The sequence below is a fragment of the Maribacter stanieri genome, from assembly GCF_900112245.1.
In the GTDB taxonomy this organism is placed as follows: Bacteria; Bacteroidota; Bacteroidia; order Flavobacteriales; family Flavobacteriaceae; genus Maribacter; species Maribacter stanieri.
This window is the reverse complement of record NZ_FOYX01000005.1, coordinates 6,363-64,033: the sequence shown is the minus strand read 5'-3', so window position 1 is coordinate 64,033 and position 57,671 is coordinate 6,363. Positions and strand designations below refer to the sequence as shown.

Below are 57,671 nucleotides of genomic sequence, written 5' to 3'. Positions count from 1 at the left end.
TCTAATTGTTTGGGAAGGTCAATTTTCTACTTCCAGTACAGTTCTTAAAACTGCTTTTGATCAACTAAACGGGGATAAAGAGATTGTTCGTCAATATTTAATCTCTAAAGGTATAGATTCAAACAGCATAATATTCAATAGTGTTCAGACCACTGAAATGCGCGACAACCAATATGAAAACGGTAATTATATAGGTAGCATATTTAGAGGTTACCAATTAATGCAGACTTTAAAAATAGAATCTGAAGACGTTGCTTTGATTGAAGGCGTATCTAGAGAAATAACAGAGCTATTAAATAAAGGTGTGCAATTTAACTCATCACCACCAAGATATTATTATACCAAATTAGCCGATTTAAAAATTGAAATGATTTCAAAAGCTACTGAAGATGCAAGAATACGCGCTGAAAAAATTGCAGAAAATGCAGGAAGTAATTTAGGCGACCTAGTATCTGCCAATATGGGGGTATTTCAAATAACAGGGCAAAATTCTGGTGAAGATTATAGCTGGGGTGGTGCTTACAATACCTCATCTAAAAACAAAACAGCATCAATTACCATGCGCTTAGAATATAAGATAAAGTGATAGTACTACTTTGATCAATATCATTTACTGATCTGGGAAAGAATAAATTAAGAATATATCTACTCCCTATATATTAGATAAACATATTAGATACAAAAGCCCGGTAATCACCCGGGCTTTTAATTCAACCAATCATCAAATCGAATACATTAAAAAAAATCTTTTTCATAACAATTTGTATTCTACACCTAAGTCGGTATCAAATAAATATCCTTACAATATTATTTTAAAAAAGTAAAAGCCCAGGAACCACCCCGAGCTTTCAACTAAATTAAAAACCAAATTTAAACCAAAAGCCTTAAATTGAACCTAATCAATTTATTTTCACAGCTATCATCTATATAACAACCAACTGATCAATTACCCTACCCATAAATCCATTTATTTTTACCTTAATATAAATTAGTAATATGATTGATTCATTTTTTGAAGAATTAAATAGTGAAATTAAAAAGGGCGTAACCGAAAAAGGGCATCCTTTTAGATTTATTACTATGGCAACTGTGGGAAATGAGCCTGTAGCCCGTCTACGCACGGTTGTTTTGCGAGAGGTCTCAAAAGAATTAATCTTAAGTGTTTACACAGATAACCGTACCAAGAAAATACAGCATATTAAAACGAACAATTTAGTTAGCTTTTTACTTTATCACCCAGAAAAAATGTTGCAATTGAAAGTAGAAGGTATAGCCAACATAGTAACAGATACTAAAAGGCTTACTGCTACTTGGAACAATATTCAGCCAAATAGTAGAAAAGATTACATAACGGACAATAGTCCAGGTAGTTTTATTAAAAACCCTGAGCATGTAGAATATTTAGAAGACCAGAATTACTTCACTATTTTAGATATTACGCCTACTAAAATTGAATATTTAAAACTTCAAAGACCCAATCATATTAGAGTTCTTTTTGTAAAAACCAATGATAAATGGAATGGGGAATTTTTAGTTCCTTAATTTTTATAGAAATATAGATTTTCCATATCCTTACCAAAAACAATTAGACTATCTATAGCCGTGGTCTGCTTTACTACTAATGGATTAATTGTAATTTCAATTTCCCTTTTATGTTTTATTTTTAATGCTGTTAATGAATAATCGTCTGCAGAAAGTATTATTCTGTCAGGATGTAACAAACGCACATTACCGGCATAGGTCACATTTGGAAGCACCCATTGATATTCATCATAATTCTGCTGCAATTTACTGGCAACTGGTTCAAATCCAAAATGTACAGATGAAGGTATGTTCAATACCTTTTCTATTGGCGTTCTTATGGTTTGAACAGCTATTACAGCAATAAAAACCCAATACCCAACAGCAACTAATTTCGTGTTATTCTTAAAATTAACTGTTTCTATCAACAGAACTACAAAAGGAATAAAGAGCGGCAGCAACCACCTAGTCTCTACTTTCTGACTTTTAAAAATGAAAAAAAACACCCCTAAGACCAGTAATTGCGCAAAGAACATTTTCATAAACCAGTTTATTTTTAACCTATTGAAACTCACGTTTTTTAAGAAATAGCCTATACCAATAACTACAAGAATAGGAAACAATAAAGCAAACAAGCCTTTTAAATAAATTAAAATAGGTAGTAACGAAAAAACCGATTCCGAATCTTCCATTCCTATTTTCTCTTCTACACTAGAGGTCAAAAAAGTTTGAAATTCGTCAGGACCCAGTAACCAATAAACATGTGGGGCTATCAATAAAACAGAAACGAAAATTGATACCAGTATTTTTGTATTGAAAACTATAGCTCTCAATTCCTTATCCCACAAAGCAACCAGAGCAAAAGTTACTAGAAAAAATGCATAGTTATATTTGGAAAGTAACCCTACACCTACTATTAAACCTAAAAACAAATAGTTTAATACTGACTTACGCTCTACTAAAAGCTGCAAAGAATAGTAAGAGGCTACTATGCAAAGGCACAATAAGCTTGTATGAGAAAGTCTACGGAAAGTAAAATCGATAAACACAGGTACTAAAGCCAAGGCTAAAACAACCAGTTTAGATTGATCTTCATTTTGTATTCTAAACTTTGAAAACCGATACATCAGCAACAATGTAGACGCAAATAAAAGCCCTCTTAAAATTGAAAAAGAAATTTTGCTAACACCAAATATAGAATTAAAGCCATACTGCAACCATGTGTATAGCGGTGGTTGATCATCATAACCCCAGCGAAGCCATTGAGAATAGTACGCTTGCTCAGCATCTTCTAACTCTAGTGCACTTTTAAAGAAAGTAATACCAGTTATGGCAAGAAAGGAAAAAATAGCAAGTACGGTTATCTTATTTAGAAACACGTTCTTGCCCATATTTAATCTTGTGTAATGACCGTGAAACTTAAATTTAATGGCTCTAAGGCATTAAATAACATAGGCACTAAATCTTCACCATATTCTAAATAAAACACAGAAAAATTTGATTGTCTTTCCTGCAAAGATTGGTTTGGAAAAATTTCGTTCTGTAGTTCGGTCATACGAACAACATGGTCTTTTAATTTTTTCTTTTGTGCTTGCAGTAGTCTTTTCTCTAAAGCATCCAAACCTTTTTTCTGCTTTACTTCTTGGGCTTTTACCGCACCTATAAATGATTTATCTGTCCTTTCGGCTAGTGCATACATTTCTTTAAACTGCTCTTCTAATAATTTCTTTTGTGGAGAAAAGTCAATGTCAATATTTGATATCTCTCTAATCTTCTTATTGATCAAGCTATTTTGCTTTAAGAATATATCTGATTTTGAGATATTCATTCGCTCTAGCTTGTCCGCTTGCTTTCCAGATATAATCAAGGCTGAATTTCGAACCAATAAAATTGGAAACGGAACATTCAAGGCTTCAAAAGCAGTTTTCAATTCTAACCAATAGGCTATTTCTCCGCCTCCGCCTATATAACATAGGTTAGGCAAAATAACTTCTTGATATAAAGGCCTGGCGATTACATTAGGTGAAAACCGTTCTGGATGTGTATCCATCTCATCAATCAATTCTTCTTTTGTAAAAGAAATGTTGGTGTCGTTTACAACAAACGCTCCCTTGCTCTCTATAAAACGTTCACGAATTCCTTCTTTTAAATAGAAATAATTGATTTCACGAGGATTTACTTGAACTGGATAATCTGTAGAAATCTGCTCTATTTCCTTAATTGTCTCCGAAACTTTATCAAAAGCGGTTTGCTCAAAAATATCTTTCTTCATATATGGAACAAGCGACTTTTTTAAGTCGATATCATCACCATCTACAATTACTAATCCGTAGTCCTTAAAGATTTCATTCGCTAAATAACGAGTTGCATCCGTTAAGTTATTATGCTTTAAGTAAGCTTCTTCGAAAAGCTGCTTTAATACATTTGCATTTTTACTATCTCCTATTGACTTTGCAAATAGCGTAAAAACCTCATCTAAACCTTCTGTAGTCAAATGACCAACAGCACCCGAAGCTTCTTTATTCCATTGAAATTTTAATCCTTTAAAATTGAAATAATTTATTTCATCGAAATCATGATCCTCTGTAGCCATCCAATAAACAGGCACAAAATTAGAATTTGGATATTCCTTTTTTAACTGTGTTGTTAAATTGATAGTGGAAATAATCTTATAAAGAAAGTACAACGGACCGGTAAATAGATTTAATTGGTGCCCGGTAACTATGGTAAACGTATTTTTCTCTTTTAATAGCTCAATATTGGTAGCCGTACCTTCAGAAGTATCAGTATTCTTATATTGTTTTAGCATAGAAGCATGCAGCACATTTCGCTGGACTTGGGAAAAATGCTTCCCTTTTTCTTCTAATTGCCCTTTGAAACCTTCAACATCGGGAAACCGATTATATAATGGTTTAAGTTTAGCATCCTTAGCAATGTAGTCGCAAATTAATTTCGAAAAATAGCCCGTTTTTGCTATGGGCAAACAATCAATATCCATATAAAAAGTAAATACGTGGTAAATATAAAACCCTTTCGTTTTACATTTCCTAAATATAAGTTAATTACCACTAGTATTAAAAACCCAATTACTCGGCGAAATACATCACAAATCAATGTCATTTTATAATTATTTTAATAGATTTGGATGACTCAGAACACAAATAACTATATGAAACTAATTTTACGCTACGCATTACTTTTAATGCCACTTTTAGGTTTAGCTCAGTTAAAATCTCCGTCGGAGTTTTTAGGGTACGAACTAGGAACACAATTTACAAGACACCATGAGGTCGTTGATTATTATCAATATTTAGCAGAAGCTGAACCTCAACGTATGAAGCTTATTGAATACGGTAAAACCAATGAACGCAGGCCTTTATTATTGGCTACTATTTCTACCAAAGAAAATATGCAAAACCTTGATAAAATTAGGGAAGAGCATATGAAAGGATTAAATGGCGAGGGCACACCTGACAAGGCAATTGTATGGCTTAGCTATAATGTTCATGGTAATGAGAGTGTAAGTACAGAGGCTTCAATGCAAACCATTTATGATTTGTTTACAAGCAAAAGTAGTTACCTAGAAAACATTGTAGTTTTAATTGACCCATGTATTAACCCTGACGGACGAGATCGTTACGTTAACTGGTACAATCAATTTAAAAATTCACCCAACCAAGTAGACCCTAATAGCAAGGAACATCATGAAAACTGGTGGAGCGGCCGTAGCAACCACTACATGTTCGATTTAAATAGAGATTGGGCCTGGTTAACACAAGTTGAAAGTCAACAACGTTTAAAGCAGTTTAATAAATGGTTGCCTCACGTACACGTAGATTTTCACGAACAAGGCGTAGATAATCCATATTATTTTGCTCCTGCCGCAGAGCCATTTCATGAGGTTGTAACCGATTTTCAAAGAGAATTTCAAAAAACTATCGGTAAAAATCATGCCAAATATTTTGATGAAAACGGTTGGTTTTATTTTACTAAAGAAGTATTTGACCTACTTTATCCAAGTTATGGTGACACCTACCCTACTTACAACGGTGGTATCGGTATGACCTACGAACAAGGTGGTAGTGGTCGTGCAGGTTTAGGCATTATAACCAGTATTGGCGACACACTTACATTAAAAGATAGAATTGCGCATCACCATACTACTGGTTTATCTACTGTAGAGGTAGCGGCAAACAATGTGAACAAATTAAATGATGAGTTTAAAAAATTTCATCTTAAAAAAGATTTCAAATACAAAAGCTATGTACTTAACGGTAATCCTGATAAGCTAGAATTATTGACCAACCTGTTAAGCAAGCACGAAATTGAATACAAAGCTGGCAGTAATAGTTCCGTAAAAGGTTACAACTATGCTACAGGAAAAATTAGCTCTTTGAAAACAACCGACAAAAGTATTGTCATTTCAACAGATCAGGCAAAGGGCACATTGGTTAAGGTATTGTTTGAGCCAATGGCAAAACTAAGCGACTCTGTTACTTATGACATTACGGCATGGTCTCTGCCTTATGCTTACGGAGTTAATGCAATTGCTAGTGAAAGTAGTTTTAATGGAACAACTGCTGTAAACAGCAAACCAGAACTTAAAGGTGTAGCAGCAAATAGTTATGCTTATTTAGCAGACTGGAACAGCATGAAAGATGCCAGATTCTTAGCTGAATTATTACGCAATAAAGTACGTGTGCGTTATGCTCATAAACCATTCACAGTAGATGGAATTGCTCATGAACGTGGCACATTAATTATCACTAAAAGCGACAACAAAAACCTTAAAAATTTCAACAAAATTTTAAGTACAGCCTCTAAGAATCAAAATAAAAATCTTATATCTACCAACACTGGTTTTGTTGAAAGTGGAAAAGATTTTGGCTCTAGTTATGTTGATGTTATTCAAAGTTTAAATATTGCAGTACTTTCTGGAGAGCCGACCTCTACCCTTCGTTTTGGTGAAATATGGAACTTCTTTGAACAACAATTAGACTACCCTATTTCTGTATTGGATGAAGATTATTTTGCGAGAGTTGACCTTACCAAATATGATATATTGATTTTACCTGATGGTAGAGGGTATAATAGTTTTTTAACCACTTACACTAAAGAAAAAATTAAAGATTGGGTAAAACATGGAGGTAAGCTAATTGCCATGGGTGGCGCAATTGATGGTATTACCGCATCTGACGATGATTTTGATTTGAAGGAAAAAGAAATAAAAAAAGACTCCTCAGATACCATTGGATCTTTTGAAATTTCTGAAAGAGAGCAGATAAAATCTACAATTACTGGAGCTATTTTTAAAGCGACAGTAGATAACACCAACCCACTAGCTTATGGTTACGACGACACCTACTTTACTTTAAAATTGGGCGCACGTTCTTATAAGTACTTAGATAACGGTAGTGCTGTATATTTAAGTGAGGGAGATAACGAACCAATATCTGGTTTCGCGGGAAGTGAGGCAAAGAAAAAAATAGCAGAAACATTAATTTTCGGAACCGAAGAAATGGGGCGTGGACAAGTAATTTACATGGTAGACAATCCGCTTTTTAGAGGTTTCTGGGAAAATGGGAAATTATTTTTTGCCAACGCATTATTCATGGTTAAATAGATAATATCATGAAAGAATATAAAGTTGAAACCTTAATATACTATTCAAAACTAACCTTTGATAAATTTCATATTGTTGATACTTCAAACAAGGAAATTCAAGAAAAGCTAGATAGTTATGCAAAAGAGGGATGGCGTTTAGTCTCAACAGATGCCTCCAATTTTGGTGCGGCAATGTATATATATTTATATTTTGAGCGGTAACTATCTTTTATAGATTTTCGCTTAAAAATAAATATTTTTTATATCCCTGAAACGATAATAATCGTTTCAGGGATATTTTATTTTAACGTACAGAAATTTCTTTCCAACATATTCACATCTTTTACGTTTAAACTAGAAGATCCTTTTAAGTAAGGGTTAAAACCAACGCCTATGCCTACCGACCAAGAACAAATAAGCGTCTTGTTGCAGAAGTTAGAATTACTTCTAAAAAAGCAGCAAGATTTTAATATTGAGGTAAATGAAATTCGTAGAGATATTCAAATACTTCGAAATACACAAGCTTTAAAATTCAATCAAGATTCTAAAGAACAACCAAATACACCAAAAGAGGCAATATTTGAAAAAGAATCTATTACCATTACTGAGCCGGTTGTTATTGAGACTACTAATCAAACACAGGTAGAACCAGTTGAAATTAAAGAAGAACCTATACTTACTCTTGAAAAGAAACAGATTTTTCCAAAAAGAAAATCAAATCTTGAGAAATTCATCGGTGAAAACCTTATTAACAAAATAGGAATATTAATTACCGTAATTGGTGTTGTTATCGGTGCAAAATACTCTATTGAAAATAACTTAATAAGTCCTCTCACTAGAATAATCCTAGGTTATTTGGTAGGTTTGGGCCTAATTGGTTTTGGCTTTAAATTAAAAGCAAAATATGAGAATTATAGTGCTGTTTTAGTAAGTGGCGCATTAGCTATTTTATACTTCATCACCTTTGCCGCGTACGACCTCTACGGGTTGTTCCCACAACTAATGGCATTCGGCATTATGCTGTTATGTACCGTGTTTGGAGTAGTATCTGCATTAAGCTATAATAAACAAGTTATTGCGCACATAGGCCTTGTTGGTGCTTACGCGGTACCATTTTTATTAAGCAATGACTCAGGTAACTTTACAGGGCTATTTAGCTACATAGCCTTAATTAATATTGGTCTATTGGTTATTTCCTTTAAGAAGTATTGGAAAGCCCTCTATTACCTTTCATTCACCTTTACTTGGTTAATTTATGGCACGTGGTATTCTTTTTCTAGCTATGATGAAGATTTCGCTATGGGATTTTTATTCCTCAGTATTTTCTTCTTTCTTTTTTATGCTACGTTCCTCGCTTTTAAATTAATCAAATCTGAACAATTTAAGGTTGGCGACATCATTCTGATTCTATTAAATTCATTCCTATTTTATGGTTTTGGAATTGCTTGGCTGTATGATTATGAAGGAGGAGAACTTTATTTAGGACTATTTACACTTCTTAACGCATTAATACATTTTGGAATCACCGTATTAATTTTTAAAAGGAAATTAGCAGATCGTAAACTGTTCTTTTTAACTGCAGGTTTTGTACTCACATTTATAACCATCGCCGTACCTGTACAATTAGATGGTAACTGGGTAACACTAATTTGGGCTTTAGAAGCTGCACTGCTTTTTTGGATAGGTCGTACAAAAAAAGTTGTTTTCTATGAATACCTTTCATATATCATGGCTGCTTTAGCGTTCTTAAGTTTAACGATGGATTGGGCACAGAGCTACTCTTATCTAAATACCACAGAAGAATGGAGCCTTCTATTAAATACCACTTTCTTGACTTCTATATTATGTGCTGCGGTCTTTGGGTTTATAAATTGGATTCAAATAAAATTCGTCTCAGAGAAACAATCTGTAGTTCAAAAAATAATGGGGATTGGGGTCCCTCTTTTATTTGTAAGTACTCTTTATTTTGCCTTTTATCTTGAAATTGAACAGTATTGGAATAATGCCTTTGAGGCATCTAAAATAGAAATATCTAGTGAGTCTGGTTATTACCCAGAATACAATTTTAATCTCAAAGACCTTGAATCTATTTGGAAAATACTCTATACCATGTTTTTCGTTAGCATTGTAAGCCTAGTAAACACCTATAAAATTAAAGACAAGGTTTTAAGTATTGTATCAATTGTTGCAGCATTATTAACAACCCTTGCATTCTTAACAATTGGTCTTTATATATTAAGTGAGCTACGCGAAAATTTCATTTTCCAAGAGCTTACTGAATTTTATAATATTGGAACTTTTAATATTTACCTTAGGTACATCTCCTTTGCATTTTTTGCATTCTTATTGTTTACTATTTATAAATCAGCACAACAAGATTATTTAAAAATCAATTACAAAATTTCGTTTGAAATTCTACTACATGTATCTATAATTTGGATTACCAGTAGTGAATTACTAAACTGGATGGATTTATCTGGATCTGATCAATCTTACAAATTAGGACTTAGTATTCTTTGGGGACTTTATGCCCTTTTATTAATTGCAATAGGTATTTGGAAAAAGAAAAAACACTTACGTATTGGTGCCATTATTCTTTTCTCCCTCACGTTAATTAAATTGTTCTTCTATGATATTTCATCATTGAATACCATATCTAAGACAATCGTATTTGTCTCATTGGGTATCTTATTATTAATAATATCATTTCTATACAATAAATACAAACACATTATTTCTGATGAAACCAAAAATTAATCTACTTGTAATTCTTACTTTATTGGCAATATCATTCTGTAATGCACAGATGAACTCTTACTCTAAAAAAATAGACTTAATAGGAGTAGATAGTCTTTGGCACAACATTGAAGTACCTAACGAGGTATTTAGAGATTTAAATACCAACATGGCAGATATTCGTATTTATGGCGTAACCGCTATAGACACAATTGAAGCCCCTTATTTACACAGGGTTTCAAAAGCAGAGCATGCCAATTCAGAGATTTCTTTTAACCTTCTAAATACCGTTAATAATTCTAAAGGATTTTTCTATACATATGAAGTTCCTCAGAAAGAATTGATCAATGAAATTAAGTTAAACATACAAGACATTAATTTTAATTGGCTAATTACGCTTGAAGGAAGTCAGAACCAGAAAGAATGGTTTAATCTTTTAGAAGATTATCGTATTCTATCTATAAATAATGACCAAACCGATTATTCCTTTACCACATTGAAGTTTCCAGATGCAAACTTCAAATTTTATAGGTTATTGATAAAGAGTCCAGAAAAACCGAATTTAACTTCAGTACAGATTCTAAAAAAGGCAAAAAAAATAGCAGCATATCGTGATTATAAAGTACGCTCTTTTAAAATTTCTAAAGAGGACAAAAAAACTATTATAGATGTTGATTTAAATAATCGTGTACCTCTTAATTTATTAGAACTTACGGTCGATGACAAAATTGATTATTACAGATCTATTTCTATTCAATATTTAGCTGATAGTGTTGAAACTGAAAAGGGGTATCATTACAATTTTAGACCAATGGCTACAAAAACGCTTTCCTCTATTGAAGATAATAGTTTTCAATTACCAGGCACCTTGGCCCAAAAGATTCGTATCATAATTTTAAACAACGATAATCAACCTTTAAAAATTTCTGATGTTAGGTTGAAGGGATATATACATACGCTAACCACGCGTTTTACTCAACCTGCAGATTACTTTCTAGTTTATGGTAAGAAAAATGCAAGGAGACCTAATTATGATATCACTAAAACAAGAGTATCATTACCAGAAAGCATTTCTAATTTGAGTTTTGGTAAAGTTACCGAGCTACCTAAAAAAGAAACACAAACTACCGCACCTCTTTTCGAAAATAAATGGTGGCTATGGGCTATTATAGTTATTGTAATAGGTTTATTAGGATATTTTACAATAGGTATGATGAAAAAGGAACTTTAAAAAAGATAAAAACAATGGATTCTCAAATACAATTTGAGAATCCATTATTCTTTATACCGGCTCACCATAAAGGTCAAAATCAGCTGCTTCTGTAATCTTTATATTTACAAACTCACCTTGCTTTACATAGTGCTTAGTTGCATCTATTAAAACCTCATTATCTACATCCGGAGAATCAAATTCTGTTCTACCTATAAAGTAGTTACCTTCTTTACGATCAATAATACAACGAAAAACCTCACCTACTTTTTTCTGGTTCAATTCCCAAGAAATCTGAGACTGTATTTCCATTATAATATTAGCACGCTCTTGCTTTGTTTCTTCTGGAACATCATCAATCAAAGAATACGCATGTGTATTTTCTTCATGACTATATGTAAAACATCCTAGTCTTTCAAAGCGCATGGCAACAACCCAGTTTTTAAGAATCTCAAAGTCTTCTTCTGTTTCACCAGGGTAACCAACAATAAGGGTTGTTCTAATGGTCATTTCTGGTACCGCAGCCCTAAACTCCTTTAGTAATTTGGTCGTTTTGGCTTCTGTAGTTCCTCGACGCATACTTTTAAGAATACTGTCAGAAATATGTTGTAAAGGAATATCTAAATAATTACAAACCTTTGGTTCTCTGTTCATCACATCCAATACATCCATTGGAAAACCAGCAGGAAATGCATAATGCAATCTTATCCATTCAATACCCTCTACCTTAACCAAAGCTTCTAATAGCTCTGCAAGATTTCTTTTCTTATACAAATCTAACCCGTAGTAGGTAAGATCTTGAGCAATTAAAATAAGCTCTTTTACTCCTTTAGCCGCCAACTTTTCAGCTTCGGTTACTAAGTCTTCTAAAGGAGTACTCTTGTGCTTACCTCGCATTAATGGAATTGCACAGAAAGAGCAAGGTCTATCGCAACCTTCTGCAATTTTTAAATAAGCATAATTCTTAGGAGTTGTAGTTAAACGTTCTCCTATTAATTCATGCTTATAATCTGCCCCTAAAGCTTTTAATAATCCGGGTAATTCACTTGTACCAAAATACTCATCTACATTAGGAATCTCTTTTTGTAAATCTGGCTTGTAACGTTCACTAAGACATCCTGTAACAAAAACTTTATCTACTACACCGTCTTCTTTCTTTTGAACATATTCTAAAATGGTATTAACACTTTCTTCTTTTGCATTAGCAATAAAGCCACAAGTGTTAATAACAACAATGTTTCCTTCTTCTTCATGTACAACTTCTTTGTCATTGGCCTTTAACTGGCCCATGAGTACTTCAGAATCATAAACATTCTTTGAGCAACCTAGAGTTACCACATTGATTTTGTTCTTCTTAAGGGTTTTTGTCCTCATAATTTAAATTGGGGTGCAAAAATACGATTTGGGTATTTAAAAACGTTAGATATGGACAAATTTACTCGTAATCTTTATTTGATTACTGTTTATTAATACCCAAACCTTAAATTAACCATGAAATTCTCCCAATATTTCAGCCTGTTTGCCATACTATCTATTCTCGTATCATGCTCAAGTGATTCTGAACCTACTTCAGAAACCGATAAGAGCGGTACTCCACCAGCATTGGCTCCTATACCTACGGATACCTACTTCCCTCCTATTTCCAGAACCAATGAATGGGAAACTATATCAATGGAAACCTTGGGATGGAACGAAGATCAAGTAGACAATCTTTATAATTTTTTAGAGGATAACAACACCGATGCATTTATCGTTTTAAAAGACGGGCGCATGGTAATAGAAAAATATTTTGGTGATTTTACCTCAGATGATAACCATGCATGGAATTCTGCCGGAAAGAATTTAACTGCAATGCTTACCGGTATTGCTCAGGAAGAAGAATTTCTTAAAATAACCGATACAACATCAAACTACTTAGGTGAAGGTTGGTCAAGTTTACCGAGTGAAAAAGTACTTAATATTACCATAGAAAACCAGCTTACCATGACTACTGGTTTAGATTATACGGTTGAAAATATTTTCTGTACAGACCCCAATTGTTTAACTTATTTAAACGAACCTGGTACTTTTTGGTATTATCATAACGCACCGTACACTTTATTGGACGATGTAATTGCCAGTGCTACACAACAAGATTTTAACTCGTATTTCTCTGAAAAAATCAAAGAACCTATAGGAATGCAAGGCTTATTTATTAAAGTAGGCTATAACAATGTATTTTATAGCTCCGCTAGAAGTATGGCCCGCTTTGGAATTTTAAACTTAAACCAAGGAAATTGGGATGGTTTATCTATTCTCTCAGATCAAAATTATTTTAATACCATGACGAACTCATCTCAAAACTATAATCTTGCTTATGGATATCTGTATTGGTTAAATGGTAAAAGCAGTTTTAGATTACCTAATTCTGAAGATGAATTTACAGGTAGTTTAATACCTAATGCTCCAGCTGACCTTTATGCTGGTTTAGGCTTAAATGACCAAAAATTATACATGGTACCAAGTTTAGATTTGGTTATTGTACGCATGGGCGGGGCAAGTAATGAAGAACTTTTAGGTCCTTCAAGTTTCGATAATGAAATTTGGGGATTGATCAATGCTATTATAGAAAATTAAAATTTATCGATAATAATAAAAATTCTTCTTATTAGTTATAGAGACTATAAAACCGAGAATAGTTAAATTAATACAATATGAACTTTAAACAATTTGCAGAAAACAGATATACCACTAAAAAATATAATACTACCCGAAAGGTTTTGGATTCTGATATTCAAGATTTAAAAGATATTCTTAAACTTAGTCCGTCCTCTATTAATAGCCAACCGTGGCTTTTCACATTTGTATCAAATGAACAAGTTAAAAATGATTTAGCTGACGCTTCATATTTTAATGCTACCAAAATAAAAGATGCTAGTCATTTGGTTGTATTCAGTGTTATGGACAATCTAATAGAGTTTGAAAAACGTGTTGAAGAAAATTTGAACGAAGGAGCAATAAGATATTTCAAGCAATTTGTAAAACCGCAACCAGCGGAAAAAACTATTAACTGGTTATCTCAACAAGTATATATTACCCTTGGATTCTTTTTAGCCGCTTGTGCTGCTATGGAAATTGACTCTACACCTATGGAAGGCATAGAACCTGAAAAATATAAGGATATTCTTAAAATCAATGACCACAAAGTACTATTTTCAGTCGCTATTGGTTACCGACATTCCGAGGATAATACTCAACCTAATATAATCGGAAAATCTAGGTTATCAGCTAATAAAGTGATTCAATCTATTGACTAGGCACTTATTATTTAAACCTCTCTAGTAAGTTCAAAAACCGTAATTTCTGATCTTACATTAAAACGTACTTGACGTAGACAGCCTAATGCCCTATTGATGTAAAGAGTTCTACCATCTTTTAAATCTTTTATACCAGCATCGTAATTCTTATTTTTTACTGGTAATAAAGGTGCAGGCAAAAATGGTGGTTTTACCTGTCCACCATGTGTATGACCGGAAAGTATCCAGCCTTTAAAATTATTCCAGACTGGCAGATCGCATACATCCGGATTGTGACATAGGGTAATATTTGCTTTTTCAGGATTATATTTTGCTGTAGCTTTTTCAGGATAAAAATTACTTCCCCAAAAATCGTCCATTCCTAAAATATTGAGTCCGTTAATTTCCACGGCATCATTTCGTAACATGGTCACCCCTACTTCTTCTAAACTCTTCGTGATTTTTTGTGCGACTTCATCTTCGACAAAATCAATTCCGTAATCATGATTTCCCAATATGCCAATGGTACCCATAGCACCTTTAACTACAAACTTTAAAACCTCTTGCAATTGATTTAATTGTTCATTGTCTTCATAGGTTACATAGTCGCCGGTATAGACAACGAAATCAGGTTTTAATTCTTGAGCTTCTTTAAATGAATCTATTATATATTGATAGTCAAATGAATTTCCTATGTGAATATCACTGATTTGCATTACCGTTTTACCAATTAGCCCTTCTGGTAAATTTCTTAATGGCATTTTTAAACGAACAAATTCCATCCAAAACGGTTCAATTTGCCAACTATATAGTCCAATCAACAAACCCAACCCAGCTCCCCACTGAAAAGTTCTTTTTACAAAGTTTCTTCTTTTCATTTTAGCCAAACTTATTAATTCCGATAATCTGAAGGTATTGCCCGGTTAGGAAATTTTTCTTCATAAGCTTTTCCTATTTGCAATAAATTAGCTTCTGAGAATTGTTTTCCAATAAATGTCAAACTTAACGGCTCACCAGATGCTTTATACCCCATAGGTATTGTCAAAGCAGGATATTTAGCTACTGCAGCATAACCAGCGTGGTAATTATTAATAGATAAAACAGCATCTAGTTTGTACTTATTCATCGCTGTATCGAAGAAAGCGCGTCCATTTTTTTCAAGATTAGCTTTTATTTCTTCTAACTCTGTAGTTGTGGTAGTATCTGATAATAAGCCTTCAAACAATGCTTGCCCGTACGGAATTCTAATCAATGAATCTGCATTATTAAATGCTACTGCATCTTCAATTGAGGTAATTTTTATAACATCTGGATTTGCGTACTCTTTTAGGTATGCCTTTAAATCGTTACGCATATCAATATTTAATATACTCAAAAACCCATCCATGGATACTTCTGGTGGTGTAAATTCAATTATGGTTGCACCTGCCTCACTAAAATTTTCAACTGTTTGTTTATAAATACTATCAGTTTCCAATAAATCTTTAATAGCACCTAATCTAATTTCCGAAAAATCTTTTGGATGCAAGCCTGAAGACAATATACCTGGATAATTATCTTCTACAGACGCTGCATCAAATTCATCAAACCCTAGCATTGCAGATAATAAAATTGCATTATCCTTTACATTTTTAGTCATCGGTCCAGGAGTATCTAAAGTGCTTGAAATGGGCACAATACCTGTTCTACTTAACAAGCCAATTGTCGGTTTTAAACCAACGACTGAGTTTTGACTACTAGGAGACAAAATAGAGCCAGATGTCTCCGTACCTACTGCAGCAACAGCATAATTGGCAGAAACAGCTGTTCCACTGCCCGAGCTTGAACCTCCCGTTTCAAATATTCTACGACCATAAGGATTCAGTGTTTGACCACCATATGCACTATACCCAACCGGACAGCCCGTACATAGAAAATATGCCCATTCGCTTAAATTTACTTTTCCTAAAATTAAAGCTCCATTCTTTTTTAATTGCTGAACAATAAAGGAATCGTCTACCTCATTATTCATTAATGCTATTGAACCAGCGGTCGTTTTCATGCCTAGTGCATTAATATTGTCTTTTAACAAAATTGGCATGCCATAAATTGGATGCTGAATTTGAGTTGCCACACCCATTTGATTCTGCTTATCTAATTCTCTCGCCTGTTCAACTACATCTTTATTAAGGGCTATAATGGTATTTAGAGTAGTAGCATTATTCAACTCATATTTATAAATACGGTACAAATAAAATAACACAAGATTTTCATACGTGAGCCTATCTTCTTTTATATGATTTCTAATTGTAAAAATATCTTGTTCCAATATTAAAGGAACCAACTTCTCATATTCAGATTTAGTAAGTTTTGAAACTTCCTCATATAAAGGCACAAACACTTCATTTTTATCAAGAACTTTTGATTGAATTAACTTGTATTGCATACGACCATTTTCATGATCGGTATTGTCTGCCACTTCAATAGAATCATTATAGGGTGTCCAAAGAATTACTTCTTCTTTTTTCAAATCCTGCTCGTTCTTACATGCACTTAACAAAATCACAAATATTAATAAAACATGCTTTATCATAACTGTTATTTATTTTGAGACAACAAGGTTTTCCATTTTCTGATATTATCTTCATTTAAGCGTACAAACTCATCTTTATCTTCTTTTTTTGCTAGTTTTAAAGATAGCTTAGCTTCTTTAATTGCTTCAGCATATCTATTTAAATCCGCTAAGATTAAAGACCGTACTCTATGATAATAATAAGTGTCGCCACCTTTCTCAATTGCTAAATCTACATAACTAAGCGCTTTTATCAAGTAAATACCTTGCTCTTGATAATATCGTGCAGCTTCATAAAATGTTTGTGGTGTAGGAGTCTTTGATAATTCTTCATCTATCTGCCTTTGCATAATAGATTTTGTATCAAATTGAATGGGCGTAGAAATCTGAGTATTCCCCCAATTCCAAATCATCGATACACTATTATGGTCTAAATTATCAAATGAAATTAGAAAACTCTCTTGAAAATCATGTGTTTTGGTAGGTAGAACTAAAATACGAAGTGCATCCTCTTCAGGATTATAATTTGTTCTGCCATCACCCCAATGTGTGCTATTGTTATGAAATACTATTTGCCATTTATTCTCTTCAGGAAAAGCATATAGAGCATAAGTTCCCTTTTTTAATTCTTGTCCATCAATTACAATGTCAGAATCAAAAGAAATTTTCGTGGATTCATTAGCGCCAACTCGCCAAATGCGACCATAAGGTACCAGCCCAGGTTCACCATTTTCTTGATTTCCGAACAATGTTCGTCCTCTAGCCGATGGTCTTGAATATTCAATGGAAATTTTTGAAAGCCCCACTTCTTGCTCTATCCTAGAAAACGGACTAGCTTTAGGGTGACTCATTTGTCCCCAACTTATATTATAAATTATAAAGGATAAAATGAACCAGCTATACTTCAATTTTAAATTTTAAAGAATGAATCTACGAATTCGTGTTTATTAAATGCCTGTAAATCTTCAATACCCTCACCAACACCAATATACTTAACCGGTATTTTAAATTGATCTGAAATACCTATTACTACCCCACCTTTTGCAGTACCATCTAATTTGGTAATTGCCAAAGCAGTAACCTCTGTAGCTTTAGTGAATTGTTTGGCCTGCTCAAATGCATTCTGACCCGTAGAACCATCTAGCACTAAAAGAACTTCATGCGGTGTGTTTTCAACTACCTTTTGCATTACACGTTTTACTTTGGTCAATTCGTTCATCAAATTAACTTTATTATGTAATCGCCCAGCAGTATCAATTATCACAACATCGGCATCTTGAGTAACCGCCGAGCTTAATGTATCAAAAGCAACAGAAGCAGGATCACTACCCATTTGTTGTTTAACTATTGGCACATCTACACGATCCGCCCAAACTTGTAACTGATCTATCGCGGCAGCCCTGAAGGTATCTGCAGCACCTAAGACAACTTTTAAGCCTTGATTTTTAAATCTATATGCCAATTTACCAATTGTAGTTGTTTTACCTACACCGTTCACCCCAACAACCATAATTACATACGGCTTTTTATCTTTAGGTATCTGAATATCGGCATCATCGCTATCATTTGTTTCAGATAATAGACCGGCAATCTCAGCTCTTAATATAGCATTAAGTTCGTCTGTACCTACGTACTTATCTTTAGCAACCCTGGCTTCAATTCTTTGAATAATTTTCAAAGTAGTGTCTACACCAACATCAGAAGAAACCAAAACCTCTTCTAAATTATCTAGTACATCATCATCTACTTTAGACTTACCGGCAACCGCTTTTCCTAACTTAGAAAAAAAGCTGGTCTTGGTTTTTTCCAAACCTTTATCTAAGGTTTCTTTTTTCTGGGAAGAAAATATTTTTTTAAATAAGCTCATTGTTAATCATATGGTTATTCAAATATAAAAATTAAAAAGCCCCTTTCGTAGGAAAGGGGCTCAATAACTATTAAAAGTTATAATTCTTATTTCTTGGCAATCCAAGCATCTACCAATTCTGGTGGCATAACTTGCTCTACAAAAACGTAAGCACCTGATTTTGGTGACTTAACCATTTTTATAGCTTTTGTCAATCTTTTAGAACTTGTCTGTAAACTTGCTACGGTCTTCTTAGCCATGTCTTATGTTTTTTGTGATTCTCTTAAAGTAAGAATCTATTTAATTTCTTTATGAAGGGTCATTCTCTTAAGAATAGGATTGAATTTTTTAATTTCCAATCTCTCAGGAGTGTTCTTCTTATTTTTTGTTGTGATATATCTTGAAGTACCTGGTTGACCAGATTCTTTATGCTCTGTGCACTCTAATATAACTTGTATTCTATTACCTTTCTTTGCCATCTTAATGCTCTATTTTCCAGATTACTTAATAACGAATCCTTTTGCTTTTGCTTCTTTCAAAACAGCAGATATTCCTTTTTTATTGATACTCTTTAAAGCTCTTGTAGAAACTTTAATAGTAATCCAACGGTCTTCTTCAGGAATGTAGAAACGTTTTTTAGATAGATTTACATCAAATCTTCTTCTCGTTTTATTTATTGAAAACGAAACATTGTTTCCAAACATCGCCTTCTTCCCCGTAATTTCACATACTTTTGACATCGTGCTGACTTTTTCTTTTAAACAGGGTGCAAATTTATATCTTTTTTATCGTTCCAACAACAATAAAGATCACATTTTTAAAATTTCTTTTTGAAGAAGCTCAAAAGCCTTATTTACAGACTTTTCCACAACACGCTCACGGGTGCTTCCCAACTGAAATTCTTGTACAAAATGCGAGGTGGTTCCTTCAATTGCAATAAACACTGTTCCTACTTCTGCATTTGAGTCTCCTTTTGTAGGTCCCGCATTACCTGTAGTAGCAATTGCAAAATCGGTTTTCATCAACTCTCTTGCGCCTTTTGCCATAGCCGTAGCAACTTCTGCACTTACTACTGAATACTTTTCAACCAGCTCTTCAGACACCTTTAAAACATTAATTTTAGCTTCTGTTGCATAACTTACCACACTACCCTTAAAATAGCTAGAGGCACCAGGTACAGAAGTAATTCTTTCAGCAATTTTACCCCCTGTAAAACTTTCGGCAGTAGATAAGGTTAAATTTTTACTGGTCAATAATTTAGCAACAATCTCTTCTAAACTTTCATCATCCTCTAAACCAAAAACTATATCATTAATTAGTGGATATAGCTTTTCAGATTCCGCTTCCATTGCACTTGCTAATTCATCATAATTGGATCCTTTTGCAGACAGCCGTAATCTTACTTTCCCTAAATTAGGGAGGTACGCCAGTTTAATATTTGAAGGCAGTTCATCTTCCCAAGTTTCAATACGTTTCGCTATAGCACTTTCTCCCATACCATAAGTTACTATGGTCTTATGAATAATATGAGGGCGTTTATAGTAAGCCGCTAATTTTGGAATTACAGATTCCGTCATTATATGCTTCATCTCAAAAGGGACGCCAGGCATGGAAATAAAAGTAACTTCACCCTGCCTAATCAACATACCGGGCGCTGTACCGTTTGCGTTATGTAAGACCTCTGCCTTACTAGGCAGCAAGGCTTGCATTCTATTAATATCCGATATAGGTGTATTACTAATATACTTCGCAAATAATTCTTCTACATGAGCGAGAACCTCTGCATTCTCCACAAGTTCATCATTGAAATATTCGCACAACGTATGTTTGGTAATATCGTCTTTTGTAGGACCTAGCCCGCCAGTTATCAATACAACGTCTACACGTTCTGACGCTTCTTTAAAAGCATTTAATAAATGAACGCGCTCATCTTGTATAGATGTAATCTGATATACAGAGACACCTATCTTATTAAGTTCTTTGGCTATAAATGCGGAATTGGTATCAATGACCTGACCGATGAGGATTTCATCGCCAATGGTAATTATTTCTGCAAGCATTATAAATGGAAATCATTTTTTAATTCTGCCACAACCTGATTTATATCGGTTTTTAGCATTGGAAATTTCTCCTCTATTTCTGCCATATTTGCCTCTTGCTTACCCAATGTTTCCAATTCTAAAGCAATGGCTCGTGTTTGTTCCATACCCAACAAATCAACATTAGGCTTTATTTTATGGGCAAGTTTGTATACTTGATCATGGTCTTTTGCCAACAGGGCTTTTTCTAAAGCATCTAGATCTTCAGGCACTTCTTCCAAAAAAACAGATATTACAGAATTTATAAAATCCTGATCCCCCTCTGCCATCTCGTTAATCTTATCCAGGTTATAAATCATTATTTAATTTTTAAGGTAAAAAGCTCTTTATCTTCCAAACTCCCCGAAAGATAGTCATTTGGACTTATTTTCCCAACACCGGCAGGAGTTCCTGTAAAAATAATATCTCCTTTTTTTAACATGAAAAAAGTTGAAACATAGGCTATAATTTCATCAATTTTCCAAAGCATTAAACTAGTGTTACCATTTTGAACCACCTTGTCATTTTTTAACAACTTAAAATTTAGGTCATTAATATCTTTAAAATCGGTTTTAGGAAGCCACTCACCTATTACAGCAGCACCATCAAACCCTTTGGCTTTTTCCCAAGGTAATCCTTTTTCTTTCAATTTTGATTGCAAATCTCTTGCAGTAAAATCTATACCGAGTCCAATTTCATCATAGTATGTATGTGCAAATTCTTCGCTAATATGCTTACCTACTTTTTTTATTTTCACCAAAACCTCAACTTCATAATGTATGTCGTTCGAGAATTCTGGTATATAAAAATCTTGTTGTTTCGGCAGCACCGAAGAATCTGGTTTTATAAAAACAACTGGTTCTTCTGGTCTTTCATTCTTAAGTTCATCGATATGTGCAGTATAATTTCTGCCAATACATATAATCTTCATATTGATTTTATCTTTTCTTAGACATTTTCAAACTTATGGCAGGTATTAAGTTCTCATTATTTCCCGGTGCCTTTATAGCAAAATCACTCCATTCGCCCATTCCATAAACCATCGTTTTAAAATTTTGGTTTTTTTGATAAACGGCAGCAAAGGTGGGTGCAAACCTATCTTCTATAACTTTCTTGTTGGTAATAGCATGCTTATAGGTATTTGTATACCAATTATAAGGAAGAAAGAGCCACTCTAAGCCTACGTAAATACCTTCTTCCGGAATTCTTATACCCATGCTAGACAAATCAATAGAAACAAAATCCTCGGTCTTAGAGCTCTCTAAAATAATACTCTTGCGAATTAAATCGTGATTTGGTTTTCGGGTATTTTTATCCACATCATACAACCGAAGTCTAAATTTAGATGACTCTCTTTTGAATTTGCTATTTTTTTGCACATAGATGGTAATTCTCTCCAAATACTTTTTTGCCGCTCCAATGTTTGGGAAGTACAAAGCCAATACCCAAGGGGTTTCTGCCGATGAAAATCCGCTTTTAATACTATAAGAACTTATTGGATTTAATACTTGTGAATCTCCTAAACTATGAGATACCACAACCTCCTCAAGCTCAAAAGACTCTTCTTTTAAGTATATCTTGTTATTTTCAGAAATAACTTTGGCTGACATTATAGTGTCTTTAAAACCCAATGCTGAAATATGAACGTCTCTTTCTAAATATGATTCTGGAACATCTATATAAAAATAACCGTCCTCATCACTTGAAGTACCTTTAAGGGTTTTTAGAAAACTAATATTTGCATATGGTACAGATGTCATTGATTTTTTATCGAACACATGCCCCTCTACCAAAACCTCTTGAGCATGCCCTACCCCTACTATCAAAAAAAATATTACTAAAAAAATGCGCATTTATTAACCAAGTTTATTATTGAGTTTGCTCAATTTAATTTGAGTAAGAATCTTTTTTGTATACAATGGAAAATCGGCATTAAGCATCCAACCAAAATAACCTGGTTCTTTTTCTAAAACCGCATGTACCTTTTTCCCTTTATGCTTACCAAATGAGAACACCTCTTCACCTTCTTCATCCAATGCAATAAAGCCTGCAAAATCAACGGATTGTTTTCTTCTGGAAAATTCAGATAGCTTTTTAATATTGTTTTCTAAATCAGGATACCTATCTAATTGCGAAAGCAACACTTCATAGGTCGCATTTGTATCTGCAGCTGCGCTATGGGCATCGGTTAGATCTTTATCACAATAAAATTTATATGCAGCTTCTAGCGTCCGTTTTTCCATCTTATGAAAAATTGTTTGTACATCAACAGACACTGTATTTTTCATATCAAAATCAATATCGGCACGTAATAATTCTTCAGCCAATAAAGGAATATCAAATCGATCAGAATTAAAACCACCCAAATCACTATCCTTTATTATCTTATAAATTTCTTTAGAAAGTTCTTTAAATGTAGGTTCGTTCGCTACCTTTTCATTGGTAATACCATGCACTGCAATCACTTCTTCTGGTATTACCATTTCAGGATTAACAAGCCATGTTTTACTTTCCTTGTTTCCATTAGGATATACCTTAAGTATTGCTATTTCTACAATACGATCCTTTGCTACATTGATGCCAGTTGTTTCTAAATCAAAGAAGCAAATAGGTCTGGTAAGCTTTAATTCCATACGTGTTCTACTTTTAACAAAGATACCTTTTCGTTTTTTAGACGCACAAAGTTACCCTTGTTTAATTTATTCAAAGGACAGAAATCTGAAAAATTATGAAACAAATTAATTACTGGAACAAAAAATATGTCACAGTTAAATAACTGAAAATCAAAATGCAACAAAAAAAATACCCCATTAATACTTTAAGCATTATGGGGTATCTGGTAATTTTATTTTTTTGAATTTACACCTCTCGGTTAACATCCCATCCTTCAAGATAATCTGCAACAGCTTTTGCAAACATACTACCCAAAGCACCATTAACCACTCTGTGATCATAGCTATGAGATAAATACATTTTACTTCGAATAGCTATTACATCTCCTTCAGATGTTTCTATTACAGAAGGAATTTTACGTATTGCACCTAACGCCATAATACCTACTTGTGGTTGATTAATAATAGGAGTACCAAATACACTGCCAAATGTACCAACATTGGTTACCGTATATGTTCCACCTTGAACCTCATCTGGTTTTAATGCATTATTTCTAGAACGGTCTGCCAAGTCGTTTACAACTTTAGCGATACCCATTAAATTCAATTGATCTGCATTCTTAATTACTGGAACAATAAGATTACCGTCTGGCAATGCAGCTGCCATACCAATATTGATGTTTTTCTTCTTAACAACAGTATCACCTTCTACTGAAATATTCATCATAGGATATTTCTTCAATGCTTTCGCTACGGCTTCCATAAAAATTGGTGTAAAGGTAAATTTCTCACCTTCTCTTTTAAAGAACCCATCTTTTATTTTATTACGCCATTTAACAATATTAGTAACATCAACTTCTATAAAACTCTGTACATGAGCAGAAGTAGAAACACTATCTGTCATATGCTTGGCAATCAACTTGCCCATTCTTGTCATTGGAATAACCTCGTCTCCACGAGAAACCTGCATTTTAGGTTTTTCGGCAACCGCTGTATTCGTAGTTTCCTCTTTCACTTTTTCCTGCGAAGCGTCTTCTGAACTTTCCACGTTTTGTACAGGTTGTACCGTTTTTGAAGCAACTTCTTTAGCAACAGGTTTATTGACTCCGTTTTTTACATAACTTAAGATATCATCTTTGGTTACTCTTCCATCTTTTCCCGTACCAGCAATTTGATCCAGCACCTCAAAAGAAATACCTTCTTCTTTGGCTATATTTTTAACTAAAGGAGAATAGAATCTGTCTGAACTTCCATTTACATGAACCGAAGATGTTTCTGCTTTCGCATGTACCACAGCAGATTCTGCCGCAGAAACCATTTCCTCAAGAACAGGCTCTTCTTCTACAACATCATTTTGGGTATTTGAAGTTTCACTAACATCAACATCATCTCCAACTTGAATGATAGCCACAGTCTGACCAACTTTGACAACATCATCAACATTATAGCATTTCTCCAGTAGAATACCATCTACCTCACTTGGCACTTCACTATCAACTTTATCTGTAGCAATTTCAAAAATGGCTTCATCCATCTCAATTGTATCACCTACCTCTTTCAACCATGACGTTAATGTTGCTTCTGCAACACTCTCTCCCATACGTGGTAGTTTTAATTCAAATTTTGACATATCGATAATTTAAAGCTTGTTTTATTTATATTTTTTGCAAAAATAATAAAATAAATACCTTTTTATTGATATTTACCTTAAATACAATAACTAATCTTGACGCAAAGAACCTTCAAACGGTACTCTATTTAAAATACTTCTACCTAAAGTGACTTCATCAGCGTATTCCAGTTCATCGCCTACCGCTATTCCTCTTGCAATTGTAGAGGTCTTGACTTCCAATCCTTCTATTTGTCTGAAAATATAAAAATTGGTAGTATCGCCCTCCATGGTAGAACTCAACGCAAAAATTAATTCCTTTATTACGCCTTTTCTCACTTTATCCACTAAGGTTCCAATTTTCAAATTTTGAGGACCTATGCCTTCCATAGGAGAAATTTTACCTCCAAGAACATGATACTTACCTCTAAATTGTCCTGTATTTTCTATAGCCATTACATCTCTAATATCTTCAACTACACAAACCAAAGCATCATCTCTTTTAAGATTGGCACATATTTCGCACATAGTGGTATCAGAAATATTATGGCAATTTTGACAAAATTGAATTTTGCCCCGCAAATTTACTAATGATGTAGAAAGGTTTTCTGTACGCTGTTCTGGTTGCTTCAACAAATGAAGTACCAATCGCAAAGCCGTACGCTTGCCAATACCTGGCAATTGTGAGACTTCGTACACTGCGTTTTCTAATAATTTAGATGAAAAATCCATAGCTTTTATTCGGTATAAATTTACAACTAAACTTGAAAAGCATGCCCCACGGTTTTCACAAAATTATTTAACATTTAAAAAATTTAGAAAATAAAATTACGTTTCGCCAACAACCATGGCTGCTAACCATATATGACAAACTAAAGCTTTATTAGTTATTTATGAAGACCAGCTTCAATAACCGTAAGTAACATTGCTAATTTAATAGCCTCTGCCCCATTTTCATTAAGCCACCATTCATGAAGAGAATGCGCCCCACCGCCAATACCACCTCTACCAATTGTTATTGCCGGAACACCTAAGGAAATAGGAATATTACCATTTGTAGATCCTCTAGTAAGGCTAGGTTCATATCCAAATAAATTAGTGGCGCTAATAGCTCGCTGTACCAACGGTGTATCTAGCGAAAGTTCTCCAGATGGTCTGTCCCCTATCTTTATTAGCTCTAATGAAATTTTATTGTCTACCCCTGTATTATTATACTCTTCTAAAGCCGTTTGCATTGATTGTTTAAAAATAGCTTCTACCTCCTTTAATCTACCACTATCAACAGACCGCATATCAACTTCCATCCAAGACTCAAAAGGTATTGAGTTTACAGAAGTACCACCTCCCATTCTACCTATATTAAAACTTGTTTTAGCACCCTTGTCTGTAAAAGCTTTTGCATTCTCTGTAAATTCTTTTATGGCAAAACCAAGCGCATGATGAGGATTTGCCAACCCGAAAGCTCCCCATGAGTGACCTCCTTTTCCCGTAAACAAAGCTTTATACCTAACAGAACCTAATCCTGCATTATTTACTCTGCCAATAGCACCGCCATCAATGGAAATCCAAGAGTCTATTTTTGGTGCACCATCTTTAAATAAATGTTTAACACCTCTTAAATCTCCTATACCTTCTTCACCTACTGTACCAACGAACCAAACATCTGCCTTGGTTTTTATATTAGCCTTTTTCATTGCCTTAAAAATAGCTAACAACATAGAAAGCCCTCTGGTATCATCACCAATGCCCGGCGCAAATATAGTATCACCTTTTTTCACCACTTTTACATCCGTTCCTTCAGGAAATACAGTATCTAAGTGCGCATCTAAAACAACTACCTTGCCTCCTTCTGTTCCTTTTCTAATTCCAATAACATTACCAACCTCATCTATAGAAACGTTTACCAAACCTGCTTTAACAAACATATTTTTAAAAGCCTCTGCTCTATCTGCTTCCATAAATGGCGGAGCTGGTATTTCGGTCAACGTAATTAGATCTCTCTCCGTTTCATTTTCTATTTCATCTATAAATTCAAAAGCAGTTTTAATACTTTTATCTTTCAAAAGTTTACCAACCTCTTTATTAATTTTCTTGTCTGCAGTTAGACTTTCCTGACCAACCAGTACATTACTGACCAATAAACTAATTATCATTAAATGAAATAAAGCCCTATTCTTTAAGAGGAATTCTTGTAGCATGATTATTTTTATTTAGAATTTAATACCTGAAAAGGTATCAAATTTTAATGGGTAAAGAAATGTTCTATTAGCTTTTCAATCACTAATTAAAGTATTCTCAATTTAAACTCTAAGATTTTAAGTAATCGTTCTACCTCCTGTAACTTTTTGTAATTTGCCGCAAATTTTACAACATGAACGCCTCTCATATTTTACTATTAATTTCTGGTTACTTTGTTTTGCTATTAATTATCTCCTATTTCACTGGCAAAAACGATTCTAACGAAGATTTTTTCAAGGCGGGAAAACAATCCCCTTGGTACTTGGTTGCATTTGGTATGGTGGGCGCGTCTTTATCCGGGGTAACATTCATCTCCGTTCCTGGTTGGGTAGAAGCATCTGAGTTTAGCTACATGCAAGTAGTTTTTGGATATTTCTTAGGATACATGGTAACTGCTTTCGTTCTGCTTCCCATCTATTACAAACAAAATGTAACTTCTATATATGAATACTTAGACGACAGGTTTGGCTTTGTAAGTTATAAAGTAGGGGCAATTTCCTTTTTTATATCAAGAGTTCTTGGCGCAGCTTTTAGATTGTTTTTAGTAGCTATCGTTCTTCAGCAATTTGTATTCGACGCTTGGAACGTTCCCTTTGAAATCACCGTTATTCTTTCTATTCTACTTATATGGGTGTACACTTTTAGAGGTGGTATTAAAACAATTGTATGGACAGATACTTTACAAACATTGTTTATGCTGATATCCGTAGGACTTTCCATTTATTTTATATTGGATAAAATGGATTGGACGTTCATTGAATTTTTAAACTCCCAAGAATTAAGTCAGTACAGCAAAACGTTTTTTACAGATGACCTTTCTTCAAAAAACCATTTGGTAAAATCATTTTTAGGCGGAATGTTCATTACTATCTGTATGACGGGACTTGATCAAGATATGATGCAAAAGAACTTGACTTGCAGAAATCTAGGGGAAGCTCAAAAGAATATGGTTAGTTTTAGTATCGTATTAGTAGTAGTGACTTTCGTATTTATGCTACTTGGTGCATTACTATTCATCTATGCAGATGCTCACAATATCGCTATCCCTCTTATGGACGGTTCTCCAAAATCTGATTTATTGTTTCCAGAAATTGCTTTAAATAGCGGTTTGGGTATAACGGTTGCCGTTACTTTTATGCTTGGCTTAATTGCTGCTGCTTATAGTAGTGCTGATAGTGCTCTTACCTCTTTAACAACATCATTCTGCATAGATTTTCTTAATACAGAAAAGAAATCTGAGCATGTAGCCAAGCAGACTCGTAGAGTTACACATATTGGTATGAGCATACTACTTATATTAGTGGTAATATCTTTTAAATATATTCTAGATAGAAATGTTATTGACGGTCTTTTAACCGTAGCCTCATATACTTATGGTCCTTTACTTGGACTATTCTCTTTTGGCATATTCACCAAACATCAAGTAAAGGATAAATATGTATGGATTGTCGCCCTTGTTTGTGTGTCCTTTATTCTAATTTTAGCGAAGCTACCAAGTGAATATTTAGGTGGCTATATTTTTGGATATGAGCTTTTACCGTTGAACGGGTTATTGACCTTTATAGGTTTATGGCTCATTCGCAAGAAAAACGTCTCAACCGGAAAAAAAGATATTGTTTAATATTGCCTGGTGCTCAACAACACTAAGGTACATGATACCTCTACCTCTATGCCATTGTTTTTCAATAATTTATAGAAATTAGGATTTTCAGTACCAGGATTAAAAATTACACGTTTTGGAGACAAAGAAATAATACTATTATAATAATCTTCTTGTCTTTTTGGATTTATATATAGGGTTATTGTGTGAATATCACTAATTTCGCTTAATCTATTAGTGATATTGACTCCAGAAACCGTTCCTTCCTTTAACCCGAAGGCTAAAGTTTCTACCCCCGAATCTACCAGTCGATGTATAGCTATGTTACTATATCGATTTGGTTTTAACGAGGCTCCAAATACTAGGGTCTTTTTCATGATAAATAAATGTTAAAAGTTCACTAACATGTAACTAATAAGGCAATATTTCGTCAATTAGTAAAGTTAGATACTCTCTGAGTATAAAAATATTGTTGGTAACGCTATATGTTTATAGTTAATGGTTAGTGTTTAGTATAGCCTATCAGCATTTGAAGCCCGACTTCCAATTCATTTTGGAATGTTCGGGTTTCTTCTTTTTATGCTTTTTATAAAAGACATTACTTCCACAACAATTTTTCTTTATAATTCAAAAGTTGAATCATTAAAGTAACAATAAGAACTTAATTGCGTCTATTACTTTATATAGTGATATTTGATATAGAAGATTGGTTGGTTTTTTCTTATTAGGTAAACTATATAGCACCCATAGCAAAAACTATGGGTGCTTTATTTTTACCATCTTATAATTACACTGCCCCAAGTAAAACCACTACCAAATGCAGCTAAAACTACTAAGTCTCCGCTTTCTACTTTACCGGCTTCCCAGGCTTCTGTAAGTGCTATAGGAATAGAAGCTGCCGTAGTGTTACCATATTTCATAATATTATTGAAAACTTGGTCATCACTCAACTGAAATTTCTTTTGAATAAATTGAGATATTCTTAAATTGGCTTGATGTGGCACTAATAAATTAATATCAGTAGACTTCAGTTTATTCTTTTCTAAACCTTCAATAATAACTTCACTAAAACGAACAACTGCATTCTTAAATACAAATTGACCATTCATATACGGGAAGTAAGATTCATCTTGAGGATCATTATCTTCAATGATATCTGTAACCCATCTTTTACCCATACCTGGAGCAATTAAAGAAAGTTCTTCGGCATGCTGACCTTCTGAATGTAAATGAGTAGATAATATACCTTTTGTATTATCTTCTTCTCTAGATAAAACAGCCGCACCGGCACCATCACCAAAAATTACGGAAACTCCCCTGCCTCTTGTGGTCATATCTAAACCATGAGAATGAAGTTCAGAACCAATAACAAGTACGTTTTTATACATACCCGTCTTAATATACTGATCAGCAATTGAGATTGCATATACAAAACCAGAACATTGATTACGGACATCTAGTGCTCCTACCGTTTTAATTCCCAAATCTCTCTGAACCAAAACTCCAGGACCAGGGAAATAATAATCTGGACTCAAAGTTGCAAATACTATAAAATCAATATCATCTTTATCAATACCTGCTCTTTCAATAGCAATTTTAGCGGCTTTTACACCCATGGTCGTAGTTGTATCACCATCACCTTTAACTACATGCCTTCTTTCTTTTATACCGGTACGTTCCTGGATCCAAGCATCATTTGTATCCATCACCTTTGACAAATCATCGTTTGTCACTACGTTATCAGGTACATAATGACCTAAGCCAATTATTTTTGAATTATACATAGTAATATTTTAACCCTGATAAAGTTCAGGTATAATTAGTGTTGCAATATAAACAACTATTAAGAATTCTATTTAAAAATGTAACATACGCTACCTAAAAGAATAATAGCTGCATACTTAATCTAGATATTTCTTATAGTCATTCACTATAATATTAGCTTTTAAATCATGAAGAAGATTATAAAGACCAAAAAAAGTACGGTTCATATACAAAAAGTGCTTTGAACCTCTATTACCATTCATTTTTCTTATTTGTTTATCTGAAGAAAACTGTTCTCCTAACGCCGCAATTTCACTCCAAAACACCTCATCGCCAAAATCAAAATCTTCATTGTGAAATGGTGATGTAAATAAACTTAACAATTGATGAAATATCGATTTAAAAAATAATATTTCTTCTGGTGTATCTGTAGTCATCAGTATTTCAAGCTCATATAGCTTTTCTGTAAACTTCTCATCATCTGATATGATTTCAGGTCTAGCCAACTCAAAATAAGGAACATAGAATGAGTCTGGTACTTCTTTTATGCACCCAAAATCTATTGCAATTAGTTCATTATCATCGTTAACCAAAAAATTACCTGGGTGTGGATCTGCATGCACCTTACGTAACCCATGAATTTGAAACATGTAAAAATCCCATAACGCCTGACCTAGCTTATCACCAGTGGCTTGCGAGAAATTAGTTTTAGTAAGTTCACTTAAATGCATACCGGTCATCCAGTCCATTGTAATTATACGCTCACTTGAAAGTTCAGTATAGTACTCTGAAAATTTTATGTTCGGTATTACTTTACAAGCTTTAGTAATCTCTTGGCTTTGGGCAACTTCTAAAATATAGTCTGTTTCTTCAACCAATTTATTCTCAACCTCTTTAAAATACTTTTCTGAATCTTTACCTTTTAGATTGAACATACGAATGGCAATTGGTTTTACTATTGCCAAATCGCTACTTATACTTTGTGCTACCCCAGGATACTGAATTTTAACGGCTAAATTTTTACCATTTTTGGTTGCTTTATGTACCTGCCCAATACTAGCAGCATTTATAGAATCTTTGTCAAAAGTATCAAAAACCTCTTCAGGATATTTATCTAAGTATTTTTTAAATGTTTTTCTCACCAAAGGCGCAGATAATGGTGGAACTGAAAACTGAGATAGAGAGAACTTTTCTACATACGCATTAGGTAGTAGATTCTTTTCCATACTTAACATCTGGGCAACTTTGAGTGCACTACCCTTTAAAGACTTCAACCCATCATAAATATCTGTGGCATTATCTTTATTTAACTCGTCTTTAGTAGTATCTGGATTGATAATTTTTTTACCAAAATATTTGGCATAATTACCGCCAATTTTAGCGCCTGTTTTTACAAGCTTACTTGCGCGTTCTATTTTCCCTGTAGGTATTTTATCTAGTGTTTTCAAATGGCAAAATTTAGATTAGGCGAAGGTTTCCTTATATAGAAATTTTCCGAAATCTAGAATATTCTCTAAAGGGGTATTATCAAAGACATCAAATATGGTGTTTACCGATTTCTCAATAGCTACATCTGTTTTTTCAAATCCGGCAGAATCATCAGACTTCCAAAAGTTCAATAAAAACATGCTTTGTAACCAAGCCCCTTCTGAAAACAACTGTGGATTATGTTTCGTTAATTTTGAACTTTTATTTTGATTACCATTAGCAATCAATACTTTCGCAAATTCTTTAATATTTTTTCGAAGACCTTTTAATTGCTCCATATTTTTCAATGGACTAGGGGCATTCTCCATTACAAACAACACATAGCTTCTATTTAATGTTAGCACCTCAAAAAAAGTATAGAAGAATGTGAGCATTTTATCTCTGTTCGTAAAATCCTGATATTCCTTATTCTTTTCAATAACATTAACCGTATTCTTATAAAAGGTATTCCAAATTCCTTTTTTTAATGCTTCTATAGAACCGAAATAGAGATAAAAGTCCGATTCTTCAATAGCATTTACTTTACAAAATTTATAGACCGTTTTGGGTAGTTTTTCATTCTCCAAAACATAATCCATGAACATGGTAATAATTGAATCTTTAGTTACTTTTTTAGCTTTAGCAGACATAACAACTTATTTTACAAAAAGGTACGATGTAGATTTCATAGTTAGCCGTTTTTATAAAACATTAGCTTTTATTTAGTAAAAACGTGCTATTGAATAATAGCACGTTTTCAAACAACCTAACCAATAAATAATCAACATGTGATTATGCTTAAAATTCTTTTTCATAGCACTTTTTCATAACCACAATACAAATATACATTATGTTTAACTTTTTTACATAATTCATAAACAAAAATATATGTTAAACTTTAAAAAGTCAGATAACTGTCAGTTTGTCACGATAACCTATTGTGGTATTTTTTTTGACCAATAGCAACAAACAATCATATTAACAATAGCCACACTAAAAGTGGCGTAAAAAATATAAAAAATGGCAACAGGTAAAATTAATGTGTCGGTAGACAACATTTTTCCACTGATCAAGAAATTCTTGTACAGTGACCATGAAATTTTTCTAAGAGAATTAATTTCGAATGCAACAGATGCAACCTTAAAAATGAAGCATTTGACCACTATTGGCGAGGCTAAGGTTGAATATGGCAATCCTATCATTGAGATCAAGGTAGATAAAGAAGGCAAAAAACTTCATATCATTGATCAAGGTCTTGGTATGACTGAAGAAGAAGTTAAAAAATATATTAACGAAGTAGCGTTTTCTGGTGCTGAAGAGTTTTTGAACAAATATGAAGACTCTGCAAAAGACTCAGGAATTATAGGTCATTTTGGTCTAGGTTTCTATTCTGCATTTATGGTAGCCCATAAAGTTGAGATTATTACCAAGAGTTACAAAGATGAGCCAGCTGTACAATGGTCTTGTGATGGTTCTCCTGAATTTATCATGGAGCCTGCTGAAAAAGATACTCGTGGTACAGAAATCATTCTTCATATTGCAGATGATTCTACCGAGTTTTTAGAAGATGGTAAAATAAACAGTCTACTAAGTAAGTACAACAAGTTTATGCCTATTCCGATTAAATTTGGAATGAAAACTGAGACTTTACCAAAACCAGAAGGCGCAAAAGAGGAAGATCCTGCACCTACTAAAGAGGTAGATAACATTATTAATAATCCAAACCCGGCATGGACAAAGCAACCTGCAGATTTAAAGCCAGAAGACTACAAGAGTTTTTACAGAGAGCTTTATCCAATGCAGTTTGAGGAGCCTTTATTTCATATTCACTTAAATGTAGATTATCCTTTTAACCTTACCGGTATTCTTTATTTTCCAAAGCTTTCTAACGATTTAAATCAGCAGAAAGATAGAATACAATTATATCAAAATCAAGTATTTGTTACAGATAACGTTGAAGGTATAGTACCTGAATTCTTAACGATGCTACGTGGGGTTATTGACTCTCCAGATATTCCATTGAATGTATCACGTTCTTACTTACAGGCTGATGGTGCTGTCAAGAAAATTTCTTCTTACATCACTAGAAAAGTTGCTGATAAGATGAACTCACTTTTCAAAAACAATCGTGAGGAATTTGAAGCGAAATGGAACGATATTAAAATCGTAATTGAGTACGGTATGCTTTCTGAAGATAAGTTCTTTGATAAGGCAGACAAATTTGCTCTTTACCCAACAGTAGACGGTAGTTACTTTACTTTTGGTGAGTTACAGGAAAAAATCAAGGACACCCAAACAGATAAAGACGGTAAAACAGTTATTCTTTACGCATCTGATAAAGAAGCGCAGCACAGTTATATTGAAACTGCTAAAGCTAAAGGATATGAAGTGCTGTTATTAGACTCTCCAATCATTGGTCACCTAATGCAGAAGCTAGAAAGTTCTAAAGAGAATATTTCTTTTGCACGTGTTGATGCTGATCATATTGATAAGTTAATACAGAAAGAAGAAACTCAAATCTCTAAATTATCTGATGAGGAAAAAGAGACTTTAAAGAAAGAGTTGGAAGAAGCAATCACTGACAAAAGCTTTACTGTACAATTAGAAGCTATGGATAGCGATGCTTCACCATTTACTATCACAGAACCTGAGTTTATGCGTCGTATGAAAGAGATGCAACAGACCGGCGGTGGCGGTGGTATGTTTGGTATGGGATCTATGCCAGATATGTACAACTTAATTGTAAATACAAATCACCCATTGGTAAGTGAATTCTTGAACACGAAAACTGCGAAGAAAAAAGAGCGATTGATCAATCAATCACTAGACTTGGCGAAGTTATCTAAAGGTTTACTTAAAGGTAAAGCTTTGACGGAGTTTATTAAACGTAGCTATGAGATGGTAAAATAAATTACATTTCCTATAATCTTTTAAAAAGCCACTACAAAAAATGTAGTGGCTTTTTTGTTAAATGTGGTTATCTTTCAGTTGAGAAACTAAGAATTAAATGAGTACTAACTACAGAAGCGTCAATTTTAAAAAATTACTAGATAAGCTACAGCAAGAAAGCTGGCAATTAGAATTAATTATTTCTGGTTTTGCTATTTACGGCCTATTTGCTGCATATGAACCAATAGAGTTGAAAGTTGCGGCGGGTACTGTTGCTGGAACGGATGAGTTTGGATTATTTTGGGCAGTTATTCTAATATGCTGTCAAATATTCACATTTAACTTGGTTGTACATGTACTATTAAGAGGGCTATGGATAGGTGCAATAGGCTTAAGATATGTATCTGGTGATATTAACTACTCAACTCTTAATTATTCCGAAAAATTTACTTCGTACCTAAAAAGAAAAGTTGGTTCGTTTGATCAATATATTGCCAACCTTGAAACCTATTGTAGTATCATATTTGCAGTTTCATTTTTAATGATTTTCTATGTTATTGGTTTCTTCTCTGTAATTTTCAGTCTAATATTAATTACTCAAAGTTTCGAACTATTAATTTTTCTTCCTAAATGGGTAATACGAATTATAATTCTTGCATTAGTAATTCCGTTTCTTTTTTCTTCAATTGTTGTGTTCATTGACTTTTTAGGTCAAGGTATCTTAAAAAAGAAAAAGTGGATATCAACTATATACTTCCCCATATACTGGGTATTTAGTAAATTAACGTTATCCTTTTTATATCGTCCTTTAGCATATAACTTTCTAGATAATAAATTAGGAAAACGCCTAAGTTTTATCTTACTACCTATTTATATTTTAATTGCTATTATTACTTCCTTAAATTATCAGAATTCAAATTATTTGATTTCTACTAATGACTCATCTGAGTATCAAATAATAAGTGACCATTATGATAATTTATCAACAGACGAAGATAAGTTCATTAGTATAGCATCAATACCTTCCAAAATTATTAAAACTAAATACCTTCCTATTTTTCTATTATATAATAAAGAAATGGAAGACTTTATTTTTGATAAAAACAACACCCTTAAACCTGAAGAAGATAAAAGAGGTATAAAATCTTCCTTAACTGTAGATTTCAAAAAAGGTTTAGACGATGCTTCTGGCAAGAAAAATGCAATGAATTTAAAAGGATATCTTGAAACTGTTAATGAAATCTATCTTTTAAAAATAGATTCAAAGAAATATGTAAGTGATTTTATAATAAGCTCAAATGCCAAAGAGAGAATAGGTTTTGAAACCTATCTAAATATTAAAAATCTAAGTGAAGGCAAACACATTTTGACTATTACCGGTCCTACTAAAGAAAATAAAATGGACCCAAAATCTAAAACTAAAGAAGAAGTACTAGTTACCATCCCATTCTGGTACTTTCCTGAAAACAGAACCTCATCAATTAACCAACATAACGGTGTATTACAAGACACCTCGACAACCAACTAAGACCCATAAGCTAACTACTGAATTTAGAAATAGGTAACAAACAGACGAATAAATCATAGGTTACTAATAAATACCATACATTTTTAACCGATTTAACAATAGTTTGGTCAACTTTAGTAAGACCCATAACTTAAAATACTAGTGCTTTTTTTATCTTCACCATATGAAGGTGATTTCAACGAATATAGGGGACGCTGTAACTTTTGATTGGAACGGTGAAAAAGAACAAACGGGTATCTTCAAATACCCTACTTCTAAAGGTTTATTCTTAACCAAAAATGATGTGAAAGATGACACTGTAATTGACCGTGTTCATCATGGTGGTGTTAATAAAGCATGCTATCTATTTTCTGCCGATTATTACGATTATTGGAAGAATTTATATCCAGATTTAGAATGGGATTGGGGTATGTTCGGTGAAAACCTAACCGTAGAAGGTCTTGATGAATCTAAAATTCGCGTAGGCGATATTTATAAAATCGGAAACGTACTTGTTCAAGTATCGCAACCCCGTGAGCCTTGTTATAAATTAGGCATCCGTTTTGGCACTCAGAAAATACTTAAAGAATTTATTACCCATAATCACCCCGGCACATACGTGAAAGTTTTAGAAGAAGGTCATGTAAACGCAGGCGATGAAATAACTTTAGTTGAGCGGTCTACAAATGCATTGACTTCTCAGCAATTTTATGAACTAATGTTCGCAAAAGATAAATCTAAAGACTTGCTAGACTTGTTCATGACAAATGAATCTGTCCCTCAATACAAAAAGGACAGATATTTAAAATACCTATCTTAATTTTAATATATAATTTAATGAAAAAGCTATTTATATTATTTGCCTTAATTACTGGGCTAAATACCGAAGCGCAATTAAAACCCAATTCTGAGGTTACTACCAACCCTACTATTCATAACATTGGCTTTATTACGCTATTGGCGCATTATTATGAAGATGGATTAAAATTGAATCCCCTAATCGCCACTTTTCAAGGTAATAATAGTTACAATGATACCTTACCTAACTTTCTTTCAGATGACTATAATAAAGAGCTGAAAAATTATTACACCAGTTATTTAAAAAAAGCTGAAAAATTTGACAACGCTCAACTTTCTGAAAGTGAGCAAATGTCCAAATCTATATTAAAATGGGAATGTCAAGTAAATTTAGAAGGTCTTGCTTTTGAGCAATATACTCCTATTGACCAAATGTGGTCTATGAATTTGATGATGGGTCAATTAGCTGGTGGCACAAGTGCACAACCATTTAATACAACAGAAGATTATGTTAACTGGAGCAAGCGTTTAGAAGACTATGTAGTTTGGTTACATTCTGCAAAAACTAAAATGCAAGAAGGTATAAAAGTTAAAAATGTACTTCCAAAATCTCTTATCAAAAAAGTATTACCGCAATTAGCAAGTGTGGCAGACGCTAAGTTGGAAGAAAACTTGTTCTATTCTCCTCTTAAAAACTTTCCTGCTGAGTTTTCTGAATCAGATAAATTAAGATTGATAGAAGTTTATAAGAACATTATCAACAACGAAATTATTCCTGCATATAAAGAGCTTCATAATTTTATGGCTACCGAATATCTTAATGCCGGTAGAGAAACCAGTGGCATACAAGGTATACCTAATGGTGATGCATTCTACGCTCACCAAATTAAACTGTATACGACAACTACTATGTCTGCCGATGAAATTCATGAAATTGGACTAAAAGAAGTTGCAAGAATTAGTGCTGAAATGGAAGCCGTAAAAAAACAAGTTGGTTTTAAAGGAGATTTGAAAGCATTTTTTGGGGAGGTTCGCAATAAAAAAGAACTAATGCCTTTTACCGATCCAGAGCAGGTTATTGCAAATTTCAATGATATTCATAAAAGAATGATGCCCAAGGTAAATGCCCTATTCAGCAAACAACCTAAAACACCTTTCGAAGTAAGACGTACCGAAGCTTTTAGAGAAGCTTCTGCTAGTGCAGAATATAACCCCGGTTCCTTAGACGGTACCAGACCTGGTATTTTTTATGTTCCTATACCAGATGTTACTTCGTATAACACTTATTCTGATGAGGACTTATTTTTACATGAAGCAATTCCTGGACATCACTTTCAAATTTCCCTAACTCAAGAGAACGAAGATTTACCACAGTTTAGAAAATCTTTATGGTATAGTGCTTATGGCGAAGGATGGGCTTTGTACACAGAATCTTTAGGTAAAGAATTAGGTCTTTATAAAGATCCTTACCAATATTTTGGAATGTTGGGTGCAGAAATGCATCGTGCCGTTCGTTTGGTTGTTGACACAGGTCTTCATTCTAAAGGATGGTCTAGAGAAAAAGCTATTCAATATTCTTTAGACAACGAAGCAGAATCTGAAGCTAGTATAACTGCTGAAATAGAAAGATATATGGCAAACCCAGGTCAGGCGTTATCTTATAAAATTGGTCAACTTAAAATTATGGAGTTACGCGCTAAAGCCGAAGCTAATTTAGGTAGCGATTTTGACATAAAGGTTTTTCACGAAAAAGTACTTGAACTTGGTTGTGTACCATTGGCGCTACTTGAAGAACAATTAATGAAATGGATTTCAGCGAACACTAAAGCTTAAATTCCATTTTCCAAAAATAACTTATGGCATATCCTTGGCATTTATATCTAATGGGCGCAATTTATATAATTGGCGGAATCTTGCATTTTATTAAACCCAAGGTATATTTAAGAATTATGCCACGGTACCTGCCTTTTCACAAACCTTTAGTCTTATTAAGCGGTTTAGCAGAAATCATTTTTGGTTTTGGTCTTTTTTTCAAAGTAACTAAAGACTTCTCCATTTATGGTATTATAGCTATGCTCGCGGTATTTTTATTAGTACACTTTTATATGTTGTCTAGCGAGAAAGCAAGTGCAGGTTTTCCTAAATGGGTTTTACTTCTAAGACTACCATTACAGTTTGCTCTTATGTATTGGGCATTTATATATTTAAAAGTATAGAAAACAAAAAAGGGGACGCTCCCGTCCCCTTTTTAAAATCAACTTAAATCAACTTAATTAACAACAAACTCTTCAGTATATGTTTTACCAGCAGACTTCACTGTTACCGTGTAAGTTCCTGGAAAAGCATCTGTGAAATTGAATGCTTTTTCAACAATCATTTCATCTGCTACTTCTTGTGTAAATACTGTTCTACTTTCTGTATCGTATACCTTAATAGATAATTTAGATTTATCTAAGTTTAAGTAGTTCATGAAGATCATATTATCAGTCTTTCTAAAGAAAGGCTTGATATCTTCATCAGACTCTACGATTCTCACATCATTGTTATCTAAAACAATTGTATATGAATATTCTGTCATGTTATTATCGGCAGATAGGAAATAAACACCATCTGTTAAATCTTTAAGGTTTAGTTTCTTGCTAAATTGTCCCTCGCTCATTTTTTCTGAATAAATAACATTTAAATCAGAATCCATTAACTTAACCTGAACGCCATTTACTGAAGCATCCATTGTTAAAACCACACTCTTGGCTTTACCTGCAGATAATAGGTTTAATTTTGGCTCTCTTGCCATGCCTGCTACTGTAGCTAACATAAAGGCAACAACTGTTGTGAATTTTACTAGGTTTTTCATAATAAATTATTTTAAGGGTTAATGATAATTTACACTGCAAACATACAGCCGATGTAAAGCTCTCACTACATCATATTTTCCCAATTTATGTGCTATTTTAACCACTTCACATAACCTTTCTTACCCCTATGTTAAGATTACATAGATTTTAGTTAATTTTGCAAAGAACAACTAAAATTAGATGTTTAATTTTATACTGTAACCCCTAAGTATTATGCTAAAAAATAAACCTACATTCGAAGCTATTGAGCCAGACTTTGGTCATTCTTTCACTTATCAGAAATTTGATGAGCATAAACTGAATAAAAATAATCTTTGGCATTACCACCCAGAACTAGAATTGGTTTATGTAAATGGTGGTTCTGGTAAAAGACAAATTGGTAGTCATGTATCTTATTATACAAATGGAGACCTTATATTAATAGGAAGTAATCTTCCACATTGCGGATTCACTGATGCCCTTACCGGTAATACCAGTGAAACTGTTGTACAGATGAAAACCGATTTTCTAGGAACCGATTTCTTTAAGATTCCTGAAATGAGGAAAATTGAAAGTCTTTTTAATAAAGCTAGTGGCGGAATTGCCTTTTCTGGTAAAACGAAAAGAAAGATTGGCGATAAAATGGAAGTGTTAGAATATCAAACAGATTTTCAACGTCTTCTTTCTATCCTTAATATATTAAATGACCTGGGCAATTCTGATGATATGCGCTTATTGAATGCTGAAGGATTTTCTTTTACTACCGATGTAAAAGACAATGATCGTATTAATATAGTATTCAATCACGTAAAGAGTAACTTTCGTGAAGAATTAACGCTAGAAGAAATATCAACTATGGTAAGTATGACCATACCGTCTTTCTGTAGATATTTTAAAAAAATGACGAATAAAACGTTTATACAATTTGTAAACGAGTATCGTTTAGTACATGCCTCTAAACTTTTGGCAGAGAAACCAATGAGCATTACAGAAGTTTGTTTTGAATGTGGATTCAATAACTTTTCGCACTTCAATAAATCGTTCAAGGCATTTACCGGTCAAAATCCGTCGGAATATAGAAATGAACTAAAAACTATATTGGTATAAGTTTTTACCTTATATATAGCATTAAACAATAGTAAGCTTCTAGTTGGTATCTACACATACTAATTAGAAGCTTTTTTTGAGGTACAAAAAAGTTGATATGTATTATTGCTAATTTATGTTCATGTAGTACCTTTATATCGCTATGATTAAAGAATTTACAGAAAGAGAATTAGACCGTATTATTGAAATGGCATGGGAAGACCGTACACCATTTGAAGCCATTACTTTCCAATTTGGTATTAGCGAACAAGAGACTATCGAAGTCATGCGTCGCGAAATGAAACCAAGTAGTTTTAGAATGTGGCGTAAACGCGTTCAAGGCCGTACTACTAAACATGCCAAACTTAGATCAGATGAAATGGACCGTTTTAAATGTTCTAGACAACGAAATATAAGCGGCAATAAAATTTCTAAAAGGTAATTTAGAATTACTTAAACGCTTCGTTTAGTACCGCTGCAAGACGAACTCCGCCTTTTTGCAATTGATTGGCAGCAGTATCCCACCAATCATAACTATAACGGTAACTCAATTTTTCGCCCGGCTCAACTGAAGCATATAGTTTTTCTGCCAATAAATGCGACTCTTCCACCCAGTCCAATAAACTGCCGTCTTGTAAAAATTTTATCTGTTGCTTGGACATTTTTGGATATTCTGAGGCAAGTTCAGTAAAACTCATACCGTTTTCATTGATAAGGTTAGAATCCCAAACTCTATGCAAATTGGTTCCACTACCAAACCATTGTAATTGTATATCATTTCCGCCTTTATCTTCTTCCCTACCTACGTGCATAGGCTGGTGTAAATCACCAATTAAGTGCACTAGAAATTTCAAATAGAAAGCTTTATCCTCCTTTCTACTATTTTTATCTTTTATAATTTCTAAACAGGTATTAACGCCTTGTACCAAATCGCCATATTCGTTCTTCTCTATTTCTGCGTATGTTTTACCAAAAGGAATATTTACATAGTGCCAAGCGCTGAACTTACGATATGCACGATCCGATTTTATTTCATCTCCAAAATTAGCAACCGCAGCCAAGCTTTCTCCCTCCAATAACTCTGATATAGCACGTTTTGCTTTCTTACTTAAATGCTGTTCAGCAACTTCCCCTACTACCCTATGTCCTGTCTTTGACCAATACATATCATTTGCAAAGGCAAAATTCGTCACTAAAAACAATAAAATAATACTAATCTTCATCTCTAAAATTTTGCCCAAAAATAGTACAACAAATTTTAAGCTATTGTTAAAACTTGGTAAGATTGAATTTATATCTGAACTTGCACAAATGAAGAAGAAGACGAGAAAACCATCTAAACGAAAAAGAAGTATTTTTAAGGTACTAGGTATAGGAGTACTATGCCTATTTGCTCTTTTTTTAATTTTTGTTGGTAGTGTAAACCTCGGATTATGGGGAAAGATACCATCTAAAAAAGAACTCTCTAGCTTTCAATATCAAATGGCATCTGAGGTTTTTACTGCAGATAGTGTTCTTATTGGCAAGTATTATTTATATGATAGACAGCCAATTACTTTCAATGATTTTCCTGAACATTTAAAGCATGCTTTAATCGCTATTGAAGATGAACGCTTCTATGAACATAATGGTATTGATATTAGAAGTCTTATTCGTGTAGGTTTTAAAACCATTCTTTTAGGAGACAATTCTTCTGGTGGCGGTAGTACATTAACCCAACAATTGGCGAAGAACCTTTATCCGAGGAAAGAAAGAAACAAAACAAATATCATAGTAGATAAGATCAAGGAAATGATTATTGCCAAAAGGCTCGAGAAAATATTTACAAAAGATGAAATTCTCACCAATTACCTAAATACAGTTTCTTTCGGCGATAATACTTTTGGTATTGAAAGTGCCGCTTTAAAATTCTTTAATTCTCGTACTACAGATATTTCCGCACCACAAGCTGCTACCTTAGTGGGCATGCTTAAAGCAACTTATGGGTATAACCCCAGAGTATTTCCGGATAAAAGTTTGGGCAGACGTAATTTGGTACTACGGGCAATGTATAACAACAATTTTATCTCAGAAGAACAAGTTGCTCAATTCTCTCAAGAAGGGTTAAATCTCGACTACCGAGAGTTTGACTATAATGCGGGTATTGCGCCATATTTTAGAGAAGAGGTGCGTAAAGAAATGTTACGTTGGATCAAAGAACAAAATGAAAATAATACTGATTACAATATCTATACATCTGGATTAAAAATTTACACTACCCTAAACTATAAAATGCAAAAACTGGCAGAAGAAGTTATGGTAGACCACATGTCTAAATTACAAAATAGTTTTGAAAAGAGTTATGGTAAAAATGCGCCCTGGCTAAAAGATAAGAACCTAATGCAAAAGATAGCCAAACGAACTCCTTCCTACAAAAGATTGCAAGAATCTGGGTTATCTCATGAACAAATTATTGACAGCTTATCTAAAGACAAGAAAAAAAGAACTTTTAATTCTTGGGAAGGTGATGAAGAAGTTACTGCTAGCACAATGGACAGTATACAGCACTATACCAAATTCTTAAATACAGGTTCTTTAGCCGTAGACCCAACAAATGGAGACATCTTAGTTTGGATTGGCGGTATAAATTTTGAACAATATAAATATGACCATATTTCTCAAAGCAAACGGCAGGTTGGATCAACGTTTAAACCAATCGTTTACACCACTGCCGTAGAGCAAGGCGTTTCTCCGTGCACATATTTTTCTGCAGAAGAAATTGAATATGATAATTTAAAAGGTTGGTCTCCTTCTAATTCTGGAAGTAAAGACGAAGCTTACCTCAACTATTCTATGGAAGAGGGTCTTAGTAATTCAATAAATACCATTGCAGTAAAAGTTTTAGAGAAAGCCGGTATTGGAAATGTTTTAGAAATGGCAGCGGCAATGGGTATTGAAGATAAATTACCCAACGAAGCGTCTATTGCTTTAGGTACGGGAGAATTAAAAATTATCGATTTAGCCCAAGCATACACAAGCTATGCAAATAATGGCAAGCACATTAAACCCAATTTGATAAAGAGTATTTCTAATCATAAGGACTCAATTTTAGTCGAATTTCAATCAGAATTGAGTAAAAAATCCGCTTTTTCTAAAGAAACTGGTCAAATTATGATTGAAATGATGAAATCCACAATTAATGATGGTACAGCATCTAGGCTAAGAACTACGTACGGACTAAAAAATGATATTGCCGGTAAAACCGGAACTACTCAAAATAATAAAGATGCTTGGTTTGTAGCCCTTACCCCAAAACTAGTGCATATAACATGGGTTGGTTTGGATCAACACGAAATAGGATTTAGTAATACTAGTATAGGACAAGGTGCAAATGCTGCCTTACCCCTATTTGGACTTTGGATGAAAGAACTGAATAAAGACAAAGATTTTTATAACTATACAAAACCTAATTTTCCAAACCCATCATCTTCAGTATTAGAATCATTGAATTGCGACCCCGTAAAACGAGATGGATTCTTTAAACGCCTCTTTAAAAATCCGAATAAAAAGAAAAGTAAAAAGTTTAATGGTTGATCGATTTATTAATCAATTTCAATTAAACTGTAATTCGTGTTATTTAATTTGATATATTTATGATATCAATTTAATATCATAAATTATGAAAATAGAAAAAACCCACAAAGCTCAAAATGGTTACTTAATGCTTTTTGTTGCTTTAGCATTATTAATTGGAGGAATAGCACTATTAAGAATTTATGTTGGTGCCTTTATGATTGTTGCCGCATTGATTATGTGTGCAGGTTTTGTATTGGTAAATCCAAATAGCTCAAGAGTTTTGCTATTATTTGGCAAATATGTGGGTACAATAAAAGAAAACGGTCTTTTTTGGACGAATCCTCTATATACTAAAAGAAGAATTTCTTTGAGGGCAAGTAACTTTGATAGTGAGCGACTAAAAGTAAACGACAAGTTAGGTAACCCAATAATGATAAGTACTATATTGGTTTGGCGTGTTACCGATACCTATAAAGCTGCCTTTGATGTAGATGATTACCAAAATTTCGTTCGCGTACAAACAGATGCAGCTGTACGTAAATTAGCGAGCATGTACCCTTATGATAATTTTGCCGATGAAGGTTTAGATGAAGATATAACCTTAAGATCAAGTGTTAATGAAGTAAGCGAAGCATTAGAACAAGAAGTACAAGAACGTTTATCGATGGCCGGCATAGAAGTTTTGGAAGCTAGAATAGGATATTTAGCATATGCTCAAGAGATTGCAAATGCCATGTTACGTAGACAACAAGCTACCGCAATAGTTGCCGCAAGACACAAAATTGTTGAAGGAGCCGTAAGTATGGTAGAAATGGCTTTAGAAGAATTGAGCAAGAAAAATTTGGTAGCTTTAGACGATGAAAGAAAATCTGCGATGGTTAGTAACCTAATGGTTGTACTTTGTTCCGATAAAGATGTAGCTCCTATTGTTAATACTGGGACTTTAAATCATTGATCAGATTTCTTAACCTAATGGTTCCGAATTAAGAATATTGAAAAGTTTAATTTCTAAATGAGTAAGAAAAAACCTTTTGCATTACGTGTTAACGAAGAGATGCTGCAAGCTATTGAGAAATGGGCTGCAGATGAATTTCGTAGCACTAATGGGCAAATTGAATGGATGTTGATGAAAGCTTTAAAAGAAGCAAAGAGAGAACCTAAGCAAAATAAACCAAAATGAGTTTAGCACGTATTTAATCAAACAAAATGTTAAATTTGGTCAACTACCAGACTATGACCAAAATGACCAAATATTTAAGTACACTTGTACTTGTGCTTCTTTGCTTTTCTGCACATACCCAAACGAAAAATAAATCATTCGTTGTTAAAAAAGTTAATGTTGAAATAACACCAGACGGAATCTTAGATGAACAGAGTTGGTCTACAGCAGATCAGGCTAATGATTTTTGGCAATACTTTCCCCTAGACACCGTACAGTCCAAAAAACAGACCGAAATTAAAATGTTGTATGATGATGACAACCTTTATGTTGGCATTACTGTCTATACAGCTGGTAAAGATTATTCCATTCAATCTTTAAAGCGAGATTTTAGAGCTGGTAACAGTGATAACATTACGTTACTTTTCGACACGTTTAATGATGGTAACAATGCTTTTCTTTTTGGTATAAACCCATACGGAGTTCGCCGTGAAGGTCTTGTTTCTGGTGGTGGATTAAATTTAAACGGATTTACTATCTCATGGGATGTAAAATGGCGTGGGGATTCTAAAATTTATGATGATTACTACACCGCGGAAATGGTTATACCCTTAACTGCTTTCAAATTCAAAGAAGGTGAAAAAAAGTGGAGATTTAATAGCTATAGATTTGACACCCAATCTAACGAGAACAGTACTTGGATGAATATTCCTCAAAACCAGAATATCTATGGTCTAACCTTCATGGGAGATATGGTTTTTGAAAAGCCTTTAGGAAAATACAGTACTCCCCTAACCGTTATTCCTTATGTGAATATGATTTCCCAAAAAGATTATGAATTAAACGATGGCAACACCAATATAAAAGCTGGTGGAGATGCCAAGGTTGCTATTGGTAATAGTATGAACTTAGATATTACGGTCAACCCAGATTTTTCTCAGGTAGAAGTAGATGACCAAATAACTAACTTAACGCGTTTTGAGGTTTCTCTTCCTGAGAAAAGACAATTTTTTATCGATAATAGCGACCTATTTGGCAGTTTTGGTGGCGGTAGAGATGCCAATCCTTTTTTCTCTAGGCGTATAGGAATTGCTAAAGATACAGCCGACAATTCTATTGAGAACAAAATTATTGGTGGTGTTCGTTTAAGTGGTAAAGTCACCAAGAGCCTAAGACTAGGCTTTCTAAACCTGCAAACTGGTGAAGACCTAGAGGAAAATATTGCCTCCAACAACAATACCATGCTAGCTCTACAGCAATCTATCTTTGGTCGTTCTAACATTGGTATGTTCTTTATTAATAGACAAACTTTTGGAGATTACGAATTTCAAGATCCCGAAGACCGATATAATAGAGTAGCTGGTATAGATTACAATCTAATTTCAAATAACAATATTTGGAACGGTAAATTCTATCTGCATAAATCATTTGCCCATAATGCAGGAAAAGCAAATCTTTCATCCGGGGCGTTTATGCAATACAACTCTAGAAACTGGAACTTTTTTGAAGACATGGTGTATATTGGTGAAGATTTTAGATCTGATCTTGGTTTTATTCGTAGAACCGATATTTTTAAAGCAGCCACCATGGTAGAACGTGTATTTTGGCCGGAAGACAGTGCACTACAAAGTCATAGTTTTCAATTTTTCCCAGTTATGACATGGAGTCCGGAAAATGACTTTTTACATACAGATTATGATTTAATGGGTGCTTGGGAATCCAAATTCAATGATCAGTCAGAAATCAATGTTTCCTACACACATTCATATACCTATCTCTTTGAAGAATTTGACCCAACAGATTTGGATGATGCTATACCGTTACCTGGTCTATTAGGTTACCATTATAACTATGTTTCATTAGAATATCAATCAGACAGTAGAAAAAGGTTTGCATATTCTGTTGCGCCCACCATGGGTAGTTTTTATAATGGCGATAGATTTTCATTAAGTGCTGAAATGTTTCTAAGGTTTCAACCAAAGGTATTTTTATCTCTAGCTATGAATTATGACAGAATATCACTACCGCAACCATATTCAAGCACCGATATTTGGCTTATTAGCCCAAAAATAGATGTTACCTTTAGCAAATCTATATTTTGGTCTACACTGGTACAGTATAGTAATCAAAGAGATAATTTAGGGGTCAACTCTCGTCTACAATGGCGTTTTGCTCCCCTATCCGATTTATTTATCGTGTATAATGATAATTATTTCGTCAACTCTTTTGAGCCAAAATATCGTTCCATAAATTTAAAACTCACTTACTGGTTAAATATCTAGAATGAAGTATAAAATTTTGTGTTCAGATTTAGACGGAACTTTACTTTCTACTAAAAGTGATGTTTCTAAAAATGCAATTGAACAAATTAATAAAATAAAAAACGAGACTAAGATCATACTTGTTTCTGCTAGAATGCCAAGTGGTATGCGGTATATTCAAGAAGACTTAGGTATTACCGAACAACCTATTATTTGTTACAATGGAGCTCTAGTCTTATCTGGAAACACAGAACTCACTTCAGTTTTTATTCCTACGGATATTTTAAAAGAAATTTACAAGCTATGCAACGGACTTGAAGCGGATTTAGGATTATACTTCAATAATGAATGGTATGTACCAAAAACTTCATTAAGGGTTGAAAAAGAAATCAAATACACAAAATCTACGCCTGTATTTCAAGATACCGAGCATACATTAAGTAATTGGGAAAAACGTAACATAGGTGCCCATAAAATTATGCTCATGTGTACCAAAGCAAGTGCCGATACTTTAATGCCTACTCTTCAACAGGAATTAGGTGTAGCTCTCAACCTATATCGCTCTAATGATACGCTTATTGAAATCGCACCAAAATCGGTATCAAAACTCTCGGCAATTAAAGCGTTGATGAAAGAAGATGAGACTTTAAATGATATTATCGCTTTTGGCGACAATTACAATGATATTGAAATGCTTGAAAATGTTGGCTTCGGTGTTGCCGTTGCCAATGCTAGAGAAGAAGTAAAAGCAATTTCTAATCACATCACTCTAGAAAATACAAAAGATGGTGTAGCCCATTATATTGCAGAAAACTTGGTTATTTAACTATATTTGAAAATAGCAACTTATCAAAATATTTATGCCATACCTTCTTGTACAACCATTAATTTCAAATGATACGGTAGTCTTTGGACTGTTAGCTCTATGTTTAGGATTCATCTTTTACACATCAAGTTTAAAAACCGGATTTTGGAGTAAATTTTACGCTATTGTACCTGCAGTACTTATGTGTTACTTACTACCTGCCATACTAACCAGTACAGGTATTATTTCTGATGAAATATCTAATCTGTATTTTATGGCTAGCAGGTACTTACTGCCAGCTGCCCTAGTTCTAATGACACTTAGCATAGATATTAAGGCCATTTCTAATTTAGGTTCAAAAGCAATTATCATGTTTTTGACAGGTAGTATGGGTATAATCATAGGTGGACCTATAGCTATATTAATTGTAGCTATTTTTTCTCCCGATACTGTAGGCGGTAACGATTTTGATGCTATTTGGAGAGGGTTATCTACTATTGCAGGAAGCTGGATCGGTGGTGGAGCAAACCAAGCTGCTATGTTAGAAATTTTTCAATACAATCCTGAAAAATATGGTGGCATGGTATTAATTGATATCGTTGTAGCTAATGTTTGGATGGCGATAGTATTATTAGGTGTAGGTAAAACAAAACAGATTGATAAATGGTTGAAAGCAGATACCTCTGCCATTGAAACCTTAAAAATAAAAGTAACCGAATTTACTGATAAAATTACTCGAGTACCTACGTTAAATGATTATATGATAATGTTGTCATTAGCTTTTGCCGCCGTAGGATTAGCGCATTTTTTTGGCGACCATATCAGTACATTTCTTACCAGTACATTTGACGCGGTAAGTGATCAAAAAAGTTTCCTTTCCTTCTTAGGTTCTGCTTTCTTTTGGATGGTTGTTATTGCTACGGGTTTAGGGATAGCACTTTCCTTTACCAAAGCAAAAAATTATGAAGGTGCAGGCGCCAGTAAAATTGGCGGAATGTTCATTTATATTTTAGTTGCAACAATAGGTATGAAAATGGATTTAGGAAAAGTACTAGAAAATCCAGGATTGATAGCCGTAGGATTTATTTGGATTACCATACATGCAGGTTTAATGATATTAGTGGCTAAACTTATTAAAGCACCTTACTTCTTTTTAGCGGTAGGTAGCCAAGCCAATGTTGGTGGTGCCGCATCAGCTCCAGTAGTGGCTGCTGAATTTCACCCATCATTAACATCTGTTGGAGTACTTTTAGCGGTATTAGGTTATGTTGTAGGAACCGGTGGAGCATTACTTTGTGCTTACCTAATGGAAGTAGCTTCAAGTCTATAAGTATTCATTGTTACTAAGAAAATAAGGCTTGGCGTTCTTTATTATCAAATTTTATAGATATTTGCGCCCTAAATAAAAAGAATGAAAAAAATATTATTTGTTGTTACTGCATTATTGGTATTAAGTTCTTGCGGCGATAACCCAGATGAAACATTAATTGTAAACGGAAAAGTAAAAGGTCTAAAAAAAGGAATGCTTTATTTACAGCATGTGCCTGACAGTGTTTTAGTTACCGTTGATTCTGTTGCTATAAATGGAGATGGTAATTTTTCTTTCAAAACCAAATTATTGAGTCCTGAGGTATTTTACTTATACTTAAATAAAAAGGATAATAACGATATTAACGACCGTATTACTTTTTTTGCCGAACCAGGAACCATAACTATCAATACCGATTGGAACACTTTTGATACTACAGCGGAAATTAGTGGCTCTGAAACTCAAGAAAAACTTGAGGAATTTAGAAAGAACATGACTGGGATAAATAAGAGAAATATTGAAATAATGATGAAAGCCGCTCAGTCAGAAAATCAACTTAGCCAAGTGAGCATAGATTCTTTACAAAATATTAGTAATAGAAATACACAACGTGGTTATGCTTTTGCCATCAACTTTGCACTTAACAATAAATCATCTTTCATAGCACCATATATTGCTTTAAAAGAAATACCGGATGCAAATGTTAAATACTTAGATTCAATCTACAGTGTTTTATCACCAGAGGTAGCAGCGTCTAAATATGGTAAGGAATTGGCTACGCTATTAAAGAAGAATTAAATAGAGAAGACCACTTTGTTACAATAAAAAAAGCATCCTAAACTTAGGATGCTTTTTTAGTTTTTAAATAGTCTTAAGACTAAGCTAACTTGTTTAGGTCTTCAACCAATTTAGTTGCTTTTTTCTCTAAGTCCATTCTTACTTCTTTAAAATGTGCTTTTTTATTCTCAACATCATTTTTGTTGACTTTAGCTACTAACTCATCAAATGAAACAATTGCCTCATCTATGATAGCAGTACCTTCTTTTGAATGAGTAGTACCATTGGCAGCCTCAACTATATAAACACCTTCTATAATGTCACCAAGAACATTATTAATATCTTTCTTTAAATTTTTAATACTTGCCATCTCTAATTATTTTTTTGCAAAAATACAATTTTTGAATTGCCATACGGTTAATTAAGCCTTAAATAGTAACTTCTAACAGTTTAGCTCCCGTAGATTGTAATGTTATTTTATTGGTAGAAGCCGGTAACAAGGCTGTTTCACCACTTTTAATAGATACTTCCCCTTCCGCTGTATGAATTGACGCTTCACCACCAACGCACATAAATATGGTAAAAGAATCTCTTTGCGTTGTATCTAGTTCTAAATTTTCTGTAAGTTCTATGAAGTTTGTTTTAAAGTATGGGCAATCCACCATTGTATTTACCTCATTCTTATTATGACCATAAGAGACTTTAAAATCATCTTTCTTTTCATAATCGACTGCATCCAACGCTAACTCAGTATGCAATTCACGAAGATTACCATCTTTATCCTTTCTATTAAAATCAAAAACACGGTAAGTAACATCTGAAGTTTGTTGAATTTCTGCTAACATTACCCCTGCTCCAATAGCATGAATTTTACCTGTATTTATAAAAAAAGTATCTCCTTCTTTAACTTGCTCATAATTAAGAAGATCAAGCAAGGTATCATTAGCAATACTTTCAGCATATTCTTCTTTGGTAACATCTTTGTTAAAACCAACAATTAGTTCAGCTTTAGGATCTGCATCCATAATATACCACATCTCCGTTTTACCAAAAGAATCATGACGCTCTTTTGCCAACGCATCATTTGGGTGTAGTTGTATAGATAAATCTTGTTTAGCATCAATAAACTTAATTAAAATCGGAAATTCCTTTCCAAAACGCTCAACAACACTTTTTCCCAATAACTCTTCTGCATTAGAATCTATAAGTTCTTGGAGTGATTTGCCTTCTAAGCTACCATTTGCAATTACAGAAATGTCTCCTTTAACAGTAGACAACTCCCAACTTTCTCCAGTAATATCACTTTCAATAGGTTTACCAAAAACCTCTTTTAACTTGGTTCCTCCCCAAAGTCTTTCTTTTAAGATTGGTCTAAATTTTAAAGGATGTATCATCGTGTATTTTTTATTGGTCAATTTGATTAGGTTAAAAACGTAAATTCGAGATTATTCTTGCAGTAATGTAATTAATTTATCCCGAGAACGTTACAAAATTTCTTGGAGTTTCATATAGCACCACTTCTAAATCATGTGACTTTGTTATGTGCTGTCTTAATCTCTTCCAAATAATAACGGCAATATTTTCTGCAGTTGGGTTTAAGCTTTTAAATTCCTCAACCTCAATGTTTAAATTTTTATGATCTAAATAGTCTTCAATCTCTACTTTGATCAGATCTTTTAACACCTTCATATCCATAACAAAACCAGTTTCAGGATCTATCTCTCCGGTTACACTTACTATCAATTCATAGTTATGCCCATGAAAATTAGGATTGTTACATTTTCCAAATATTTCAGTGTTTTTACTATCGTCCCAATCTTTTCTATACAAACGGTGGGCAGCATTAAAATGTGCTTTCCTACTAACTTTTACTTTCATTATTTCGCTGGTATATTAAATAAGTGTTCGTAAAATTTCTCAAATATAATTTTAAACCAAGCTGTGTAATCATCAGGATTATTAGCAATATCTTCTTTAACCAATTGCGGAGACATCCATTTCCAAGCTTCTACCTCTTCTGGATTTATATTTGGTTCTGAATTAAAACTACCCAACATAACATGATCATATTCATGCTCGGTTAATCCATTATCAAAAGGAGCTTTGTAAATAAAGGAGAATAATTCTTTTAACTCCGCTTGAAAACCCATTTCTTCTTGCAGTCTTCTTTTACCGGCTTCAATATTAGATTCGCCAACACGTTGATGACTACAACATGTATTTGTCCATAATAATGGAGAATGATATTTAGATGCCGCACGTTGTTGTAACATGATCTCACCCTTATCATTGGTTATGAATACAGAAAATGCTCTATGTAAGACAGCCTTTTCATGGGCTTCCATTTTGGGCATAGTTCCTATTTGCTCGTTATTTTCGTTTACGAGAATTACCTGTTCTTCCTTCATTAGGTAAAAATAAGGCGTTTAACTTATTTTACGAAAAGTAGAACATATAATAATACGTTAATAGGAAAAATTAGAAGAAACGTGGAGATTTGAGGTTGTTCTTGGTCGTAATAAAATCATATCTGAAAATTACTTCAAATGAACCATCGTTGAAAGCTGCATTACCTAGTTCGGTAGTTTCCTTGTCGTAAGCAATACCAATTAAGAATTTATTGGACACATTAAAGCCTGCCATACCACTAAAAGCGGCATCCCATCTGTAGGCTGCTCCTAAAATAAATTTATCATTAAACATGAAATTTGCAGATAAGTCGACCTGTAACGGTGCACCTTTTACCGCTTTGGTAAGTAGTGCCGGTTTAAATTTTAAAGACTCATTTAAATCCCAAACGTACCCCGTAATTAAATACAAGTTCATTTGTTCTTTAGCTGTAGATAGGTTGGTTTCTTGAAAATGTGTTGTTTCTAAAAAACGAGGTACTGACAATCCTAAATAGAATCTTTCGGTATGATAGTATACACCAGCCCCAATGTTAGGAGAAAGCCTGTTATCTATATCTTGCTGCAAAGTAGGATCTGTAGTATATTGATTTAATTCTGAAAACCTAACATCCAACAAGTTAGCACTCGCTTTTAAACCAAAACTTAATCTGCCTTCCGTTGAAGTATAAACGGTATAAGAAAAATCAATATCAAAATTGGTTTCTGACGTTGGTCCTATTTCATCATTAACTATTGACACACCTAAACCTACCCCCCTATACCCTATAGGTGAGTGTGCATTAAAAGTCTGTGTTGTTGGCGCACCATCTAAACCTACCCATTGCGATCTATGTAAGGCACCAATACTAATATGTCCTCGAGAACCGGCATAAGCAGGGTTTACACTTATGGTGTTATACATGTACTGCGTATACTGTGCGTCTTGCTGTCCATAAGAAAATACTCCAAAGCAAAGTGCCACAATAGCGACAACTTGCTTTAGTACCTGTATTTTATTATTGAATATATATTTTGAAAACATTGTTCTTATCTATTTATATATATGTAACCAGAAAGCGTTTCTGTTTCTCCATTAGGTAGTTCATAATCTAGAATATAGAAATATGTACCTACTGGTAACTTACGATCAACATCTACCGTAACTCTTCCTTCAGATGTTCCGTCAAACACATTACCCTCTGTATTATACGCCCTTGTCATATAGACTGATACACCCCATCTGTTATAGATTTTCAATGTATTATTCGGATAGTTCTGTAATCCGTCTATTCTTAGAACATCGTGTATACCATCACCATTAGGTGTAATAACGTTGAAAACTTCGATTTCTTCTTCTAGCTGACCTAAATCTGAATCTAAGTAGTTAGGTATGCCGTCACCATCAGAATCATCGTCTACATAGTCACCGTTCAGGTTAATATCCTCATCACGGGTCTCAATGCCATCATCGTCATCATCGGTATCCCTGTAATCAGATTCCTCATCACCATCGGTATTTGGCAATTGTGCGTAAGGATCATCAATTTCATCATTGACATCTATATCAACTGAAATAGCACCTTCATATCCGTCATCAAGTCCGTCATTATCTTTATCAGACCCTATTCTTACTACATCTGTAATACCATCGTGATTGTAGTCATGAGCTTCAATAGCATCCAATACATTATCATTATCACTATCCTCATCTAAATAATCAGGTAGGTTATCTCCGTCTGTATCCACAGGAAACAATCCAGTTAAACCATTAGCTTCATACGCATCATCTAACCCGTTGGTATTCGCGTCGATCCCTGAAGGCGGAATGTAATCTGCCGTCGCCTGAGCTTCAACATTATCTGGTATACCATCGCCGTCAGCATCGATATCTAAATAATCTGGGAAGCCGTCACCATCAGAATCTGTTGGGTCGGTAGATGGGTCATTATCACCATCTAAATTCAGATCTTCAAAACTATCAACGATACCATCATCATCACTATCCATATCAACACCTAAAGGATTAATAAGAATTGTTATGGTAGATGTGCTACAATTACCAACTGCATCACAAACCGTATAATCAAAAGCATCTGTGCCTAAGTAATTATTATTAGGGAAGTATGTTGGAATATCGTCAGATGGATCATTTGGTGTACCATTATCATCAACAGTTACCGAACCATTTGTTGGTTGCGTTACGCTAAATGTACCATCTGTAGGTAAATCATTATCGTTTACTTGCCATGTATCAATAGCTGTAATTGCATTGATATCAATTGCAATTGAATCATCGTTAGTATCTAATATTGGTAATACTTCTATAGTTACGGTTGCCGTACTACAATCTCCATAAGCATTACAAATGGTATAGTCAAAAGTATCTGTACCATTAAAATCTACATCTGGAGTATAAGTAACAATATCATCCATTGGATTGTTTGGCGTACCACCATCATCAATTGTTACCGAACCATTAGCTGGATTTGTAGTTGTTAGAGCACCTACATCTGGTAAATCGGCATCATTATCATAAATATCAATAACGACAGGAACTTCTTCGTCTGTTGTAACCAAATCATCTTCTAAATCTGCCGCTTGTGGTAAACACACTACTGTAAAATTAGGAAGACTGAACGTATTACCCGCTTTAGTAACAAGTGCCGTATACTTTACCACAGCATCTGTTGCAATGACCATTGGTCTTAGCTGATCACCTACTAAGGGTGGACTCCAATTTACCGAGGCTGTACTGGGCACATTAGAAGTAATATCCATCGTTACTTCATTGTCTGGATTATTACAATCCGTTACAATGAAATAACCTGTAGCATTAGAACCACATAAGGTACCATCATATGTTGCAAAGTAAATACCTGGTTGGGTTACTTCGTAAAAAGAATCTGTACCAAGTACCGTTACCGTGTCTGAAGCTTCATACCAACGAAAGTTATTTTGATCACTATCCGTAGGTGCCTGAAGTAAGAACTGGGCATTAGATACCAATACCCCCAGTATCGTAGTAACGATACTGAGAAATATGGTTTTATATATATGCGTTTTTTTCAAATCGATTTGGGATCTAAGCTTTATTAAGCTAATTATTTGGCTACAAAAACTACATTAATCAATGTATTATAATCCGTTGGTGCAGCAATAACATCATAAGTCATTTCACCTAATGCATCAACACTAACGTTAGCAAAAACAGTAGGATCAAAATACGTAACATAATAATATAATTCAGTATTGGCATACGTTGGTATTGCTGCTGGTGCTCCTGCACTAACTACTGAAGGCGTACCATATTGAGATAAGTATTCTGCATGTAAATCTATTGTTCTACCAGTACCCGTTGTCGCCACATCTACCTCTATAGAAGGCGGATAAAAAATATCAGGTCTTGTATTGGCTATCAAATATGGATCAGCTGATGTACCTGTACCACTTACACTAATATCTGTGTCTGGCGCAGCTTCTACAATCGTTTCTGCACCGTTTGCTGTTGGTACAGATAAGTTATAATTAATACCCGTTTGTGTAACTGTTACAGAACCATTTGTTGATGTTATTGTCTGTATTTCGTTATTTGAATTATTATCATTATCTGCGATTGAAACTGTACCACCACCATTAGACAAAGTTATATTCGTACCTGACTTAGATAATGTTTGAAGCTCGTTTGATGCATTTGAATCGGCATCATTTACATTTAAAGTAATAGCATTACCTCCTGTAATTGATATTTGACCAGCAGCACCTGTTGTTGCTAATGTTTGATCATCCGTTGCCGGATCACCTGCTGGACCTTGGGGACCTGTTGCGCCATCCTGACCATCCTGACCTGCTGGACCCTGAGGACCTACCGGACCCTGTGGCCCTGCTGCACCATCCTGACCGTCTTGTCCTGCCGGACCTTGTGGTCCTGTTGCGCCATCCTGACCATCCTGACCTGCTGGACCCTGGGGACCTGCCGGACCTTGTGGTCCTGTTGCTCCATCCTGACCATCCTGACCTGCTGGACCCTGGGGACCTGCCGGACCTTGTGGTCCTGTTGCTCCCGTTGCTCCGGTGGCACCATCGTTTCCATCGGCTCCCGCTGGACCTTGTGGTCCCGTCGCACCGGTGGCACCATCGTTCCCATCAGCTCCCGCTGGACCTGCCGGTCCTTGTGGACCAACTTCTCCTTG

At 34.0% G+C, this 57,671-nt stretch carries 54 protein-coding genes (1 of these 54 only partly in view); 23 read left to right on the top strand and 31 right to left on the bottom strand.

Annotated features, from left to right (window positions below; all coding sequences use genetic code 11):
• Together BM296_RS18210 and BM296_RS18205 are read left to right on the top strand one after the other, a co-directional pair.
• Nucleotides 1-586, top strand: the 3' portion of a protein-coding gene (locus tag BM296_RS18210; RefSeq protein WP_091905423.1) for an SIMPL domain-containing protein. 140 nt of this gene lie to the left of the window's left edge; only the last 586 of its 726 coding nucleotides appear in the window; its start codon lies beyond the left edge, outside the window; its stop codon occupies nt 584-586.
• A gap of 410 nt (nt 587-996) precedes the next feature.
• Nucleotides 997-1,542 (top strand): pyridoxamine 5'-phosphate oxidase family protein, encoded by a 546-nt coding sequence (locus BM296_RS18205; protein WP_091905420.1) that lies wholly within the window; start codon nt 997-999, stop codon nt 1,540-1,542.
• On the opposite strand, the gene BM296_RS18200 is transcribed toward BM296_RS18205, so the two are convergent.
• Both BM296_RS18200 and bshC read right to left on the bottom strand, forming a co-directional pair.
• Nucleotides 1,539-2,912, bottom strand: a complete 1,374-nt coding sequence (locus tag BM296_RS18200) for an ArnT family glycosyltransferase (RefSeq protein ID WP_091905417.1) — start codon at nt 2,910-2,912, stop codon at nt 1,539-1,541. The genes BM296_RS18205 and BM296_RS18200 overlap by 4 nt on opposite strands.
• Before the next feature lie 2 nt (nt 2,913-2,914).
• Nucleotides 2,915-4,519 (bottom strand): bacillithiol biosynthesis cysteine-adding enzyme BshC, encoded by a 1,605-nt coding sequence (bshC, locus tag BM296_RS18195; protein WP_091905414.1) that lies wholly within the window; start codon nt 4,517-4,519, stop codon nt 2,915-2,917.
• A gap of 171 nt (nt 4,520-4,690) precedes the next feature.
• Between bshC and BM296_RS18190 the strand changes: the two genes are divergently transcribed.
• The 4 genes from BM296_RS18190 (at nt 4,691) to BM296_RS18175 (ending at nt 11,092) form a co-directional block, all read left to right on the top strand.
• Nucleotides 4,691-7,144 (top strand): M14 family metallopeptidase, encoded by a 2,454-nt coding sequence (locus BM296_RS18190; protein ID WP_091905411.1) that lies wholly within the window; start codon nt 4,691-4,693, stop codon nt 7,142-7,144.
• Nucleotides 7,145-7,152: 8 nt separating this feature from the next.
• Entirely contained in the window at nt 7,153-7,347 is a 195-nt protein-coding gene (locus BM296_RS18185) for a DUF4177 domain-containing protein (protein WP_027067795.1), read from the top strand.
• A 171-nt stretch (nt 7,348-7,518) separates the two neighbouring features.
• On the top strand, nt 7,519-9,882 hold the full coding sequence (locus BM296_RS18180) for a DUF2339 domain-containing protein (protein ID WP_091905408.1): 2,364 nt from the start codon (nt 7,519-7,521) through the stop codon (nt 9,880-9,882).
• Nucleotides 9,866-11,092, top strand: coding sequence for a DUF3999 family protein (locus BM296_RS18175; RefSeq protein ID WP_091905405.1), 1,227 nt, complete (start codon nt 9,866-9,868; stop codon nt 11,090-11,092). The genes BM296_RS18180 and BM296_RS18175 overlap by 17 nt, the downstream gene beginning before the upstream one ends.
• A gap of 51 nt (nt 11,093-11,143) precedes the next feature.
• Here the strand turns inward: BM296_RS18175 and rimO are convergent, their stop codons facing one another.
• A complete protein-coding gene (gene rimO, locus BM296_RS18170) occupies nt 11,144-12,445 on the bottom strand; it encodes a 30S ribosomal protein S12 methylthiotransferase RimO (protein ID WP_091905403.1) in 1,302 nt (433 codons plus the stop codon).
• Between the two features lie 117 nt (nt 12,446-12,562).
• Between rimO and BM296_RS18165 the strand changes: the two genes are divergently transcribed.
• Nucleotides 12,563-13,687, top strand: coding sequence for a serine hydrolase domain-containing protein (locus tag BM296_RS18165; RefSeq protein WP_091905399.1), 1,125 nt, complete (start codon nt 12,563-12,565; stop codon nt 13,685-13,687).
• A 77-nt stretch (nt 13,688-13,764) separates the two neighbouring features.
• Nucleotides 13,765-14,367: an NAD(P)H-dependent oxidoreductase gene (locus tag BM296_RS18160; protein ID WP_027067800.1), complete on the top strand. Its 603-nt coding sequence runs from the start codon at nt 13,765-13,767 to the stop codon at nt 14,365-14,367.
• A gap of 11 nt (nt 14,368-14,378) precedes the next feature.
• Here BM296_RS18160 and BM296_RS18155 read toward each other — a convergent pair whose 3' ends face one another.
• From BM296_RS18155 to BM296_RS18085, 15 genes are all read right to left on the bottom strand, one after another.
• Nucleotides 14,379-15,224, bottom strand: coding sequence for a metallophosphoesterase (locus BM296_RS18155; RefSeq protein ID WP_091905397.1), 846 nt, complete (start codon nt 15,222-15,224; stop codon nt 14,379-14,381).
• Between the two features lie 14 nt (nt 15,225-15,238).
• Entirely contained in the window at nt 15,239-16,918 is a 1,680-nt protein-coding gene (locus BM296_RS18150; RefSeq protein ID WP_091905393.1) for an amidase family protein, read from the bottom strand.
• Between the two features lie 5 nt (nt 16,919-16,923).
• A complete protein-coding gene (locus BM296_RS18145) occupies nt 16,924-17,748 on the bottom strand; it encodes a DUF2911 domain-containing protein (protein WP_091905390.1) in 825 nt (274 codons plus the stop codon).
• 59 nt (nt 17,749-17,807) lie between these two features.
• A complete protein-coding gene (gene ftsY, locus BM296_RS18140; protein WP_091905387.1) occupies nt 17,808-18,764 on the bottom strand; it encodes a signal recognition particle-docking protein FtsY in 957 nt (318 codons plus the stop codon).
• A gap of 86 nt (nt 18,765-18,850) precedes the next feature.
• Complete coding sequence (locus tag BM296_RS18135) at nt 18,851-19,003, bottom strand: DUF4295 domain-containing protein (protein ID WP_071340023.1); 153 nt, start codon at nt 19,001-19,003, stop codon at nt 18,851-18,853.
• 36 nt (nt 19,004-19,039) lie between these two features.
• Nucleotides 19,040-19,222, bottom strand: coding sequence for a 50S ribosomal protein L33 (gene rpmG / locus BM296_RS18130; RefSeq protein ID WP_027067805.1), 183 nt, complete (start codon nt 19,220-19,222; stop codon nt 19,040-19,042).
• Nucleotides 19,223-19,243: 21 nt separating this feature from the next.
• Nucleotides 19,244-19,483: a 50S ribosomal protein L28 gene (gene rpmB / locus BM296_RS18125; protein ID WP_027067806.1), complete on the bottom strand. Its 240-nt coding sequence runs from the start codon at nt 19,481-19,483 to the stop codon at nt 19,244-19,246.
• Nucleotides 19,484-19,552: 69 nt separating this feature from the next.
• Nucleotides 19,553-20,803 carry a competence/damage-inducible protein A gene (locus BM296_RS18120; RefSeq protein ID WP_091905384.1) on the bottom strand — a complete coding sequence of 417 codons (1,251 nt, stop codon included), beginning with the start codon at nt 20,801-20,803 and terminating at the stop codon, nt 19,553-19,555.
• A complete protein-coding gene (locus BM296_RS18115; protein ID WP_027067808.1) occupies nt 20,803-21,141 on the bottom strand; it encodes an Hpt domain-containing protein in 339 nt (112 codons plus the stop codon). Before BM296_RS18115 ends, BM296_RS18120 begins: the two co-directional genes overlap by 1 nt.
• Nucleotides 21,141-21,752, bottom strand: coding sequence for a fumarylacetoacetate hydrolase family protein (locus BM296_RS18110; RefSeq protein WP_091905380.1), 612 nt, complete (start codon nt 21,750-21,752; stop codon nt 21,141-21,143). Before BM296_RS18110 ends, BM296_RS18115 begins: the two co-directional genes overlap by 1 nt.
• A 7-nt stretch (nt 21,753-21,759) precedes the next feature.
• A complete protein-coding gene (locus BM296_RS18105) occupies nt 21,760-22,674 on the bottom strand; it encodes a carboxypeptidase-like regulatory domain-containing protein (RefSeq protein WP_091905376.1) in 915 nt (304 codons plus the stop codon).
• A gap of 3 nt (nt 22,675-22,677) precedes the next feature.
• Nucleotides 22,678-23,454, bottom strand: a complete 777-nt coding sequence (locus tag BM296_RS18100) for a 3'-5' exonuclease (RefSeq protein WP_027067811.1) — start codon at nt 23,452-23,454, stop codon at nt 22,678-22,680.
• A gap of 226 nt (nt 23,455-23,680) precedes the next feature.
• Complete coding sequence (locus BM296_RS18095) at nt 23,681-25,063, bottom strand: dihydrolipoamide acetyltransferase family protein (RefSeq protein ID WP_091905373.1); 1,383 nt, start codon at nt 25,061-25,063, stop codon at nt 23,681-23,683.
• Between the two features lie 90 nt (nt 25,064-25,153).
• A complete protein-coding gene (gene recR, locus BM296_RS18090; RefSeq protein WP_091905370.1) occupies nt 25,154-25,774 on the bottom strand; it encodes a recombination mediator RecR in 621 nt (206 codons plus the stop codon).
• A 155-nt stretch (nt 25,775-25,929) separates the two neighbouring features.
• Complete coding sequence (locus tag BM296_RS18085) at nt 25,930-27,240, bottom strand: M20/M25/M40 family metallo-hydrolase (RefSeq protein WP_091905367.1); 1,311 nt, start codon at nt 27,238-27,240, stop codon at nt 25,930-25,932.
• Between the two features lie 173 nt (nt 27,241-27,413).
• On the opposite strand from BM296_RS18085, the gene BM296_RS18080 reads away from it, so the two are divergent.
• Complete coding sequence (locus tag BM296_RS18080; protein WP_091905364.1) at nt 27,414-28,901, top strand: sodium:solute symporter; 1,488 nt, start codon at nt 27,414-27,416, stop codon at nt 28,899-28,901.
• Here BM296_RS18080 and BM296_RS18075 read toward each other — a convergent pair.
• From BM296_RS18075 to BM296_RS18060, 4 genes are all read right to left on the bottom strand, one after another.
• Complete coding sequence (locus BM296_RS18075) at nt 28,898-29,257, bottom strand: CoA-binding protein (RefSeq protein WP_091905361.1); 360 nt, start codon at nt 29,255-29,257, stop codon at nt 28,898-28,900. The two genes, BM296_RS18080 and BM296_RS18075, sit on opposite strands and share 4 nt — an antisense overlap.
• A gap of 396 nt (nt 29,258-29,653) precedes the next feature.
• On the bottom strand, nt 29,654-30,664 hold the full coding sequence (locus BM296_RS18070; RefSeq protein WP_091905357.1) for a 3-oxoacyl-ACP synthase III family protein: 1,011 nt from the start codon (nt 30,662-30,664) through the stop codon (nt 29,654-29,656).
• 117 nt (nt 30,665-30,781) lie between these two features.
• Complete coding sequence (locus tag BM296_RS18065) at nt 30,782-32,092, bottom strand: ABC1 kinase family protein (RefSeq protein WP_091905354.1); 1,311 nt, start codon at nt 32,090-32,092, stop codon at nt 30,782-30,784.
• A 15-nt stretch (nt 32,093-32,107) separates the two neighbouring features.
• Nucleotides 32,108-32,761, bottom strand: coding sequence for a TetR family transcriptional regulator C-terminal domain-containing protein (locus BM296_RS18060; RefSeq protein ID WP_091905351.1), 654 nt, complete (start codon nt 32,759-32,761; stop codon nt 32,108-32,110).
• A 370-nt stretch (nt 32,762-33,131) separates the two neighbouring features.
• Here BM296_RS18060 and htpG point away from each other — a divergent pair, with 370 nt between their 5' ends.
• The 5 genes from htpG (at nt 33,132) to BM296_RS18035 (ending at nt 39,521) form a co-directional block, all read left to right on the top strand.
• Entirely contained in the window at nt 33,132-35,021 is a 1,890-nt protein-coding gene (gene htpG, locus BM296_RS18055; RefSeq protein ID WP_091905348.1) for a molecular chaperone HtpG, read from the top strand.
• Nucleotides 35,022-35,118: 97 nt separating this feature from the next.
• Nucleotides 35,119-36,528: an MFS transporter gene (locus BM296_RS18050; RefSeq protein WP_091905345.1), complete on the top strand. Its 1,410-nt coding sequence runs from the start codon at nt 35,119-35,121 to the stop codon at nt 36,526-36,528.
• A gap of 163 nt (nt 36,529-36,691) precedes the next feature.
• The gene (locus tag BM296_RS18045) at nt 36,692-37,327 is read left to right on the top strand and encodes an MOSC domain-containing protein (protein ID WP_091905341.1); all 636 of its coding nucleotides are present in this window, start codon (nt 36,692-36,694) and stop codon (nt 37,325-37,327) included.
• Between the two features lie 17 nt (nt 37,328-37,344).
• Nucleotides 37,345-39,138 (top strand): DUF885 domain-containing protein, encoded by a 1,794-nt coding sequence (locus BM296_RS18040; protein WP_091905338.1) that lies wholly within the window; start codon nt 37,345-37,347, stop codon nt 39,136-39,138.
• Nucleotides 39,139-39,161: 23 nt separating this feature from the next.
• Entirely contained in the window at nt 39,162-39,521 is a 360-nt protein-coding gene (locus BM296_RS18035) for a DoxX family protein (protein WP_091905335.1), read from the top strand.
• 53 nt (nt 39,522-39,574) lie between these two features.
• On the opposite strand, the gene BM296_RS18030 is transcribed toward BM296_RS18035, so the two are convergent.
• Nucleotides 39,575-40,159: a T9SS type A sorting domain-containing protein gene (locus BM296_RS18030; RefSeq protein WP_091905332.1), complete on the bottom strand. Its 585-nt coding sequence runs from the start codon at nt 40,157-40,159 to the stop codon at nt 39,575-39,577.
• Nucleotides 40,160-40,373: 214 nt separating this feature from the next.
• Here BM296_RS18030 and BM296_RS18025 point away from each other — a divergent pair, with 214 nt between their 5' ends.
• Both BM296_RS18025 and BM296_RS18020 read left to right on the top strand, forming a co-directional pair.
• Nucleotides 40,374-41,246: an AraC family transcriptional regulator gene (locus tag BM296_RS18025; protein ID WP_027067826.1), complete on the top strand. Its 873-nt coding sequence runs from the start codon at nt 40,374-40,376 to the stop codon at nt 41,244-41,246.
• A 142-nt stretch (nt 41,247-41,388) separates the two neighbouring features.
• Complete coding sequence (locus BM296_RS18020) at nt 41,389-41,667, top strand: TIGR03643 family protein (protein ID WP_091905329.1); 279 nt, start codon at nt 41,389-41,391, stop codon at nt 41,665-41,667.
• A gap of 7 nt (nt 41,668-41,674) precedes the next feature.
• Here BM296_RS18020 and BM296_RS18015 read toward each other — a convergent pair whose 3' ends face one another.
• Nucleotides 41,675-42,448, bottom strand: a complete 774-nt coding sequence (locus BM296_RS18015) for a S1/P1 nuclease (RefSeq protein WP_091905326.1) — start codon at nt 42,446-42,448, stop codon at nt 41,675-41,677.
• Between the two features lie 88 nt (nt 42,449-42,536).
• Here BM296_RS18015 and BM296_RS18010 point away from each other — a divergent pair, with 88 nt between their 5' ends.
• The 7 genes from BM296_RS18010 (at nt 42,537) to BM296_RS17980 (ending at nt 51,112) form a co-directional block, all read left to right on the top strand.
• On the top strand, nt 42,537-44,798 hold the full coding sequence (locus BM296_RS18010) for a transglycosylase domain-containing protein (protein ID WP_091905587.1): 2,262 nt from the start codon (nt 42,537-42,539) through the stop codon (nt 44,796-44,798).
• Between the two features lie 85 nt (nt 44,799-44,883).
• Nucleotides 44,884-45,735, top strand: coding sequence for an SPFH domain-containing protein (locus tag BM296_RS18005; protein ID WP_027067830.1), 852 nt, complete (start codon nt 44,884-44,886; stop codon nt 45,733-45,735).
• Between the two features lie 57 nt (nt 45,736-45,792).
• Entirely contained in the window at nt 45,793-45,960 is a 168-nt protein-coding gene (locus tag BM296_RS18000; protein WP_091905323.1) for a type II toxin-antitoxin system antitoxin, read from the top strand.
• A gap of 62 nt (nt 45,961-46,022) precedes the next feature.
• Nucleotides 46,023-48,221: a DUF5916 domain-containing protein gene (locus tag BM296_RS17995; protein WP_091905583.1), complete on the top strand. Its 2,199-nt coding sequence runs from the start codon at nt 46,023-46,025 to the stop codon at nt 48,219-48,221.
• A gap of 1 nt (nt 48,222) precedes the next feature.
• Nucleotides 48,223-49,026 carry a Cof-type HAD-IIB family hydrolase gene (locus BM296_RS17990; RefSeq protein WP_091905320.1) on the top strand — a complete coding sequence of 268 codons (804 nt, stop codon included), beginning with the start codon at nt 48,223-48,225 and terminating at the stop codon, nt 49,024-49,026.
• 34 nt (nt 49,027-49,060) lie between these two features.
• Nucleotides 49,061-50,335: a DUF819 family protein gene (locus BM296_RS17985; protein ID WP_091905317.1), complete on the top strand. Its 1,275-nt coding sequence runs from the start codon at nt 49,061-49,063 to the stop codon at nt 50,333-50,335.
• A gap of 81 nt (nt 50,336-50,416) precedes the next feature.
• The gene (locus BM296_RS17980; protein WP_091905315.1) at nt 50,417-51,112 is read left to right on the top strand and encodes a DUF4369 domain-containing protein; all 696 of its coding nucleotides are present in this window, start codon (nt 50,417-50,419) and stop codon (nt 51,110-51,112) included.
• Nucleotides 51,113-51,191: 79 nt separating this feature from the next.
• Here the strand turns inward: BM296_RS17980 and BM296_RS17975 are convergent, their stop codons facing one another.
• From BM296_RS17975 to BM296_RS19725, 7 genes are all read right to left on the bottom strand, one after another.
• Nucleotides 51,192-51,461, bottom strand: coding sequence for a hypothetical protein (locus BM296_RS17975; protein WP_027067835.1), 270 nt, complete (start codon nt 51,459-51,461; stop codon nt 51,192-51,194).
• 58 nt (nt 51,462-51,519) lie between these two features.
• A complete protein-coding gene (locus BM296_RS17970) occupies nt 51,520-52,482 on the bottom strand; it encodes a type I phosphomannose isomerase catalytic subunit (protein ID WP_027067836.1) in 963 nt (320 codons plus the stop codon).
• A gap of 79 nt (nt 52,483-52,561) precedes the next feature.
• Nucleotides 52,562-52,969, bottom strand: coding sequence for a 6-pyruvoyl trahydropterin synthase family protein (locus tag BM296_RS17965; RefSeq protein ID WP_091905312.1), 408 nt, complete (start codon nt 52,967-52,969; stop codon nt 52,562-52,564).
• Nucleotides 52,969-53,499, bottom strand: coding sequence for an isopentenyl-diphosphate Delta-isomerase (idi, locus tag BM296_RS17960; protein ID WP_027067838.1), 531 nt, complete (start codon nt 53,497-53,499; stop codon nt 52,969-52,971). The genes BM296_RS17965 and idi overlap by 1 nt, the downstream gene beginning before the upstream one ends.
• 70 nt (nt 53,500-53,569) lie before the next feature.
• A complete protein-coding gene (locus tag BM296_RS17955) occupies nt 53,570-54,523 on the bottom strand; it encodes a PorP/SprF family type IX secretion system membrane protein (protein ID WP_091905309.1) in 954 nt (317 codons plus the stop codon).
• 5 nt (nt 54,524-54,528) lie between these two features.
• Nucleotides 54,529-56,550: a T9SS type B sorting domain-containing protein gene (locus BM296_RS17950; RefSeq protein WP_245787050.1), complete on the bottom strand. Its 2,022-nt coding sequence runs from the start codon at nt 56,548-56,550 to the stop codon at nt 54,529-54,531.
• Between the two features lie 32 nt (nt 56,551-56,582).
• Nucleotides 56,583-57,671, bottom strand: a 1,089-nt coding sequence (locus tag BM296_RS19725; protein ID WP_218157901.1) for a collagen-like domain-containing protein, incomplete at its 5' end; no start/stop codon positions are given.

Bases quoted from the DNA above. Each gene is read 5' to 3' on its own strand.
- BM296_RS18205 (WP_091905420.1), top strand. From the start codon at position 997: ATGATTGATTCATTTTTTGAAGAATTAAATAGTGAAATTAAAAAGGGC.
- BM296_RS18200 (WP_091905417.1), bottom strand. From the start codon at position 2,912: ATGGGCAAGAACGTGTTTCTAAATAAGATAACCGTACTTGCTATTTTT.
- bshC (WP_091905414.1), bottom strand. From the start codon at position 4,519: ATGGATATTGATTGTTTGCCCATAGCAAAAACGGGCTATTTTTCGAAA.
- BM296_RS18190 (WP_091905411.1), top strand. From the start codon at position 4,691: ATGAAACTAATTTTACGCTACGCATTACTTTTAATGCCACTTTTAGGT.
- BM296_RS18185 (WP_027067795.1), top strand. From the start codon at position 7,153: ATGAAAGAATATAAAGTTGAAACCTTAATATACTATTCAAAACTAACC.
- BM296_RS18180 (WP_091905408.1), top strand. From the start codon at position 7,519: ATGCCTACCGACCAAGAACAAATAAGCGTCTTGTTGCAGAAGTTAGAA.
- BM296_RS18175 (WP_091905405.1), top strand. From the start codon at position 9,866: ATGAAACCAAAAATTAATCTACTTGTAATTCTTACTTTATTGGCAATA.
- rimO (WP_091905403.1), bottom strand. From the start codon at position 12,445: ATGAGGACAAAAACCCTTAAGAAGAACAAAATCAATGTGGTAACTCTA.
- BM296_RS18165 (WP_091905399.1), top strand. From the start codon at position 12,563: ATGAAATTCTCCCAATATTTCAGCCTGTTTGCCATACTATCTATTCTC.
- BM296_RS18160 (WP_027067800.1), top strand. From the start codon at position 13,765: ATGAACTTTAAACAATTTGCAGAAAACAGATATACCACTAAAAAATAT.
- BM296_RS18155 (WP_091905397.1), bottom strand. From the start codon at position 15,224: ATGAAAAGAAGAAACTTTGTAAAAAGAACTTTTCAGTGGGGAGCTGGG.
- BM296_RS18150 (WP_091905393.1), bottom strand. From the start codon at position 16,918: ATGATAAAGCATGTTTTATTAATATTTGTGATTTTGTTAAGTGCATGT.
- BM296_RS18145 (WP_091905390.1), bottom strand. From the start codon at position 17,748: ATGAGTCACCCTAAAGCTAGTCCGTTTTCTAGGATAGAGCAAGAAGTG.
- ftsY (WP_091905387.1), bottom strand. From the start codon at position 18,764: ATGAGCTTATTTAAAAAAATATTTTCTTCCCAGAAAAAAGAAACCTTA.
- BM296_RS18135 (WP_071340023.1), bottom strand. From the start codon at position 19,003: ATGGCTAAGAAGACCGTAGCAAGTTTACAGACAAGTTCTAAAAGATTG.
- rpmG (WP_027067805.1), bottom strand. From the start codon at position 19,222: ATGGCAAAGAAAGGTAATAGAATACAAGTTATATTAGAGTGCACAGAG.
- rpmB (WP_027067806.1), bottom strand. From the start codon at position 19,483: ATGTCAAAAGTATGTGAAATTACGGGGAAGAAGGCGATGTTTGGAAAC.
- BM296_RS18120 (WP_091905384.1), bottom strand. From the start codon at position 20,803: ATGCTTGCAGAAATAATTACCATTGGCGATGAAATCCTCATCGGTCAG.
- BM296_RS18115 (WP_027067808.1), bottom strand. From the start codon at position 21,141: ATGATTTATAACCTGGATAAGATTAACGAGATGGCAGAGGGGGATCAG.
- BM296_RS18110 (WP_091905380.1), bottom strand. From the start codon at position 21,752: ATGAAGATTATATGTATTGGCAGAAATTATACTGCACATATCGATGAA.
- BM296_RS18105 (WP_091905376.1), bottom strand. From the start codon at position 22,674: ATGCGCATTTTTTTAGTAATATTTTTTTTGATAGTAGGGGTAGGGCAT.
- BM296_RS18100 (WP_027067811.1), bottom strand. From the start codon at position 23,454: ATGGAATTAAAGCTTACCAGACCTATTTGCTTCTTTGATTTAGAAACA.
- BM296_RS18095 (WP_091905373.1), bottom strand. From the start codon at position 25,063: ATGTCAAAATTTGAATTAAAACTACCACGTATGGGAGAGAGTGTTGCA.
- recR (WP_091905370.1), bottom strand. From the start codon at position 25,774: ATGGATTTTTCATCTAAATTATTAGAAAACGCAGTGTACGAAGTCTCA.
- BM296_RS18085 (WP_091905367.1), bottom strand. From the start codon at position 27,240: ATGCTACAAGAATTCCTCTTAAAGAATAGGGCTTTATTTCATTTAATG.
- BM296_RS18080 (WP_091905364.1), top strand. From the start codon at position 27,414: ATGAACGCCTCTCATATTTTACTATTAATTTCTGGTTACTTTGTTTTG.
- BM296_RS18075 (WP_091905361.1), bottom strand. From the start codon at position 29,257: ATGAAAAAGACCCTAGTATTTGGAGCCTCGTTAAAACCAAATCGATAT.
- BM296_RS18070 (WP_091905357.1), bottom strand. From the start codon at position 30,664: ATGTATAATTCAAAAATAATTGGCTTAGGTCATTATGTACCTGATAAC.
- BM296_RS18060 (WP_091905351.1), bottom strand. From the start codon at position 32,761: ATGTCTGCTAAAGCTAAAAAAGTAACTAAAGATTCAATTATTACCATG.
- htpG (WP_091905348.1), top strand. From the start codon at position 33,132: ATGGCAACAGGTAAAATTAATGTGTCGGTAGACAACATTTTTCCACTG.
- BM296_RS18050 (WP_091905345.1), top strand. From the start codon at position 35,119: ATGAGTACTAACTACAGAAGCGTCAATTTTAAAAAATTACTAGATAAG.
- BM296_RS18045 (WP_091905341.1), top strand. From the start codon at position 36,692: ATGAAGGTGATTTCAACGAATATAGGGGACGCTGTAACTTTTGATTGG.
- BM296_RS18040 (WP_091905338.1), top strand. From the start codon at position 37,345: ATGAAAAAGCTATTTATATTATTTGCCTTAATTACTGGGCTAAATACC.
- BM296_RS18035 (WP_091905335.1), top strand. From the start codon at position 39,162: ATGGCATATCCTTGGCATTTATATCTAATGGGCGCAATTTATATAATT.
- BM296_RS18030 (WP_091905332.1), bottom strand. From the start codon at position 40,159: ATGAAAAACCTAGTAAAATTCACAACAGTTGTTGCCTTTATGTTAGCT.
- BM296_RS18025 (WP_027067826.1), top strand. From the start codon at position 40,374: ATGCTAAAAAATAAACCTACATTCGAAGCTATTGAGCCAGACTTTGGT.
- BM296_RS18020 (WP_091905329.1), top strand. From the start codon at position 41,389: ATGATTAAAGAATTTACAGAAAGAGAATTAGACCGTATTATTGAAATG.
- BM296_RS18015 (WP_091905326.1), bottom strand. From the start codon at position 42,448: ATGAAGATTAGTATTATTTTATTGTTTTTAGTGACGAATTTTGCCTTT.
- BM296_RS18010 (WP_091905587.1), top strand. From the start codon at position 42,537: ATGAAGAAGAAGACGAGAAAACCATCTAAACGAAAAAGAAGTATTTTT.
- BM296_RS18005 (WP_027067830.1), top strand. From the start codon at position 44,884: ATGAAAATAGAAAAAACCCACAAAGCTCAAAATGGTTACTTAATGCTT.
- BM296_RS18000 (WP_091905323.1), top strand. From the start codon at position 45,793: ATGAGTAAGAAAAAACCTTTTGCATTACGTGTTAACGAAGAGATGCTG.
- BM296_RS17995 (WP_091905583.1), top strand. From the start codon at position 46,023: ATGACCAAATATTTAAGTACACTTGTACTTGTGCTTCTTTGCTTTTCT.
- BM296_RS17990 (WP_091905320.1), top strand. From the start codon at position 48,223: ATGAAGTATAAAATTTTGTGTTCAGATTTAGACGGAACTTTACTTTCT.
- BM296_RS17985 (WP_091905317.1), top strand. From the start codon at position 49,061: ATGCCATACCTTCTTGTACAACCATTAATTTCAAATGATACGGTAGTC.
- BM296_RS17980 (WP_091905315.1), top strand. From the start codon at position 50,417: ATGAAAAAAATATTATTTGTTGTTACTGCATTATTGGTATTAAGTTCT.
- BM296_RS17975 (WP_027067835.1), bottom strand. From the start codon at position 51,461: ATGGCAAGTATTAAAAATTTAAAGAAAGATATTAATAATGTTCTTGGT.
- BM296_RS17965 (WP_091905312.1), bottom strand. From the start codon at position 52,969: ATGAAAGTAAAAGTTAGTAGGAAAGCACATTTTAATGCTGCCCACCGT.
- idi (WP_027067838.1), bottom strand. From the start codon at position 53,499: ATGAAGGAAGAACAGGTAATTCTCGTAAACGAAAATAACGAGCAAATA.
- BM296_RS17955 (WP_091905309.1), bottom strand. From the start codon at position 54,523: ATGTTTTCAAAATATATATTCAATAATAAAATACAGGTACTAAAGCAA.